Source organism: uncultured Bradyrhizobium sp. (assembly GCF_936928535.1).
Lineage (GTDB): Bacteria > Pseudomonadota > Alphaproteobacteria > Rhizobiales > Xanthobacteraceae > Bradyrhizobium.
The window spans coordinates 56499-114169 of sequence record NZ_CAKZHY010000091.1; the positions used below are offsets into that span (position 1 = coordinate 56499).

The 57671-nt window shown below is 64.3% G+C and carries 41 protein-coding genes, 3 tRNA genes and 1 pseudogene (2 of these 45 cut by a window edge); 12 read left to right on the top strand and 33 right to left on the bottom strand.

Features of this window, described 5'->3' with window-relative positions:
• The 9 genes from Q0687_RS13975 to Q0687_RS14015 all read right to left on the bottom strand — a co-directional run.
• Positions 1 to 303 carry the beginning of a DUF2497 domain-containing protein gene (locus Q0687_RS13975; protein ID WP_298877572.1) on the bottom strand. The gene continues 471 nt to the left of window position 1, outside the view, so the window shows 303 of its 774 coding nt (coding positions 1–303); it begins with the start codon at positions 301 to 303; its stop codon lies beyond the left edge, outside the window.
• A gap of 303 nt (positions 304 to 606) precedes the next feature.
• Positions 607 to 1998 carry a TolC family outer membrane protein gene (locus Q0687_RS13980; RefSeq protein ID WP_298877750.1) on the bottom strand — a complete coding sequence of 464 codons (1392 nt, stop codon included), beginning with the start codon at positions 1996 to 1998 and terminating at the stop codon, positions 607 to 609.
• 205 nt (positions 1999 to 2203) lie between these two features.
• Positions 2204 to 2866 (bottom strand): protein-L-isoaspartate O-methyltransferase, encoded by a 663-nt coding sequence (locus Q0687_RS13985; protein ID WP_298877574.1) that lies wholly within the window; start codon positions 2864 to 2866, stop codon positions 2204 to 2206.
• A gap of 137 nt (positions 2867 to 3003) precedes the next feature.
• Positions 3004 to 3183, bottom strand: coding sequence for a hypothetical protein (locus Q0687_RS13990; RefSeq protein WP_298877576.1), 180 nt, complete (start codon positions 3181 to 3183; stop codon positions 3004 to 3006).
• A gap of 214 nt (positions 3184 to 3397) precedes the next feature.
• A tRNA-Asn gene (locus Q0687_RS13995) sits at positions 3398 to 3472 on the bottom strand.
• Between the two features lie 135 nt (positions 3473 to 3607).
• Positions 3608 to 3976 carry a hypothetical protein gene (locus tag Q0687_RS14000; protein ID WP_298877577.1) on the bottom strand — a complete coding sequence of 123 codons (369 nt, stop codon included), beginning with the start codon at positions 3974 to 3976 and terminating at the stop codon, positions 3608 to 3610.
• Between the two features lie 208 nt (positions 3977 to 4184).
• Positions 4185 to 5888 (bottom strand): flotillin domain-containing protein, encoded by a 1704-nt coding sequence (locus Q0687_RS14005; RefSeq protein ID WP_298877579.1) that lies wholly within the window; start codon positions 5886 to 5888, stop codon positions 4185 to 4187.
• A gap of 19 nt (positions 5889 to 5907) precedes the next feature.
• Positions 5908 to 6570, bottom strand: a complete 663-nt coding sequence (locus Q0687_RS14010; RefSeq protein WP_298877581.1) for an OB-fold-containig protein — start codon at positions 6568 to 6570, stop codon at positions 5908 to 5910.
• A gap of 13 nt (positions 6571 to 6583) precedes the next feature.
• The gene (locus tag Q0687_RS14015) at positions 6584 to 7747 is read right to left on the bottom strand and encodes a PspA/IM30 family protein (protein ID WP_298877583.1); all 1164 of its coding nucleotides are present in this window, start codon (positions 7745 to 7747) and stop codon (positions 6584 to 6586) included.
• A 392-nt stretch (positions 7748 to 8139) separates the two neighbouring features.
• Between Q0687_RS14015 and Q0687_RS14020 the strand changes: the two genes are divergently transcribed.
• On the top strand, positions 8140 to 9282 hold the full coding sequence (locus Q0687_RS14020; RefSeq protein WP_298877585.1) for a transporter substrate-binding domain-containing protein: 1143 nt from the start codon (positions 8140 to 8142) through the stop codon (positions 9280 to 9282).
• A 104-nt stretch (positions 9283 to 9386) separates the two neighbouring features.
• Here Q0687_RS14020 and Q0687_RS14025 read toward each other — a convergent pair whose 3' ends face one another.
• Positions 9387 to 9650 carry a hypothetical protein gene (locus Q0687_RS14025; protein WP_057756641.1) on the bottom strand — a complete coding sequence of 88 codons (264 nt, stop codon included), beginning with the start codon at positions 9648 to 9650 and terminating at the stop codon, positions 9387 to 9389.
• Positions 9651 to 9937: 287 nt separating this feature from the next.
• Between Q0687_RS14025 and Q0687_RS14030 the strand changes: the two genes are divergently transcribed.
• Positions 9938 to 10144 carry a hypothetical protein gene (locus tag Q0687_RS14030; RefSeq protein WP_298877589.1) on the top strand — a complete coding sequence of 69 codons (207 nt, stop codon included), beginning with the start codon at positions 9938 to 9940 and terminating at the stop codon, positions 10142 to 10144.
• A gap of 44 nt (positions 10145 to 10188) precedes the next feature.
• Here Q0687_RS14030 and Q0687_RS14035 read toward each other — a convergent pair whose 3' ends face one another.
• The 9 genes from Q0687_RS14035 to Q0687_RS14075 all read right to left on the bottom strand — a co-directional run bounded on the left by Q0687_RS14035 (position 10189) and on the right by Q0687_RS14075 (position 22229).
• The gene (locus tag Q0687_RS14035) at positions 10189 to 10335 is read right to left on the bottom strand and encodes a hypothetical protein (RefSeq protein WP_298877590.1); all 147 of its coding nucleotides are present in this window, start codon (positions 10333 to 10335) and stop codon (positions 10189 to 10191) included.
• A gap of 192 nt (positions 10336 to 10527) precedes the next feature.
• Positions 10528 to 10601, bottom strand: a tRNA-Cys gene (locus Q0687_RS14040).
• A 56-nt stretch (positions 10602 to 10657) separates the two neighbouring features.
• Complete coding sequence (locus Q0687_RS14045) at positions 10658 to 11410, bottom strand: ABC transporter ATP-binding protein (RefSeq protein ID WP_298877592.1); 753 nt, start codon at positions 11408 to 11410, stop codon at positions 10658 to 10660.
• 8 nt (positions 11411 to 11418) lie between these two features.
• On the bottom strand, positions 11419 to 12135 hold the full coding sequence (locus Q0687_RS14050) for an ABC transporter permease (protein ID WP_363323950.1): 717 nt from the start codon (positions 12133 to 12135) through the stop codon (positions 11419 to 11421).
• A gap of 161 nt (positions 12136 to 12296) precedes the next feature.
• Positions 12297 to 13037, bottom strand: a complete 741-nt coding sequence (locus tag Q0687_RS14055) for a tRNA-uridine aminocarboxypropyltransferase (RefSeq protein WP_298877593.1) — start codon at positions 13035 to 13037, stop codon at positions 12297 to 12299.
• Between the two features lie 41 nt (positions 13038 to 13078).
• Positions 13079 to 16183, bottom strand: a complete 3105-nt coding sequence (locus tag Q0687_RS14060) for an efflux RND transporter permease subunit (protein WP_298877595.1) — start codon at positions 16181 to 16183, stop codon at positions 13079 to 13081.
• Positions 16183 to 19329 (bottom strand): efflux RND transporter permease subunit, encoded by a 3147-nt coding sequence (locus tag Q0687_RS14065; protein ID WP_298877597.1) that lies wholly within the window; start codon positions 19327 to 19329, stop codon positions 16183 to 16185. Before Q0687_RS14065 ends, Q0687_RS14060 begins: the two co-directional genes overlap by 1 nt.
• A 37-nt stretch (positions 19330 to 19366) precedes the next feature.
• Entirely contained in the window at positions 19367 to 20794 is a 1428-nt protein-coding gene (locus Q0687_RS14070; protein ID WP_298877599.1) for an efflux RND transporter periplasmic adaptor subunit, read from the bottom strand.
• On the bottom strand, positions 20784 to 22229 hold the full coding sequence (locus Q0687_RS14075; protein WP_298877601.1) for an efflux transporter outer membrane subunit: 1446 nt from the start codon (positions 22227 to 22229) through the stop codon (positions 20784 to 20786). The genes Q0687_RS14070 and Q0687_RS14075 overlap by 11 nt, the downstream gene beginning before the upstream one ends.
• 425 nt (positions 22230 to 22654) lie before the next feature.
• Between Q0687_RS14075 and Q0687_RS14080 the strand changes: the two genes are divergently transcribed.
• The 4 genes from Q0687_RS14080 to Q0687_RS14095 all read left to right on the top strand — a co-directional run bounded on the left by Q0687_RS14080 (position 22655) and on the right by Q0687_RS14095 (position 27251).
• Positions 22655 to 23968 carry an FAD-dependent oxidoreductase gene (locus Q0687_RS14080; protein WP_298877603.1) on the top strand — a complete coding sequence of 438 codons (1314 nt, stop codon included), beginning with the start codon at positions 22655 to 22657 and terminating at the stop codon, positions 23966 to 23968.
• Between the two features lie 4 nt (positions 23969 to 23972).
• Positions 23973 to 24809 carry a DUF1365 domain-containing protein gene (locus Q0687_RS14085; protein ID WP_298877604.1) on the top strand — a complete coding sequence of 279 codons (837 nt, stop codon included), beginning with the start codon at positions 23973 to 23975 and terminating at the stop codon, positions 24807 to 24809.
• 94 nt (positions 24810 to 24903) lie between these two features.
• The gene (locus Q0687_RS14090; protein WP_298877606.1) at positions 24904 to 26133 is read left to right on the top strand and encodes a cyclopropane-fatty-acyl-phospholipid synthase family protein; all 1230 of its coding nucleotides are present in this window, start codon (positions 24904 to 24906) and stop codon (positions 26131 to 26133) included.
• Between the two features lie 83 nt (positions 26134 to 26216).
• Positions 26217 to 27251, top strand: a complete 1035-nt coding sequence (locus Q0687_RS14095) for a cysteine synthase A (RefSeq protein ID WP_298877608.1) — start codon at positions 26217 to 26219, stop codon at positions 27249 to 27251.
• Between the two features lie 37 nt (positions 27252 to 27288).
• On the opposite strand, the gene Q0687_RS14100 is transcribed toward Q0687_RS14095, so the two are convergent.
• The 8 genes and pseudogenes from Q0687_RS14100 to Q0687_RS14135 form a co-directional block, all read right to left on the bottom strand.
• Positions 27289 to 27825: a hypothetical protein gene (locus Q0687_RS14100; protein WP_298877610.1), complete on the bottom strand. Its 537-nt coding sequence runs from the start codon at positions 27823 to 27825 to the stop codon at positions 27289 to 27291.
• Positions 27826 to 27934: 109 nt separating this feature from the next.
• Entirely contained in the window at positions 27935 to 30181 is a 2247-nt protein-coding gene (locus Q0687_RS14105) for a tetratricopeptide repeat protein (protein WP_298877612.1), read from the bottom strand.
• Between the two features lie 77 nt (positions 30182 to 30258).
• Positions 30259 to 32532 (bottom strand): tetratricopeptide repeat protein, encoded by a 2274-nt coding sequence (locus Q0687_RS14110; protein ID WP_298877614.1) that lies wholly within the window; start codon positions 32530 to 32532, stop codon positions 30259 to 30261.
• A 109-nt stretch (positions 32533 to 32641) separates the two neighbouring features.
• Positions 32642 to 34875, bottom strand: a pseudogene (locus tag Q0687_RS14115) (tetratricopeptide repeat protein).
• A 91-nt stretch (positions 34876 to 34966) separates the two neighbouring features.
• On the bottom strand, positions 34967 to 35707 hold the full coding sequence (locus Q0687_RS14120; protein ID WP_298877616.1) for an amino acid ABC transporter ATP-binding protein: 741 nt from the start codon (positions 35705 to 35707) through the stop codon (positions 34967 to 34969).
• Positions 35708 to 35718: 11 nt separating this feature from the next.
• On the bottom strand, positions 35719 to 37239 hold the full coding sequence (locus tag Q0687_RS14125; protein WP_298877618.1) for an amino acid ABC transporter permease: 1521 nt from the start codon (positions 37237 to 37239) through the stop codon (positions 35719 to 35721).
• Entirely contained in the window at positions 37236 to 38441 is a 1206-nt protein-coding gene (locus Q0687_RS14130) for an ABC transporter permease subunit (RefSeq protein ID WP_298877620.1), read from the bottom strand. The genes Q0687_RS14125 and Q0687_RS14130 overlap by 4 nt, the downstream gene beginning before the upstream one ends.
• A gap of 24 nt (positions 38442 to 38465) precedes the next feature.
• Entirely contained in the window at positions 38466 to 39482 is a 1017-nt protein-coding gene (locus Q0687_RS14135; protein WP_298877622.1) for an amino acid ABC transporter substrate-binding protein, read from the bottom strand.
• Between the two features lie 370 nt (positions 39483 to 39852).
• Here Q0687_RS14135 and metC point away from each other — a divergent pair, with 370 nt between their 5' ends.
• The 3 genes from metC (at position 39853) to Q0687_RS14150 (ending at position 44861) form a co-directional block, all read left to right on the top strand.
• Positions 39853 to 41043: a cystathionine beta-lyase gene (gene metC, locus Q0687_RS14140; protein WP_298877623.1), complete on the top strand. Its 1191-nt coding sequence runs from the start codon at positions 39853 to 39855 to the stop codon at positions 41041 to 41043.
• A 114-nt stretch (positions 41044 to 41157) separates the two neighbouring features.
• Positions 41158 to 42936 (top strand): adenylate/guanylate cyclase domain-containing protein, encoded by a 1779-nt coding sequence (locus tag Q0687_RS14145; RefSeq protein WP_298877625.1) that lies wholly within the window; start codon positions 41158 to 41160, stop codon positions 42934 to 42936.
• Between the two features lie 236 nt (positions 42937 to 43172).
• A complete protein-coding gene (locus Q0687_RS14150; protein WP_298877627.1) occupies positions 43173 to 44861 on the top strand; it encodes a Na/Pi cotransporter family protein in 1689 nt (562 codons plus the stop codon).
• Between the two features lie 9 nt (positions 44862 to 44870).
• Here Q0687_RS14150 and Q0687_RS14155 read toward each other — a convergent pair whose 3' ends face one another.
• From Q0687_RS14155 to Q0687_RS14180, 6 genes are all read right to left on the bottom strand, one after another.
• Positions 44871 to 45209, bottom strand: a complete 339-nt coding sequence (locus Q0687_RS14155; protein ID WP_298877629.1) for a lipid-A-disaccharide synthase N-terminal domain-containing protein — start codon at positions 45207 to 45209, stop codon at positions 44871 to 44873.
• On the bottom strand, positions 45206 to 45940 hold the full coding sequence (locus Q0687_RS14160; RefSeq protein WP_298877631.1) for a glycosyltransferase family 2 protein: 735 nt from the start codon (positions 45938 to 45940) through the stop codon (positions 45206 to 45208). Before Q0687_RS14160 ends, Q0687_RS14155 begins: the two co-directional genes overlap by 4 nt.
• Positions 45941 to 46004: 64 nt before the next feature.
• Positions 46005 to 46838: a phosphatase PAP2 family protein gene (locus tag Q0687_RS14165; protein ID WP_298877633.1), complete on the bottom strand. Its 834-nt coding sequence runs from the start codon at positions 46836 to 46838 to the stop codon at positions 46005 to 46007.
• The gene (locus Q0687_RS14170) at positions 46839 to 48581 is read right to left on the bottom strand and encodes a glycosyltransferase family 39 protein (protein ID WP_298877635.1); all 1743 of its coding nucleotides are present in this window, start codon (positions 48579 to 48581) and stop codon (positions 46839 to 46841) included.
• A 50-nt stretch (positions 48582 to 48631) separates the two neighbouring features.
• Positions 48632 to 50692 (bottom strand): penicillin-binding protein 1C, encoded by a 2061-nt coding sequence (gene pbpC, locus Q0687_RS14175; RefSeq protein WP_298877636.1) that lies wholly within the window; start codon positions 50690 to 50692, stop codon positions 48632 to 48634.
• A 134-nt stretch (positions 50693 to 50826) separates the two neighbouring features.
• On the bottom strand, positions 50827 to 56031 hold the full coding sequence (locus Q0687_RS14180; protein ID WP_298877638.1) for an alpha-2-macroglobulin: 5205 nt from the start codon (positions 56029 to 56031) through the stop codon (positions 50827 to 50829).
• Positions 56032 to 56434: 403 nt separating this feature from the next.
• Here Q0687_RS14180 and Q0687_RS14185 point away from each other — a divergent pair.
• The 3 genes from Q0687_RS14185 to Q0687_RS14195 form a co-directional block, all read left to right on the top strand.
• A tRNA-Arg gene (locus tag Q0687_RS14185) sits at positions 56435 to 56511 on the top strand.
• A gap of 343 nt (positions 56512 to 56854) precedes the next feature.
• On the top strand, positions 56855 to 57241 hold the full coding sequence (locus tag Q0687_RS14190) for a hypothetical protein (RefSeq protein ID WP_298877640.1): 387 nt from the start codon (positions 56855 to 56857) through the stop codon (positions 57239 to 57241).
• Positions 57242 to 57578: 337 nt separating this feature from the next.
• Positions 57579 to 57671 carry the start of a hypothetical protein gene (locus tag Q0687_RS14195; RefSeq protein ID WP_298877642.1) on the top strand. The gene runs 144 nt beyond the window's last position, so the window shows 93 of its 237 coding nt (coding positions 1–93); its start codon is at positions 57579 to 57581; its stop codon lies beyond the right edge, outside the window.

Below are 57671 nucleotides of genomic sequence, written 5' to 3' on the forward strand. Positions count from 1 at the left end.
GTCGAGCCCCGCCAGCAGCGCGTCGATGTCGTCCTGGTTGTTGGGGCCGGCATCAGCGGCGGGCGCGGGCGGCGGTGGCGGCGCAGGCTTGGCGGCCGGCGGCGGCGCGGGCTTTTCCGCCGCAGGTTTTGCGGGTGCAAGCTTCGACGGAGGAATGTCGGCCATCGGTTTTGCTGCGGGCGCAGGTGCGGGCTTTGCAGCCTCTGCGGGCGGCGGCTTGGCCTCATCATCGGCAATGATGCGCCGGATCGAGGCCAGAATCTCCTCCATGGAGGGTTCTGTGACCTTTGCAGGCTGCGTCATCTCCGACTCCACATCATCAACGCCCTCGCATGCGTTGTTTTACACCAAGCACGACGGCATTGGCCGGTTCCGGATGCGTCGTCCGACATTTTCGTCGCGACAGCCAGACTTGTCCCCAGATCACGGCTCAACGTGAGGCGGCGCGCCCCTGCCCCATCACTCAAGCATTAAGCACGCAACATCGGATGCGGGCCGAATCGACCAGCAGCATCTTGGCAAGGCTATGTCAGAGCTTTTGACGATTGCAAGCAAAGCGCCGGTCGGACTCTGCAGTTTGCGAGGCCGACCGGTGAACTACGGCCATCAGCGTCCGTCGGGCGTACGCACGCCGACCCAGCTGTCGCGGACCTGCTGGTAGTGCACGCTCGGATCGTAGACCGTGGTGCTGAGCCCGAGCACTTGCGGTGCAAGGCGGCCAACGGCGCTGAGCACGTTGTAGGATGCAACGACCCGATCGTGCTGTGCGGTGACCAGCGCGACGCGCGCATTGACCAGCGCCTGCTGGGCGTTGAGGACGTCGAGGGTCGTACGCTGACCTGCCTTGGCTTCTTCGCGCACACCGTTCAGCGCGATCTCGGACGCGGTGACCTGCGCCTGGGCGGACTGCACCTGTGCCTTGCCGGCTTCCAGCTGACCCCAGGCCTGTACGACGTTGGCGCGGGCTTGATCTCGGGTAGTTTCAAGGTTGAGACGCTGTTGCGCCAGATTTTCCTTGGACTGGCGGATCAGCGCATATTCAGCTCCGCCCTGAAAGATCGGCACGGACGCCGTCGCGATTGCAGAGGCGCTACTGGTTCGGAAAATCGTCAGCTGCTGCTGGTAGGCCGTGCTGACACCAGCCTGGACCGTGACGGTCGGCAGCAGCGCGCCTTCGTTGATCTTCACCTGGAGATAGTTGACGTCGATGCCGTACATCGCGGCCGTGACGTTGGGGTTCTCCACCAGGCTGAGATTGACCGCGGAGGCGATCGAGCCGGGCAGGAAGCGATCGACCGGTGAGCCCGGGGCAAGATTCGACGGCTCGTTCCCAATGATCCGACGGAAGTTGGCGCGCGTCGTTGTCAGATTTGATTCGGCGGTCAGGGCCTGCGTTCTGCCGGCGGCCAGCTGAGCTTCGGATTGCGCCACGTCCGTGCGCGTCACCTCGCCGACGTTGAAACGATCGCGCGTTTGCTTGAGCGTCTGCTCGAGCACGCGCACGTTGCTGCGCTGAACCTCCAGCGTTGCCGCATCGCGCAGGTAGTCCATATAGGCCGTTGCGGCTTGCAGCAGGACCGTCTGCTCAAGCACGCGCAATGCCTCGCGCGCCCCCGAGACCTGGCTCTCCGCCGCGCGAGTCCTATTGGCGGTCTGATTGCCGTTATAGAGCGTCTGGTTGACGGTCAGGCTGGCGCTGTTTGGTTGAAGGGGCGGGTCGCTGTGGATCGCCAAGCCTTTTTGTATAGCCTGGATATCCTGGTATTGATATCCAGTGGAGAGGCTCAAATTGACCCTGGGACGATAGCCCGACAGGGCCTGCGGCACGTTCTCGTCGGTCGAGCGCACTTGCGCGCGTTGCGCGTTGAGCTGCGGATTGTTCTGATAGGCGCGCACGAGCGCAGCCTCGATCGTATCCGCCAATGCAGGCGTCGGTCCGGCGAGCGCCGCCAGGAGAACCGAAACCGCGGCTCCGGTGAAAAGCTTCACCCCATGCATCCCTGAAATTCCGTTCATTCTCACGCCAGACTCGTGCCCGCGGGCCTGGTTACCGTATCCGAGTGGAGTCGTTGCCCCGCAGCAACATAGGACGTGGTCAAGCGCGACGGAACTACCTCAGGGTAGTTCTCAGTGGAAACTCTTCACGTGCAGCATCCCGGCCACACTTCTGATTCAGAACGGGATTTTAATGGGGTTTCGGCCGTCAGAAGACGAAGGCGGCGGCCCGTTCCAAGCCGGGCAGCACCGGCGCAGCCGCGTCGAACAGCGGCCGATAGCCGAATTCGCCGTGCGAGCGGGTCACGATCATGGCCCGCGATGGCCTGGATTCGGCCGAAACCCCCACCAGGCGTCCGCCTTCCCTGAGTTGGCCAAACAAGCCGTCCGGCGTCACTTCGGTAGCCCCATTGAGGACGATCACGTCATAGGGCGCCGCGGACGGGTCGCCTTCGGCACAGGCAGCAGCCTTGCAGGTGACATTGGTGAGCCCAAGCGAGGCGAAGGCACCCTGCGCTTTCGCGGCTAGAGCCGAATCGCTTTCCGTTGCCGTGACCTGGCGCGCAAGCTTCGCGGTCAGCGCGGCGACGTAACCGGTCGCGCAGCCGACCACCAGCACGCTGTCACCCTCGCCGATCTCGGCCGCCTGGAGCAGGCGCGCGGTCAGCGCCGCCTTGATCAGATAGCGCTTGGAGGCGCCTTCACTGACGTCGAGATCGAGGTCGAGATAGGCCAGCGCCTGCCGGCTCGCCGGCACGAAGGCCTCGCGGGGAACCGTGAACATGGCATCGAGAATGCGGCGATCAGTGACGTCATTGGTGCGCACCTGGCCATCGACCATTTTCTGGCGCGCGGTCGAGAAACCGGACATTTGCAGACCCTGCAAGGCGGACGATGCCGCGGAGAAAAGTTGGCGGCATCTTTGGAACAGGCTCTGCGAAAACGCAACACGTCCGTTCGCCGGCCGGCCAACGGCTGCGCAACGCCCGGGCGTGGAGGTACGACGGCCTATTCGATCGCGACCGCCAGACGGCCAATCAAGGCCGCCACTTCGTCCAGCCGCGCCGAATCGGGCGTCTCGACGGCGCGGGCGAGACAGGCAAGGCACTCATCGTCGCTCAATTCAGGGATATCGGCCGGCAGAATCGAGGGGGCCTGGTGGGCACGGTCGATCTGGATGTCGCGCATGGGAATCAGCTCCGTAAGAGTCCGGCCCAACAACGCTCGATGCCAATTAAGTCGATTTGGTGCCGCCAGCATTACGGTGCGTGTCTCGGCGTACACATCCGCTTGAATACGATTCTGCTCAGAATGCCGGTGTGATGGCGCTGAGAGATTGGTCAAGCAGGATCGCACGCCACATCAATGTGCGCATGCAAATAATTGAAAGTAATGCGGAATTTGGCTCCCCGGGCTGGATTCGAACCAGCGACCATCCGATTAACAGTCGGATGCTCTACCGCTGAGCTACCGAGGAAAAGGGCGAACCATTCGTTCGCGCGCGCTGCGTATAACAAAGCCGATTGCGCTTGCAAAGGACGAATTCGTCATCATCCGCAAAGCATCAAGGAAGGGCTGATCCAGCCCTCCCCGAGGCTTGCGTCAGGCCGGACTACTCGGCGACGAATGAGGTGGTCTTGGTGCCGGGATCGTAGCGCAACCGCAGCGCGGTGAACTTGCAGAGGTTGACGTTCTTCCAGAGAACGGACTCGTCATAGCTCTGCCAGTCGACACGGATGTTCCAAACGCACCCCTCGTCATCATCGTCGAACTCGACATAGGTGCTCGCCTGGTTCTGCAAAACCTTGTCAAGTTCGTTGTCCCATTCGTCCAGGCCATCGTCAGGAGCGTTGAAGCCCAGGAATTTGATGGCGTAGCCGGTCTCGTTGACGACAGTGACGTTGCGGGCATCAGCGGCAAAGGATGCCGTGGCGGCGAGAGACAGGCCAACGGCGATCAGTCCGGAGAGAAAATACTTCATCTGAAATCTCCTGATCGAAACAGGCCTCAGCGCCTGACGTCGATCGGCGCAGGCGCCGCGGCAACAAACGGCGTTGCCTCCAGAGATTCGTCCGGAGCGCAGTCGAAAGCTTAATACACGATCGAACTGCGCTCCGGAGCCGTGCGCGACGCGAGACGCGCAGGGCTGTTCTTATCGTTGCGCTTTCTCAGCAGCAATGAACCGGCATTCATAGATCAGCGCTGTTCGCTTTCTCCGGCGCGGGCACAGCCGCCGGCGTTACCGCCGCACCGTTTGCCTTGCCGGTCACGGCGCCGACCAGCGTCTTGACGGGATCATCGCCCGGCGCAAAGCCGCTCTGGCGCAGGATCTCGTCGATCATCGGACGCAGCGCATGCACCTTGAGGAGTTCGCCGGCGAGCCCCTCCCCGAAGCCGACGCCGCCGCCCGCAGCCCCGTTACCGCCGAATGCGCCGCCGGTGTGCAGGATGCGGACGTCCTTGAGGTTGGCGATCGGCCTGACCATCTCCGCCAGCGCCGAGGGCATCGTCTCGATCCGCTTCTTGGCGATCTCGAAATCGATGACGTTGGCGCCGAGCTTGTTCTGCGCCTCGTTCTTCATGGTGATGACGGCGGCCTCGGCCTCACCGATATTGCGGACACCGACCGCCTTGATCTTATTGGACTCGGCTTCGGCCGTGGCCAGCGTCTTGACGGCCTCGGCACGGTCGAGCGAAGCCTTCTTCTCGGCTTCGGCCGCGACGATCAGCTCGGTCGATTTGCGCTCGGCCTCGGTGCGGGCGGCGAGCACCTGGGTCAGGCGGGCACGGTCTGCGACCTCGACGGCACGCGCGGTGACCACCTTTTCCTCCGCGGAAACGGCGAGCGCTTCGGCCGTCTTGGCCTGGGCCACGGCTTCCGAGGTCTGCTTGCTCTTCGACGCGATCTGGATCTCGTTCTCCTGCGTGGCGATCTGGATCTCGCGCTGGGCGTCGGTCTTGCGCTTGTTGATGGCGAGATCCGACTCGATCACAGCCGTTTCCTTGACCTGCTTGGCGCCCGCTTCCTTCTCGGCGACCGCCCGATCGGTGTCGATGCGGGCGTTCTCTTCCGTCAGGCGTGCGGTCTGTGTCGCGGTCGCGACCTCGGCGCGGGTGCTCGCGGTCTTGTTGGCAATGTCGCGCTCCTGCGACAGCTCGGCCTCCTTCTTGGTCCGCTCGATCGTCAGGGTTTGCTGGCGCGCCTCGAGGTCCTTCTGGGCGATCGCGACCTCATTGTCGCGCACGATGGCGTTACGGTCGCGCCGGCGGGTTTCAGTGATGGTCTTGAGCTGGGTCAGACCTTCGGCGTCGAAGAAGTTCTCGGGGTTGAAGAACTTGACGTCGGTCTGGTCGAGTTTTGTCAACGACACCGACTCCAGTTCAAGACCGTTGGACTTGACGTCGGATTCCACGGTCGCCTGCACGTGCTTGACGAAATCGCTGCGCTTTTCCTGCAATTCCAGGATGGTCATGGTCGCCGCCACCGAGCGCAGGCCGTCGACGAACTTGGCTTCGACCTGGTTGCGCAGGGCTTCGGCATCATTGGTCAGGGCGCCCAAGGTCTGGCTGGCAAGGGCGATGCTCTCGTCGTCGGGGCGAACGCGGACGTAGAATTCGGCGACGATGTCGACGCGCAGCCGGTCCTTGGTGATCAGGGACTCACGCTCCTTACGCTCGACCGTGAGCCTGAGCGTCTTCAGATTGACACTGGCATACGAATGGAAGATCGGCAGGATCATGGCGCCGCCGTCGAGCACGACCTTCTTGCCGCCGAGGCCGGTGCGCACGAAGGCCTCGTCGCGCGTGGCGCGCTTGTAGAGAATGGTGAAGATGATGCCCAAGACGATGATCAGCGCAACGCCGATCACGGCCGGGACTGCAATGTCGAACATGACTTTCTCCAAAATTGACTTAGCTGCTGCTTAGAGCGGGTTTGGTCGGTTTCAGTTCATCGTCGGCCCTGACCGCGACGAAACGGGTATCGACGCGATCGACCAGCAGCACCAGCGTGCCCTGCGGCAGTGGCGATGAACTGGGCGCGGCCACCGCGGAGACGAAGTGGCGATTGCCGTGGATGTCGGCGACGCTGACGCGGCCGGGCGGACCCTGGTCGAGTGGGCCGACGACGACCTCACCCACGCGTCCGACAAGATCGCCGAGGCCGATCGCATAGCTTTCATCCTTCGGAATGATCCGTGCGATGCCCCGGCTCGCGCCGCGGACCAGCGGGACCGAGACGACGACGGCCGCGAGCGAAGCGAGACTGGCCGGCAAGGACCCGGCCACCATCCGGGCGACGTCCTGGATCAGGAAGCCGGTGATCGAGAAGGCGCCCAGTGCCAGCAGCAGGAAGATCAAGAGCGGCACGCCGCCGACATTGATCCAGGAGATGGCGTTGATGACGCCGTTATCGCTCGGATGGCTGAAATCGATGCTGGTGCCGAGCATCTCGCTCAAGGAGGCCCCTACCAGCATCGTGACCACTTCGAGCGTGCCGACGATGAGGATCATGGCCGCCGCGATCGCGAACGGCCTGACCTCCGGCGCCATGACGTGTTCGAGCAATGTGCTCATGACACGATACTCTTCAGGAGCGCGACTTCAACCGCGCGAGCCTTGCCGCAATCTCCTTGTCGCGATGGAGCGCGCTGAGCTCGTCGATGTCGCGCGAATACGGAATGCCCGGCGGCACGCCCGTGACGCGCGCCACGGCCCTGCCCGCACGCAGCGCCTTCGCCGCAGCGGCGGTGCCGCCACGCTTGCGGGGCGAATGCGAGGCCTGATGGCTCGCCTCAGTCTCGCTCTTTGCGAGATCGACGCGGCGCTGCTCGGCATCCTGCAGCGCCGAGAGCACGGCGCGTAGCGAAGTCACGCATTGCTCGATCTTCTCGTTGTTCTCGTCGATGGCGCGGGACAGCACCTCGAACTGTGCCTCCAGATCCATCTGCCGCGCGATGCCGGCGCGGGCCAGATCGTCGCGGCCGTCGGTGATCGCGCCCTCGATTTTGGCGGCGAGATCGGTCATCTCGCGTTCGATCTCGGTGCGGCGCGCGTTGAGGCGGTATTCCTCGGCGCGCGCGGCCGCGAGCGCATCGCGCGCCTCGCTCTCGGCGCGCTCGATCTCGCGGATGGCCTGGCCAACCACTTTCAGCTTGTTGTTGCCTTCGGCCTGCTCGATCGCGTCATAGGCGATGCCGGCGATCAGACGTCCGACCCGGGACAGGAAGTTCTCGGGAGCGGCTGCGATGGTATCCATGGCGTTCTCCTCCTCTGGCAGACTGTTCGGCGTGACGCCGTAGTGAACCTCGAAACCGTCGTCGGTGCGGATGAGGTGCGCGGGCACGCTCTGGCCCCAGCCTTCCGCATAGCCAACGTAGTCGAAGGGCACGCTGAAGCGCCCCTGCACGGTCGAAATCGAAATGGTGGCCGGGCCCTTGATCTTGGCGAGCTTGTCGTCGAGCGGCAGGCGGCGGCCTTGCGCCGCGCGATAGTCGGTGCGGTCGCGCAGGCCCAGCGTCACCAGCCGCGACGGCAGCGCGGTCTGTTTCCGGATCGGCTCATAGGCATGGGCATGCAGCAGTACGACGTTGGATCCCACATTATGGGTCCGAGCGACCTCATCGAGGATCTCCATCATGCGGTCATAGGCCTGGAACGTCGCCTCCATGGCGGCCTTGGCGGCCGGGTCAGGGGCTAGCCTGTATCGAAGCGCCGATGGCGCATTTCGGAGCGACGGGCTCATGGAAAGCACTAAAGCACCATTTTGGTGCTTTACAAGGGGGAAGCTCGATCACGTTCCACTGATCCTGATGCACTCTATGGGTTAGTCGCTGTCGCCTGGGGCCGCGTTCAAGGCGGGCCATCACTCCTAGATGACCGCCGATCAAGACTTTCTGCATGCGCGGGTTGCAATTTTACGCAAAGGCTAGGTCGACCTGGGACGCGGGACAGAGCTGTGTCGCGCGACGTTGCGAGCAATCCTTGCGACGACGCAATCCAGAGTCCTTCCGCGGAGGGATTCTGGATTGCTTCGCTACGCTCGCAATGACGGAGCAAGGAGCGTTCGCGTATTCTGATAACTCACGCCTCAGTCCGCAGATACACCTTCGCATTCTCGCGTGGTTCGAAACCGGGACACCATCGATGACTCCTCCGCATCAGGCGACTGGCTCTCGCGCACGAACCGCCCGGTTACCCTGGTCGCGCGCGGCTGCGCTCGCTGGCGGGCTGGTCTTCGCACTGCTCATCTATATCGGCTGGCCTGCGGCTCAGGCTGAGCCCGCCAAGCTCCGCGTGGCGACCCGAATCGTGCCGCCCATGGTCATCGAGAAGAACGGCACGCTGAGTGGCTTCAGTATCGAGCTCTGGAACAGCATCGGCAAACGACTGAACCGCGAGACCGACTATATCGTGTTGCCCGATGTGAGCGAACTGCTTGACGCGGTGAAAAATGGACGAGCCGATCTCGCCATCGCGGCCATCTCCATCACGTCGGAGCGGGAGGACAGGTTCGACTTCTCTCAGCCGATCATGAACTCGGGCTTGCAAATCCTGGTTCGCGGCACGGCCGTCAATGTCGAAGCCAATCCGCTCCGCGAGCTGATGCAATTGTTCTTCTCACGCACCCTGCTGGTCTGGCTCGGCATTGCACTGCTACTGATCCTCGTGCCGGCGCACCTGATGTTCCTGGTCGAGCGAACGCATCACAGCGGGATCATTCCGACCAGGAAGTATTTTCCGGGCATCTTCCACGCGATGTTCTGGGCGGCGGGCACGCTGGCCACCCAGGCCGATCAGATGCCGCGGCACTGGATGGCGCGCATCGTGGCTGTGCTGTGGATGTTCACCGGGGTGGTGTTCGTCGCATTCTATACCGCGCAGTTGACGGCTTCACTGACGGTGCAGCAGATCAAGGGACCGATCAACAGCAGGCAGGACCTTGTCGGCAAGACCGTCGGCACCACGCGGGGCAGCACGGCCACGGCCTATCTGAATGAGCTCAAGGCCCAGGTTCGCGAGTTCGAGAAGGTCGATGACCTCTACAAGGCCCTGCTGGACCAGCAGGTCGACGCCGTCGTGTTCGATTCACCCGCCCTGCTCTACTACACCACCCATGACGGAAGCCGATTGGCGCGGACCGTCGGCGAAGTGTTTCACCGGGAAGACTACGGCATCGTGTTTCCGACCGGCAGCCCGTTGCGCAAGCAGGTCAACGAAGCGCTGCTGGGGCTCCGCGAGAACGACACGTACCAGCGGATCTACGAGGAATGGTTCGGCAAGCGCTAGGTCGGGATTCAACAGCTTGTCCGCAGCATATCCACAACGACAATTCGAAAGATTTACGCTGGATTTGCAACGCACTTGCTGCGCACAAATCCACAGGGCGTGCGTCAGCCGCCAGCCTGGTCGAACACGCTGCGGCAGGCCTCGCTCAGGCTTGAGCGGTTACGGCGCAGGCAGGCCGTGATCGCACGAACGTTGGGGATTTCGCCGGCGCAGAGCCGGTAGACGTCGGGGGTGCAGGCCCGACGCTGCTCCGGCGTGCCCTGCTGCGCATTTGCCGCTGATGCAAACAAGGTCAGGAACAGGCCGACCGTGGAGGCACGACGCGCCCGGCTTCTCACACCCGCAAACCGCAAGAACCGCGCCTTCATGACCAGTCTCCTGTCTGCCCTGCCTGCCCGGCCGCCATTGGCCGGTGTGGGCAAAGAGGTAGGAGGAATAAATCGCTGGCGATGTGATCTCTTTCACACTTGCCGCCGCTTGGAACCTCTTAGACTTGCCGGGGTTTTTCTTGGGCTTGTTGGGACTTCTGGGGACCTTTCAGAAATCACTAACCAAACGGATCTCGATCGCCTGATCGTTAAAATGCGAACGATCAGGTCAATCGGGAAACAAACCGGCTTTGCGACACTGCGCCATCCGTGGTCCGGAGGGTGTGATGAGCGAAGCCGAATTCAATTTGATGCTGGATGCCGTCCGGGACGCCATGATTGTCGACAATTTCTTGCCCGCGCCGGAGGAGGACTTCGTCCCTCGCGCGTGGAGCTTCGACGCAACGCCCAAGAAGGCGCTCCAGGCCGCCAATGACAATGAGTGCGCCTGGCCCCTGCTGCCCTTTCCGGACGGCTGGTACGCTGCCTGCTGAAACCTCCAGGCTGAACCTGGCGGCGAACGGCAGGCCTTCTCCGATCAAGTCTTGACGCTGTCCTTGTCGTCCTGCTGCGCCCTGTCGGGTGCCGCTGGCGGGAAGATGCTGTCATAGATCGCGCGCGCCTCGGCAATGAGGCGAGCCCGCTCCAGCTCGGATTTCGGGATAAACCGGACGATCTCGCCCACGTGTGCTCCAGCGCTCGATGGTTGGGACTGCATGCCTTCGCAGATGCGAAGTTTATGCCATCGGGCCTGAATCGAGGGTTTCCAACAAGCCCCGGGCAAACCCGGTGCGCGCGACGCGTGCGGCTGCTGCCTGCGCCATTGGCGGGCCGGCACGAAATGATGGTTTTTGCTGAGATATCAAATGTTTGGTGATGGAGGCCACGACCAGAATTGAACTGGTGTACACGGTTTTGCAGACCGTTGCGTAACCACTCCGCCACGTGGCCCCGTAAGGCCGGAGCAATATAGGGGATCAACGGCTTAGGCAACCCCGACGGGACAGTTACACCTTCACAGGACCGAGGTATCGAGCAAGAACCTCCTCGGTCGTGCCTGACGCGGTGATCCGCCCCTGCTCCAGCAGGATGGCGCGGTTGCAGGTGCTCCTGATCATCTCGGCATCGTGCGAGGCCAGCACCAGGATGCCGGCGCGCGCGACGATCTCGTCGAGCCGCTGCCGTGCTTTCTTGCGGAACTGCTGGTCGCCGACGCCGATCCATTCGTCGAGCAGCACGATCTCGCCTTCGACGGCGGTGGCGACCGCGAAAATCAGGCGCAGCATCATGCCGCTAGAATAGGTACGGAGCGGCAGATCGAGCTTGTCGCCGAGCTCGGTGAACTCGGCGATCTCGGCGCGCCGCGCGTCGATGTCGGTGCGGCGCGCGCCGATCACGAGGCCGCGGCGCATGATGTTCTCGTAACCGGTCGCCTCCTCGTCGAAGCCGGCCGCGAGATCGAACAGCGAGAGGCAGCGGCCGAGCACGTCGAGGCTACCGGCGGTTGGATGGTAGATACCGGCAAGAACCCGCAGCAACGTCGTCTTGCCAGCGCCATTGGCGCCGACGATGGCGAGGCGATCACCCGCGCGGATATCGAGGTCGATGCCGTCAAGCGCCGTGACGATGAGTGGACGCGTTTTCTCGCGGCGCAGCGTCACGGCACGCACGAAGCGGCTGCGCAGCGAGCGATCGCGGAACGACAGCACCGGGAACGTCACCGAGACGTTGCGCAGCACGATATGGGCTTGAGGGCTCATGTTGCGCCTCACAGCCAATACGCCACGCGGCGGCGGTATCTTGCGTAGCAGCCAAGCCCGATGGCGGCCGCAGCGAGCGCGTAAGCGATGCCGAGCAGCCATTGCGCCTGATCTATCGGCTGCGACAACAGCGGCTTGCGCACGAGATCGAGCAGCGTCGCAAACGGATTGACCCATGTCAGCCAGGCGAGCGCGGTGCCGCGCACGCTGTCCTCGGTCCAGATCACGGGCGTGAGGAAGAAGATGAATTGCAGGCCGCTGACGATTGCAGATCCAATGTCGCGGAAGCGCGCGCAGAGCACACCGAGTGCGACTGCCCCGCCGAGCAGAACGACCAGCAGAAGCGCAAGGCCAGGCAGCGCGAGCAGCATGGTCCAGCGCAGCGGCCAGGGCACCGCGACATGGAGCATGACGACGATCAGGAGATGATGGGCGAAGATCAGGACGTTGCGCGCGAGCATCTGCAGCACGTGCACGATCAGGGGCGCCGGCACCGCCTTGATCAGATGGCCGGAGGCGACGAAGACGTTGGCGCCCTCCTGGAGCGTGGTCGCGATCAGGGTCCAGACGATCAGGCCGACCGCGAAAGGCGGCAGGAAAGCAGCGATGTCCTGCTTGAACAGCGCGGCATAGACCGTGCCGACGCTTGCGATGGTCGCCGCCAGCGTCAGCGTGATCCAGAGCGGTCCGATCACCGTGCGCCGGTAGCGCAACGAGATGTCCATCACGGCCAGCGTGCCCCAACGATCGAACTGCGCGGCCTGGGCCAGGATCTCCTTCGCTGCGCTCGGAATTCGGCTGCCCCCTTCTGGTTCCGGACCGGTCGGTCTCTCTATCTGCCCGCTCCTTCCGGGGCAATCAACCGGACGGACGAACCACGCCCAAGTCAGGACCTTTTGCCGCGGCGGAAGTCGCGCCGGCGGCCCTTTGGTGCCGGCTTCGGCGCCAGCTCCGGCATCTCGGCCTGAACCTCGCGGTAGCGTGTCAACAGCCGTTCAAAACTGGCGTTCAAGGTCTCGGCGATGTCGGGGCGCCGTTCGAGCCCCGCGAGCAGCGTGGCAGCGGCCTCGATGGTCGACAGCCCGTCCTTGCGCGGCTCGCGTCGCAGGCGGCCATAGCGCGAGGGGTGCTTCGGGTTGAGAATCACGCGCTGGCATTTCAGCATCCAGGGATTGCGCCACCACAGCGCCTTGGCCTGGCTCCAGGTGCCGTCGAGCAGCACCACTCCTTCGAGCTTGCCGAGGACGGCGCGCTGGTTCTCCGCAACCTCGCCCTTGCGGTTGAGCGCAACGATCTCGTCCTCCGCATCCAAATCGGCGGCGCGCGCCGACCCGAGATACAGCACAGCCCAGTGCGAGGCATTCTCGACCGGGTGCCCGAGCGCCTTGGACAGGCTCGGCCAGGACAGGCCGACCCGTACCGTGGCATCTTCAAAGTGCTTCGCCAGCAGTCGCGCGGTGCCAAGCGCCCTGTCCTGCTCTTGCGGATGCTGCAGGATCAGGAGCGACAGCCGGTTCTCGATCGGCGTGACGCTGTCGCAGATGCACAGCGGCATCGGCTTCTGGCAGTGCGGGCATTCCGGAATCGGCTCTGGTGCGGCGGCCGTGGTCTCAGCTGGGTTCGACATGGTCGCCGCTATACGCCGGGTACGGCCGTTCAACAACCCGGCTATTCCGCCGGGGCTGCCAGCGCGCGCGGCTCGGACCGCCGGCGCAGCCGGTCAATCAGCAGGTAAATCACCGGCGTCGTGTACAGCGTCAGGACCTGCGAGACGAACAGGCCGCCGATGATGGTGATGCCGAGCGGGCGCCGCAGCTCCGTGCCTGGCCCGGTGGCGACCACCAGCGGAATGCCGGCGAACAGCGCGGCCATGGTCGTCATCAGGATCGGGCGGAAACGGGCCTGGCAGGCCTCGAAGATCGCCTCGGCCGACGACAGGCCGCGCTGGCGCTCGGCATCGAGCGCGAAGTCGACCATCATGATGCCGTTCTTCTTCACGATGCCGATCAACAGGATGATGCCGACAAAAGCGATCACCGTCAGCGGTGTATTGGTGATCTGGAGGGCGAGCAGCGCACCGAGCCCGGCCGAGGGCAGTGTCGAGATAATGGTGAGCGGGTGGGCGAGACTCTCATAGAGCACGCCGAGCACGATATACATCGCCACCAGCGCGCCGAGGATCAAGAGCGGTTGCCGGCCGCTGGTCCTGGCGAAGTCGCCGGCATTGCCGTCAAAGCTGCCGCGGATGCCCTCGGGCATGTGCAATTCATCGACCGCACGCTGGATGTTTTGCGTGGCGGCCTGGAGCTCCACATCCGGCAACGTGTTGAACGACACCGTGGTCGAGGGCACTGACTGCGAATGATAGACCGCGAGCGCAGCGAGCCCACGCGTGGCGTGCACCACGGTAGACAGCGGCACCTGGACGTCGCCTGCGCCCGCGACGTAAATGCGCTCGAGATTGGAGGGGTCGACCTGGAATTTCGGATCGATCTCCAGCACGGTCATGTACTGGTTGCGCTGGGTGTAGATGATCGAGATCTGGCGCTGCGAGAAAGCATTGTTCAAGGCATTGTCGATGTCCTGGACCTTGACGCCGAGCGCTGCGGCCTTCTGGCGGTCGATGTTCAATGTCAGCTGAAGCCCGCCGGGATCGCGATCGCTGGAAATGTCGGTGATGCCCTCGACCGTCTCCATGCGCTTGGCCACGATCGGCGCCCATTTCTGCAGCAGGTCGAGGTCGGTGCTCGATAGCGTGTATTGGTAATTGGAATCGCTCTGCCGGCCGCCGGCGCGGACATCCTGTGCGGCGAACATGAACAGGCGGATGCCGGGCACGGGGAATAGCGCCTTCCTGAGACGGTCGATCACGACCTGGGTCGAGACGTGGTCACGCTCCTCCGGCGGCTTCAGGCTGATGAACATGACGCCGCGGTTCGAAGTCGCGCCGCCCGGCCCGCCCCCGCCGCCGACGGTCGAGCCGATGCCGGCCACGGCCGGGTCCTGCATCACGATGTCTGCCAGCCGCTGCTGCAGAGTCAGCATCGACTGGAACGAGATGTCGGCCGAGGCGCGCGTCGCGCCGATGACGAAGCCGGAATCATCAGTCGGGAAATAGCCCTTGGGCACCTTGGCGTAGAGCAGCACCGTCAGGCCGATGGTGGCGAAGAAGACCAGCAGCGTCAGCAGCGGGAATTCGAGCACGGCGTGCAGCGTGCGGGCGTAAAACGCGACGATCCGCGACAGCGAGCCTTCGATCAGGCGGTCGAACAGTGTGGCCGAGCCCGACGTGGTTTGCTTGACATAATGGGCGCAGATCATCGGCGTCACCGTCAGCGACACCAGGGTCGACACCACGATCGCGAAGGTCAGTGTCAGCGAGAATTCGCGCAAGAGGCGGCCGACGATGCCGTCCATGAAGATCAGCGGCGTGAACGCCGCGATCAGCGACAGGCTGATCGAGACCACCGTGAAGCCGATCTGTTTGGCGCCCTCCAGCGCGGCCTGCATCGGTCGCATGCCATGCTCGAGATTGCGGAACATGTTCTCGATCATGACGATGGCGTCGTCGACCACGAAGCCGACGGAGATCGCGAGCGCCATCAGCGACAGATTGTCGATCGAGAAGCCGGCCACCCACATGCCGGCGCAGGTGCCGGCCAGCGCCAGCGGCACCGAGATGCCGGCGGCGATGGTCGGTGTCATCCGGCGCAGGAATACGAACACCACGACCATCACCAGGATAGCGGTCGCGAGTAGCGTCCATTGCATGTCCATCACGCTGGCGCGGATGGTCGAGGTCCGGTCGACCAGGGTGGAGACGTCGACGCCGGCCGGAATCCACTGCTTCAACTCGGGGATCAGCGCCTTGACTCTGTCGACCGTGTCGATGACGTTGGCGTCGCCCTGCTTGGTGATCTGGATCAGCACCGCCGGCTGCTTGTTGAACCAGGCGATCGAGCGCGCGTTGCGGACGCTGTCCTCGATATCGGCGACGTCGGAGAGCCGGACGAAATTGCCGTTCGCGCTCTTGATCACGATGTCGCGGAATTCCTGCGCCGTACGCATCTGCCTGTTCAGCGACAGCGTCTCGCTCTGACGCTCGCCGTTGAAGACGCCGACGGGGCCAAGCGGATTGGCGTTGACGATTGCGGTGCGCACGTCGTCGGTCGCGATCCCCGCATTCGACAGCGCCACCGGGTTGAGCTGGATCCGCACTGCCGGCTGGTCGGCGCCCGACACCGTCACGTCGCCGACGCCAGGCACCTGCGAGATGCGCTGCGCCAGCACGGTGTCGGCGACGTCGTAGATGGCGCTGGCCGACAGCGTCTTGGAGGTCAGCGCCAGCACGAAGACCGGCGCGCCGGCCGTGTTGGCTTTGCGAAAGCGCGGCAGCGCCGGCAAATCGCTGGGCAAATCGACCAGCGCGGCGTTGATGGCGGCCTGCACGTCGCGCGCCGCCTTGTCGATGTTACGGCCGATGTCGAACTGGAGTTGGATGTTCGCCGTGCCGAGCGACGACGTCGACGTGATCTGGTTGATCCCTGCAATTTCGCCGAGCCGCCGTTCCAGCGGTGCCGCCACGGTTGCGGCCATCACGGAAGGGTCGGCGCCGGGCCTGCTCGCCGAGACGAAGATGGCGGGGAAGTCGACATTCGGGACCGAGGCGACGGGGAGGAACTCGTAGGCGACGGCGCCCAGCAGGAACAGCCCGATCGACAGCAACGTGGTCGCGACCGGGCGGCGGATGAACGGCTCCGAGATCGATGCCATCACTGCATCCCCTCGGTCGCGCCGGCCGTCGGCGCCTCGGGCTCAGCCGGCGGCAGCGCCTGCTCGAGGCGGCGATTGATGCGGTCGAGCGCGAGGTAGATCACCGGCGTGGTGTAGAGCGTCAGCAACTGGCTCAGCAGCAGGCCGCCGATGATGGAGATGCCGAGCGGGAAGCGCAGCTCTGCGCCGGTGCCACTCTCGATCGCGAGCGGCAGCGCGCCGAACAGCGCCGCCAGCGTCGTCATCATGATCGGGCGGAAGCGCAACAGGCAGGCCTGCACGATGGCCTCATGGGCCGGCATGCCCTGCCCGCGCTCGGCTTCGAGTGCGAAGTCGATCATCATGATCGCGTTCTTCTTGACGATGCCCATCAAGAGAATGATGCCGATCAGGCCGATCACCGAGAGGTCTTGCCCAAACAGCATCAGCGCGAGGATGGCGCCGACGCCGGCCGAGGGCAGCGTCGAGAGAATCGTGATCGGGTGAATGTAGCTCTCATAGAGCACGCCCAGCACGATATAGATCGTGATCACGGCGGCGAGCAGCAGCCAGGGCTGGCCGGCCAGCGCCTTGGCGAATTCGGCGGCGTCGCCGGCATAGACGCCGACGATGCTGTTGGGCATCTCGATCCGGGTCTCGATCGCTTTCACCGCCTCGACGGCGTCGCCGAGCGCTGCGCCCGGCGCGAGATTGAAGCTGAGCGAGATCGCCGGGAATTGCGCCTGGTGCGAGATCGCCAGCGGCGCCGTGGTGCGCTTCAAGGTCGCCACCGCGTCGAGCGGCACTTGCGCGTTGGGCGCGCCGGCGGTCGCGCTGGCGCCGCCTGGCAAGTACAGCTTCGACAGGATCGAAGGATCGCGCTGGTACATCGGCAACGCCTCCAGCACCACGCGATACTGGTTGGCCTGGCCGTAGATGGTCGAGATCTGGCGCTGCGCGAAGGCATCGTTGAGCGTGTCGGTGATGGCTTGCAAGGAGACGCCGAGCTGGCCGGCGCGGGTGCGGTCGACGTCGAGCTGCGCGCGCAGGCCGCCTTCCTGGGCTTCCGAGGAGACGTCGCGGAACAGGGGATCGCGCCGCATCTCATCGACGAGCTTGTGGGCCCATTCCGACACCAGCGCCGCGTCGGTACCTGTCAGCGTGTACTGATACTGCGAGCGGCTCGACTGGGTCGAGATCTGCACGTCCTGGACCGGCTGGAAATAGACGGTCATGCCGGGAATGCCGGAGACCTTCTGCTTCAGCCGGGCAATGACCACGCCGACATCGTCGGCTCGCTCGCCGCGCGGCTTCAGCGTCAGGACGAGGCGCCCGACATTGGTGGTCGGATTGACCGAGCCCGCGCCGATCACCGAGACCACGCCCGTGACGTCAGGATCGGCCTTGATGGCGTCGGCGGCATCGGCCTGCCGCTTCTGCATCTCGGCAAACGACACGTCAGGCCCGGCTTCGGTCACCGCCGTGATCGAGGCGGTGTCTTGCAGCGGCAAGAACCCCTTTGGCGCGACGACATAGAGGACGAGGGTTGCGGCCAGCGTCACAAAGGTCACGACAAGCGTGGTCCTCTGATGTCGCAAAACTACGAGCAGCGTGCGGTGATAGAACTCGACGGTGCGGTCGATGAAGCGGCTGACGGCGGCGAGGCCCGGCACCGCCAGCTCCTCATGGGCATGCCTCAGCAGCCGCGAGCACATCATCGGCGTCAGCGTCAGCGAGACCACCGCCGAGGTCACGACCGCGATCGTCAAGGTCAGCGCGAATTCGCGGAACATGCGTCCCACGAGGCCGGACATGAACAATAGCGGGATGAATACGGCGATCAGCGACACCGTCAGCGAGATCACGGTGAAGCCGATTTCGCTGGCGCCCTTCAGCGACGCCTGCATCGCATTGTCGCCATTCTCCATATGGCGGACGATGTTCTCGATCATCACGATGGCGTCGTCGACGACGAATCCGGTGCCGATCGTCAGCGCCATCAGCGACAGATTGTCGAGGCTGAAGCCGGCGAAATACATGATGCCGAAGCTCGTGATCAGCGACAGCGGCAGGGCCACGCCCGCAATCACGGTTGCGCGCAGCGAGCGCAGGAACAGCAGCACGACCAGCGTCACCAGCACGACGGCAAGCACGAGCGTGAACTGCACGTCATGGACGGAGGCACGAATGGTGACCGTGCGGTCGGAGACGATGGTGAGCTTCACGCCGGCCGGAATGGCACGCTGCACCTTCGGAATCTCGGCGCGGATCTGCTTGACGACGTCGATCACGTTGGCGCCAGGCTGGCGCTGGATGTCGATGATGACGGCCGGCGTTCCCTGGTACCAGCCGCCGGTGCGGTCGTTCTCGAGCCCGTCGACGATCTGCGCGACGTCGCCGATCGTCACGGGCGAGCCGTTGCGATAGGCGATGATGATCGGCCTGTAGGCGTCGGCGGCGGCGATCTGGTCGTTGGCCGCGATGATGTAGGACTGCTGCGCGCCGTCGAGCGAGCCCTTTGGTCCGGAGACGTTGGCGTTCGCGATGGCGGCGCGTAAGTCCTCCATGGCGATGCCGTAGGCAGCGAGCCGTGCCAGATCGGCCTGGATACGCACGGCCGGCTTCAGCCCGCCGAGCACGGAGACGCGGCCGACGCCGGAGATCTGGCTGAGCCGCTGCGCCAGCAGCGTGTCGGCGATGTCGCTCATCGCCCGCAGCGAGATCGTGTCCGAGCGCAGCGCCAGCGTCATGACCGGCGCGTCCGCCGGGTTCACCTTTGCGTAGGTCGGCGGATAAGGCAGCGTCTTGGGCAGCACGCCGGCGGCGGCGTTGATCGCGGCCTGCACGTCCTGGGTCGCGCCGTCGATGTCACGGTTGAGATCGAACTGAAGCGAGATCTGGCTGACGCCGAACGAACTCGTCGAGTTCATCGCCGTCAGCGACGGGATCTGGCCGAGCTGCCGCTCCAGTGGCGCCGTGATCAGCGAGGCGATCACGTCGGGGCTCGCGCCCGGCAGCTGCGTCGACACCTGCACGGTCGGAAAGTCGACCTGCGGCAGCGCTGAGACCGACAGCGCGAAATAGCCCAGCAGCCCACCGATCAGCAGCGCAATGCCAAGCAGCGAGGTTGCGATCGGACGGCGGATGAAGGGTTCGGAGACACCCATGGGATGCGCCTGCCGCTCTAGGCGGCTGTTGCCGGGATCATGGCTGCTTGGCTCCAGATCCCGATGGTTGGGCCCCCGATGGTTGAGCCCCCGGCCCCGGCGCAGGCCCGGTCTGGCCCTTCTGGTCGCCTTCACTGCTCTTCCGCTTGGCGCGGAATTCGCCGTCCTTGCCCTGCCCGTCCTTCTGGCCGTCTTTGGCCTGACCGCCCTTCCCGTCGGCTTGCGGAGCGCGCGTGCGCTTGCGCGGGGCGAGATCGGCCGACGGCGTCTGTTCGTCGCGGCCGATGACGACCTTGGAGCCGTCGGACAGATTGGCAAAGCCCGTGGTGACCACCTTGTCGTGCGCTGTCAGGCCGCTCGCAATGACCGCATCATGCTCGTTCTGCTGCGTCACCGTCACGGGCTTGGCCGTCACGACATTGTCCTCACCGATGACATAGCTGAACGTGCCGATCGGTCCGCGCTGCACCGCAGATGTCGGCACCACCAGCGCCTGGTTCAGCGTTTCGACCTTGAGGCGGACATTGACGAACTGGCCGGGCCAGAGCTGGTAGTTTGCGTTTGGAAACTCTGCCTTGAGCCGCAGCGTACCCGTGGTCTGGTCGACCTGGTTGTCGATGCCGGTGAGCTTGCCGGTGTCGATCACGGTGACGCCGTCGTTGCCGAACACGTCGACCGACAGCGCGCCCTTCGCGGCCGCCGCGTTGACCCGCATGATTTGCTGCTGCGGCAGACTGAACCACACGGCGATCGGCTGCAATTGGGTGATGACGACGAGGCCGGTCGTGTCGGAGGCGTGGATGATGTTGCCCTGGTCGACTTGACGCAGGCCGACGCGGCCCGACAGCGGCGCCACGATCTTGGTGTAGCTCAGCGTCGCCGCCGCATTGTCGATCGCGGCCTGATCGGCCTTGACCAGCGCCTCGGTCTGCGCGACCGCCGCGCGCTGGGTGTCGGCCTGCTGCTTGGAGCCGGCATTGGAGGCGGCTAACTGCTCGTAGCGCGTCAGGTCGATACGCTGGTTGGCGAGCTGGGCTTCGTCCTGGGCCTTCTTGGCCACAGCCTGGTCATAGGTCGCCTGGTAAAGCGCCGGGTCGATCTCGCCGAGCACGTCGCCCTTCTTGACATCCTGGCTTTCGGTGAATTTCACCGCGATCAGCTTGCCGTCGACCTGGGAGCGCACGGTGACCGTGTTGAGCGCGCGGATGGCGCCGACGCCATCGAGATAAACCGGCACGTCCTGAACCTTGGGCGTTGCGGCCAGCACCGGCACCGGCAGATCGGGCCGTTGCTGGCCGCGACCGCCAGCCGCCTGCTGCGGCTGCTGGTGCATCACGGTCCAGCCCAGATAGCCGAGCCCGCCGAGGATCGCGAGCGTGATCAGGGTCATGACGAAGCCGCGGCCGCGCGACTTCTTCGCCGTTCCCGCCTTCGCGCCGTCTTTCGTATCCGGCTTAAAGAGCATTGACCGGTTTCTCCATTCGCGGCTCCCAGCCACCACCGAGCGCCTGATACAGGCTGACGATGGCAAGAAGCCTTGCGAGCTGTGCCTGTGACAGCGTGTCTTCGGCCTGGAACAGCGTGAGCTGGGTGTTGAGCACGGTCACGATATCAGCCGTGCCGGCCCGCAGCTGCTGCTCGGCGAGATCGAAGGCGCGCCGCGAGGCGTTGACCACGTCGCGCTGCAATTGCAGCTTGATCGTGGTCTGCTTGATTGAAAATAGTGCGTTGTCGACGTCGGTGAAGGCCTGGACGATGGTTTTGCGATAGGTCTGCAGCAGCTCGTCCTGGCGCGCCTTGGCATATTCGAAATTGCCAAGGATCTTGCCACCGTCAAAGATCGGCTGGGTCGCGCTGCCGACCAGCTGGAAGAACGCCGCGTGCGGCTGAAACAACGAAAACAGCGCCGAGCTCTGATAGCCGCCATTGCCGGTGAGCTGGATGCTCGGGAAGAACTGCGCGCGCGCGTTGCCGATATTCGCGGTGGCGGAGGCGAGCTGTGCCTCCTGCCGGCGGATGTCCGGCCGCTGCGTCAGCAGTTCCGACGGCAGCCCAGGCGTGACACGCGGAATGGCGATCCGATCCAGCGAGCCGCCGGCAACGCGCACGCTCTCCGGCGGGCGCGACACCAGCACCGCGAGCGCATTGGCGTTCTGGTCGAGGGTCTGGCGCAATGGCGGCACCAGCGCCTTCTGGTTGGCGAGCACGCTCTCCTGCTGGGCGACGTCGAGATCAGTCCCCGTCCCGGCCTTGCGGCGCTCGCGGATGGCATCGAGGATGCGCTGGGCGCTGGCGATATTGCGCTGGGCTGTACGCAGGCGGTCCTGCGAGGCCAGCACCTGGAAATAGGCATTGGCGACGGCTGCGAGCGTCGTCAACGCCACGGTATCGCGATCGAAGCGGTTGGCCTTGGCGGTCTCCTCCGCCGTTTGCAGCGCATCGCGGTTCTGGCCCCAGAAATCGAGCTGATAGCTGGCGCTCAGCGATGAGGAATAATTGACCACCTCACGACCGCCATTGGTCAGTCCCGAAGAGCTCGAACCCGACGTACGCGAATACGTCTCCGACCCGGTCCCCGACAGGCTCGGCAACAGCGCCGCGCCCGCCTGGCGTGCCTGGGCATCCGCCTCGACGATGCGCGAGACGGCGGCAGCGATGTCGAGATTGACGGTCTGCGCCTCCTCCATCAGCTGGGTCAGCTCCGACGAACGGAAGCCGCGCCACCAATCCAGCGTCGGCGGCGCGTCCGCCTTCCCGGCGTATTTGTATTGCGTGGGGACATCGAGCGCGGGATCGGGAAGGTCCTGGGTCAGTACGCAGGCGCCCGAGCTCGAGGCCAGGCACACGACCGCGACGGCTCGCAGGGTCCGGGACGCTGAGCCAAGGAATTGCCGCCTCATGGGGGCCGGAACCCGCTGTGTCACATCCACCCCCTGACGGGCAGATCATGCCGCCACCGCGCGGCCGGGTGAGCCGATTCGCGGGTGGTTGGCCGGCGGCCATTCTGTAGCACATTCACAGCGTGATGCTTTCTGCGGAACCTGAAATCCATACTAGCCGGGCGCGGAACTGCGGGACAGTCCCGCACCTGCGAAACGCACAGCGGACCGTGCCGACGACCGGACTGTTGGATTGACAGATATGCCTGTCTTGCAGTTGTTTCTTCAATTCCGGAAAGGTTCGGAAACACGATCAAGCTTACAAAGATTTCATGTGATATTGCAGCCACAGTTGCTCTTAAGACGCAGAGTCAGGCCCGTGCTCCACTGAAACCGGCGCCGCAACGCACCGTAGCTTGTCCAGCACCAGGCAGGGACATTAACGCATGCGCATCGCGGTCATCGGAACGGGCATTGCCGGCAACACGGCGGCCTGGACGCTTTCTCAGCGCTATCCTGTGACCGTCTATGACCGCGAGCTGCGACCGGGCGGCCATAGCCACACCGTCACCGTCGACTATCAGGGCACGCCTGTCACCGTCGATATCGGCTTCATCGTCTACAACGAGCTCAACTATCCCGACCTGACGGCGATGTTCGCCCATCTCGGCGTCGAGACGGTCGCAAGCTGCATGAGCTTTGCAGTGTCCGCCGATGGCGGTCGATTCGAATGGCGCGGCGGAGGCAATGATCGGTGGTCGACCGGGGCCGGCCTGTTTGCTCAGCCTGCCAATCTCCTCTCCCCGTCCTACCTGCGAATGCTGACGGAGATCCCGGCATTCGGCCGTCAGAGCGTCGACGACCTTCGCAATGGCCGCCTGGCCGGACTGACGCTCGGTGCCTATTTCCGGCAACGAGAGTTCTCAAAGCGTTTGCTGACCGACTATCTCGCGCCAATGGGGGCTGCCATCTGGTCTGCGCCCGCCAGCGAAATGCTCGACTTCCCGGCCGAGAACTTCGTCGCCTTCTTCGACAATCATCGCCTGCTGCACTACGACCGGCCAGTCTGGCGCACCGTCAAAGGCGGCAGCCAGACCTATGTCAGGCGGCTTCAGGCCGCATTCAGGGACCGCATCCGGCTCGGCAGCGCCGTCACGTCGATCGCGCGCACGGCGCATGGTGTCGTGGTCGGCGACAGCCACGGCCGGCTCGAGAGTTTCGACCACGTGGTGATTGCCGCGCACAGCGACCAGGCACTCGCCATGCTGTCGGATGCAGACCCGCGCGAGCGCGACATCCTCGGAGCCATCAACTATTCCCCGAACAAGGTCTATCTGCATCGTGACATCAGACTGATGCCAAAGCGGCGCCGTGCCTGGGCGTCGTGGAATTTCCTGCGCTGGCAGCGCGAGGGAGAAGCGATGAACGACGTCGCGGTGACCTACTGGATGAACCGGCTGCAGGACATCGATGCCGACAAGCCGCTGTTCGTGAGCCTCAACCCGCCGTTCGAACCTGCGCCCGAGCTCACCTTCGGCCAGTATCTCTGCGAGCATCCGCAGTACAATGCGGCCGCCTTTGCCGCGCAGAAGCGACTGGCAGAGATCCAGGGCCCGCGGCACACCTGGTTCTGCGGCGCCTGGACCGGTTATGGCTTTCACGAGGACGGCCTGCGCTCGGGCCTCAACGTCGCCGAGGCGCTCGGGGCGACCGCGCCGTGGCGGGCGGCCCCGATCGAGCTGGCGGAGGCTGCGGAGTAGCGCGATGGTGAGGACAGGCCTTTCAGCATCGGATGCCGCCTCGCTCTATTTCGGCGAGGTCATGCATGCGCGGCTCAGACCCATGGGCCATCGCTTCAGCTACCGCGTCATGAGCCTCTTGATCGACCTCGACCGGCTGGACGAGGCTGACAGGCAGTCGGTACTGTTCGGCGTCAACCGCGCCGCGCTCTACAGTTTCCACGAGAAGGACCACGGCCCGCGCGACGGCTCCTCGCTGCGCGCCTACGCGGAGCGCTGCGCCGCCGCTGAAGGCATCGACCTCGGCGGCGGCCGGGTCGAGCTGCTGTGCTATCCGCGCCTGCTCGGCTACGGCTTCAATCCGCTCTCGGTCTATTTTTGCCGCAACGCCGATGGCGAGCTGGCGCTGGTGATCTACGAGGTCCGTAACACCTTTGGCGAGGTGCATCCGTACATCCTGCCTGTCAGAGCCGGCGAGCTGAACGCCGCGGGCCTGCGGCAACAACAGGACAAGCAGTTTTACGTCTCGCCCTTTGTGCCGATGGCGATGCGCTACCATTTCCGGCTGCTGCCGCCGTCCGATCAGGTCAAGCTGCGCATCCTGGAGACCGACAACGACGGCCCGCTGCTGGCAGCGACCTTCAGCGGCCGCCGCCGAGCCCTGACCTCGCCTGCCCTGCTGCGATCCTTCTTCAGCCTGCCGCTCGTCAGCCTCAAGGTGATGGCAGCGATCCACTGGGAAGCGCTGCGGCTCTGGCTGAAGGGTGCGCGGCTGGTACCGCGACCCGATACCGCAGGGCAGCGCAGCGACGAAACCATCTTGGCGCCCGGCAAATCGCGCCCCTATATTATCAGTCGCTGACCGATTGCGGGGCGCGCTCGGGTCAAGCAACAGAGCGGGATGGGCGCGCTCGGCTCGCGGTCGGACGGTATTCGTTGAGATCATGGATCTGCCGATGTCGAATGCCATTTCGGTGACACCTGATGACGTCGAGACAGTGCTCGCCGACCTGCCGCGCATCGTTCGCCTTGCACTGACCTTCGGGTCGCGGCTGCGACGCGGCACGCTCGACGTCACTCTGCCCGACGGCCGTGTGATCCGGCTCGGAGGACACGAGCCGGGTCCGGAAGCTGCGATGCGACTGCACAATTACGCCTTCGCTTCGCGCTTGATCAACAGCGGCGACATCGGCATCGCCGAAGCCTATCTCGCCGGCGATTGGGATACGCCCGATCTCACGCAGTTTCTCTACCTGTTCTGCGTCAACCACGACCTGATCCAGGCGATGCTGCGCGACAAGCCTCTGATGCGATTCGTGCAGATGGTGCAGCACTGGTTCAACCGCAACACGCGCCGCCAGGCGAGGCGCAACATTCACGCCCATTACGACATCGGCAATGCGTTCTACTCGGCCTGGCTCGATCCGAGTATGACCTATTCGTCTGCGCTGTTCGAGGGCTCCACCACGGACCTCACGGCAGCCCAAGCCAACAAATACCGCCGCCTCGCCGAGGCGCTCGACCTGAAGCCCGGCCAGAAGCTGCTCGAGATCGGCTGCGGCTGGGGTGGCTTCGCCGAATTCGCGGCAAAGACGTTTGGCGCGCGCGTCGTCGGCCTGACCATCTCGACCGAGCAGCGCGATTTTGCGCAGAAGCGGATCCACGAAGCCGGCCTCGCCGAACAAGTCGAGATCCGCTTGCAGGATTATCGCGACGAGCGCGATCGCTACGACCGGATTGCCTCGATCGAGATGATCGAGGCGGTGGGCGAGGAATTCTGGCCGCGCTATTTCGCCCAGCTGCGCGACCGGCTGCTGCCGGGCGGACTGGCAGGCATCCAGGCCATCACGATCCAGGACCGGCTTTTCCAGGGCTACCGGCGCGAGGTCGACTTCATCCAGCGCTATGTTTTTCCGGGCGGCATGCTGCCCTCGCCCGCCGTGCTGAAATCGCTCGGGGACCGCTTCAGCATACCCGTCATTCGCGAGCGCATCTTCGGGCAAGATTATGCCAAGACGCTCGCCACCTGGCGGAATAATTTTCGCGCGGCATGGCCAGCTCTCGCTCCCCTCGGATTCGACGACCGGTTCCGGCGGCTGTGGGAGTATTATCTCGCTTATTGCGAGGCCGGATTCCTGTCCGGCAATATCGACGTCCGGCAAGTCATCTTCGCAAAGCAGCAATAAGAGTTGAGGCCCTCGCCTTGTGTGGCTGGCGACCCTACTTTAGGGTCTGACAACTTCCCGCCTCCAGCCGGTAATTGCCTGACATGACCATCAAAAACGACGTTGTCGAAGCCATCGGCAACACCCCGCTGATCAAACTCAAACGCGCCTCCGAACTGACCGGCTGCACCATTCTCGGCAAGGCCGAGTTCATGAATCCCGGCCAGTCGGTCAAGGATCGCGCGGGCAAATGGATGATCCAGGAGGCCGAGAAGCGCGGCGAGCTGAAGCCGGGTGGCCTCGTCGTGGAAGCGACGGCCGGCAATACCGGAATTGGGCTGGCGGTGGTCGCGAGCGCCCGCGGCTATCGCACGCTGATCGTGATCCCGGAGACGCAGAGCCAGGAGAAGAAGGATTTCCTGAAGCTGTGCGGCGCCCAGTTGCTGGAGTCTCCGGCGCTGCCCTACTCCAATCCGAACAATTACCAGCATGTCGGCCGCCGCCTTGCCGACGAGCTGCGCAAGACCGAGCCGAACGGCGTGCTGTTCGCCGACCAGTGGAACAACCTCGACAATGCCAAGGCGCATTACGACTCGACCGGTCCCGAGATCTGGGCGCAGACCGGCGGCAAGATCGACGGCTTCGTCTGTTCGGTCGGCAGCGGCGGCACCCTCGCCGGCACCAGCCGCTTTCTGAAAGAGAAGAACAAGGACATCCGGATTGCCTGCGCCGACCCGCACGGCGCCGGCATGTTCGAATATTTCCGGACCGGCACTGCCAAGGCGAGCCCGGGCGATTCCATCACCGAAGGCATCGGCCTCGGCAGGAAGACCGCAATCGTCGAGAGCGCCAAGGTCGACGACGCCTATCTCATTCCGGACACGGAAGCCGTGACTGTCATCTACGAGCTGCTCCAGCACGAAGGCCTGTGTCTCGGCGGCTCAACTGGCATCAACATTGTAGGCGCGATGCGGCTCGCCAAGCAGCTCGGGCCCGGCAAGACCATCGTCACCATCCTCTGCGATTCCGGCAGCCGCTATCAGTCGAAGCTGTTCAACGCCGACTTCATGCGCGCCAAGAACCTGCCCGTGCCGGAATGGCTTGAGAAGCGGAGCAACATCAAGCTGCCGTTCGTCTAGCCCGAGCGGCCGGCTCCACGCCCTTAACTCTGACTGCCTAACCCCAGCCCGGACGCGCCGAGCCCTGCGACACGCGCGCAAGGCGCTGCTCGGACGCCGATGATTTACCGGCCGCACGCGCGGGCAGTTCGAACGGGTTGGTGGAGACGCCTCCGCTCTCGGCGCTCGGCCAAAAGGTCAGCGCCAGCAGCAGGCCGAGATTGACCAGGCCGCCGACCATCGTGCCCTGGTGCTCCCCACCAATGGCCCATGCCGGAAACCGCCCCGCCACCAAATGATCGACGATCATGAGCGCGATCCAGGCCGGGATGACACAGACCGGATCCCAGCCGATGTCGCGGATGCGCATCGATTGCAGCATGAAGGTCGCAAGACCAAAGAAGATCATTGCGGCAATGATCGCCCTATTATGGGTGATATCCTCGGGGCGGACCATGCTTGGCGACGTCGTGCGCAGCACCGCCATCGCGATTGCAAAGCAGATCGCGGTCATCGCAATCGCCAGCGCGATCGTGGCCAGGAAGAAATGCAATCGCCCGAGGCGGGCATTGAGGCCGAACACGTAACCGAGCATTTCACGCTCCCCTTTGCCCCAGGTGCGCAAGAAGTGCCTTCGGAGGCGTGAAGCGGTGAGGCGTCATCACCGCCATGGTTGTTGGCCGGCGATGGAATTGCGTAAGATTTTAGGTTTCGGAGCCCTCGCGGGACCTCGAAGCGGCCGCACAGTAATCGCGCCAGAACTGGCGGTAACCCGCTTCCAGCTCTCGCGTGTAGATTTCGACATTGCCGGCGCGCGAGGCCGCGATCTGAGCCGGCAGCTCCGCGCGCAACTTCGCCAGATGCGCGGGCTGCGATGCATATTTGCAGGCGATCGCGGCGTAACCGTCATCATCCTCGGCAACCCAGTCGTTGAGCCCGACCGCCGCCACAATGGCGCCGCCGGCGCGCGAAGAGGCGCCGTGACCGAGCTTGGCCACGACAGGAACGCCCGCATAGAGGGATTCCCAGGTGCTGATGCCGCCATTCTGCGGGAATGGATCGAGCGAAATATCGACTTGCGCGAAGGCCCGCAGATGTTCCGCGCGCTCTGACGAACCCAGGCAGATGATGTTCTCTTCGGGGATGCTCTGGTTCACCAGCCGCGCAAGAAGCCCGTCGCGCACCAGGGAATCGTCGAGCAGCGTATGTTTGATGATGATCTTCGATCCGATCACCTCGCGCATCACTTTCGACCACGTGCGGATCGCCTGGTCCGAGATCTTGTTGACGCGGTTGAACACGCCGAAAGTCACATGGCCGTTGCGGAGCATGGGCAGCTCCGAGGGCGGCATATCCAGGATCGGATCGATGGTGTTGAGGCACGGCAGGTCAAATACCTTTTCGGCCAGCAGATGCCGGTCCGATTGCGGAATGAAGACAGGGTCCGCGAGCACATAATCCATGGTCTGCATGCCCGTGCCCGTCGCATGTCCGAAGCCGGTTGCCTGGATCGGGGCCGGCTTCCGCGCGAACACCTGCAGCCTGTTGCCGGTTGTGTGGCCTGAAACATCGATAAGGATGTCGACATTGTCGGCCTGGATTCGATCGGCGAGTTCGTCGTCCGAAAGCTGCCAGGCATCGACCCAGGTATCCGCCAATGACCTGAACTTGTCGGTCATCTCGTCTCGTGACGGCGAGCACGAATAGCAGATGATCCTGAAGTTCGCGTGATCATGGTGGCGCAGCACCGGCAGCAAGGTGAGCGCCGCCGAGTGGTGCCGAAATTCGTTAGCGACATACCCAACTACAATCTGCTTTTCCGGATCAAGCGGCCGCTTCGGCAGCGCCCGCCGCGGGATCTTAGAGCCGATCAAGTGCCACCAATCCCGTCGTACCGCCTGCTGGAGCGCGAAATCGGCCTCGGCGCGGAAGTCCTGCAAGAAGATCTTTCCCCGGATCGCATCTTCATAGTCCGGCCGGATCGCCAGCGCGCGATCGAGATATTCGATCGCTGCGTCCATTTCTCCCTGGTTTGAATGAGCAAAGCCCATCAGCGCCAGCCCGATCTCCGAGCGCGGATTTAGCTCGATCAGGGCCGCTGCGGCCGCCACCGCCTGCGCTGTCTTTCCCATCACGAGGCAAGCCTGTGCCTTGCCGCGAAGAGCCAGTTCGAGCTTGGGCGAAATCGCAAGCGCCGCCTCGAAATCGGCAACCGCCGGTTCCAGGCGCTGCTGCTCGTAATTAAGCCGCCCGCGTTGCGCCAGTATTTTCGCCGAACCGGGCCTGATCGCGAGCGCCGCTGCGAGAGCAGCTTCCGCTTCATCGTAGCGCTTGAGCTCGATACCGACCACGCCTTTGCCGACGAGCGCTTCGACGTGACGCGGCTGAAACAGCAAGGTGCGATCGAAGCTCTCCCTGGCGCGGTCAAACTGGTGCAGTGCCAGCGCCGCCATGCCACGATTGCAGATCGCATCGGCATAATCGGGCTTCAACCCGATCGCGCGATCGTACATCTCGATGGCCTGCTCGTGCAGGCGCATGTTGAGCAAGGTGTTGCCGAGGCCGTTCAGGGCCGGCGCGAAATTCGGCTTCAGCGCTATAGCCCTCTCCTGACATGCGCGAGCGGCCTCGAATTTCTGAAGGACGACGTACACGCTCGCGAGATTGTTGTGGGCCTCGTGCGAACGCGGATCGATCGCGATCGCGCGTTCGAGCAGCTGTTGCGCCTCTTCCAGGCGTCCGCCCCGATGCAGGCTCAGGCCGAGCAGGTGCGTGGCGTCGAAATGATCCGGAACGGCCTGCAGGATCTGGCGGCAGAGCGCCTCGGTCTCCGCGTACCGGCCCTGGCCAAAGGCGCTTGCCGCGGCAGAGACGACGGCGTCCACCTGCTTCTTCAATTTCTTCTGCAGTCGCGCATTCTGAAATGCGCGAGCGCCGGCGCTGTTCTGCAAGGTGTCTCTCCGGAAGATAGCCTGCGGCGAGTCTAACTGATTCGCGCGGTAGGGCCGGTCGGTCGGCAGGATCCCTCTCAGGAACCGCCAGCCGCGTCTGCCTCGCTTACCGCGACGTTGCCGCTCTCCGAAGCCGCCGCGCAATAATCCCGCCAGAACTGGCGATAGCCCGCCTCCACCCTGGCCGCATAGACCTCGACGTTGCCGGCGGGCGAGGCTGCGATCTGCGCCGGCAAGTTCGCGCGCAATTTCGCCAGATGATCCGGTTGCGCTGCGAACCTGCACGCAATCTCGACATAGCCGTCATCATCGTCGGCGACCCAGTCGCCGAGGCCAGCGGAAGCCACAATGCAGCCGCCTGCTCGCGAGGATGCCCCGTTGCCGAGCGTGGCGACAACGGGAACGCCCTTGTAGAGAGATTCCCAGGTGCTGATGCCGCCATTTTGCGGAAACGTATCCAGAGAAATGTCGATCTGGGCAAAAGCCTGCAAGTGCTCGGCGCGCGGCGTGGAGCCGAGGCACGTGATGTTGTCCTCGGCAATGCCCTGCGCGACGAAGCGCGCGATCAGACTGTCGCGCAGCAAGGGATCGTCGAGCAGCCCATGCTTGAGGATGATCTTCGATCCCGGCACCTGCCGCATGATGCGCGACCACACACGGATCGCATCATCGGAGATCTTGTAGATGCGGTTGAACACGCCGAAGGTGACGTAGCCGTTGCGGAGCATGGGAAGCTCGGAGACACTCAGATCCGAAACGGGCTCCATTGTGATCAGGCACGGCAGATCATGGACCTTTTCGGCGAGCAGATGGCGCGCCGATTCCGGGATGAAGATCGGATCGGCGAGCACGTAGTCCATGGTCTGAAGGCCCGTGCCGGTCGCGTGTCCGAAACCCGAGACCTGGATGGGGGCCGGCTTGCGCGCGAACACATGGAGCCGATGACCGGTCGTATGCCCGGATACGTCGATCAGGATATCGACCTTGTCGGCCTGAATGCGATCGGCCAGCTCGTTATCCGACATCTGCCCCGCATCGACCCAGACGTCCGCCAATGCCTTGAAACTCTGGGTGATCTCATCCTGCAACGGCCAGCAGTAATAGCAGATGACCTCGAATTTGGAATGATCGTGATGGCGCAACACCGGCAACAGGGTGAGCGCTGCCGAGTGGTTGCGGAATTCGGACGAGACATATCCGACCACGATCCGCTTGTCCGGATCGAGCTCCCGCGGCGGCAGCTCGATCCGTGGCAAATGGGAGCCGACCGCATCCCACCAATATTTTCGCGCCGCCTGCTGGACCGCGAAATCGGCCTCGGCAAGATAATCCAGCAGGAAGATCTTGCGCGCGATCGCGTCCGCATAATCAGGCATGATCCCCAGCGCCGCGTCGAGATGCTCGAGCGCCGTCTTGATGTCTCCCTGGCTTGCGTAACACGATGCCAACAGCGCCATGCCGAGCGCGGACCGCGGATTTTGCTCGAGCAGGGTCTTGACGGCCGCCAATGCCTTCGCGGTGTTTCCCAGCAAAATGTTGACTTGAGCCGTCCCACGCAACGCCAGCTCGAGCGTGGGCGAAAGCGCCAACGCCGCATCGAAATCCGCGGCCGACTGCTCCAGCCGCGACAGATCGAAATGGAGCCGTCCGCGCTGCGCCAGCATCTTCGCCGAACGGGGCTTGATCGCCAGTCCCATGGCGAGAGCGGCTGCCGCTTCCTTGAAGTGCCGGAGCTCGAGGCTCACCAAGCCCTTGCCGGCGTTCGCCTCCGCGTGACGCGGCTGAAACAACAAGGCGCGATCGAAACTCTGGTCGGCACGCTCGAACTGCCCCATCGCCAGCTCTGCCATGCCGCGGTTGCAGAACGCGTCCGCATAGTCCGGTTTCAGCTTGAGGGCGCGCTCGTGAAGCTCGATCGCCTGCTCGGTACGCCCCATGTGCAGCAGCGTGTTGCCGAGATTGGTCAGCGCGGCCGGAAAATTCGGCTTGAGCGCGATGGCCTTCTCCTGGCAGCGGCGCGCCTCCTCGTAGTTCTTGAGGTCGAAATGCACGGTCGCGAGGTTGTTGTGAGCGTCGTGAGAGCGCGGATCGAGAGCGATCGCACGCTCGATCAATTGCTGCGCCTCCTCCAGGCGCCCGCCATCATGCGCGCACATGCCGAGCAGATGCGTGGCGTCGACATGATCGGGAAGCACCGCCAGGATCTGACGGCAGAGCGCCTCGGTCTCCGCATATCGACCCTGGCCGTAGGCGGTTCCTGCGGCGCAAAGAATAGCGTCTGCCTGCTTCTTGAATTTCTTCTGCAATCGCGCGTTCTGGAATGCGCGCGCGCCGGCGCCGCTGGTCTGCAAGGTTGCTCTCCGGAGGATGGCCCTGCAACGAATCTAGCTGATTCGTGGCCAATGCCGCCCGGTCAGCCGACCCGGCAATCCCTCCGGGATTTCCCGGGGGCGACCCCTGCTACGTGTCACCGCCCCGCCCGCCTGCAGCACAATGGTCGCGCCAGAACTGGCGATAGGCCGCCTCGACCTCGCGCGTATAGTTTTCGACATTGCCGGCCGCCGAGGCTGCGATCTGGGCCGGGAGATCCGCGCGCAGTTTTGCCAGATAATCCGGCTGGGTGCGAATTTGCACGCGATCGCGGCGTAGCCGTCATTATCGTCGGCGACCCATTCGCCAAGGCCGGCTGCGGCCACGATAGAGCCACCGGCGCGCGACGAGGCGCCGTTGCCGAGCTTGGCCACGACCGGAACGCCCGCATAGAGCGATTCCCAGGTGCTGATGCCGCCGTTCTGCGGGAACGTGTCGAGCGAAACGTCGATCTGGGAAAATGCAAGCAGATGCTCGTGGCGCGGGGACAAGCCGAGGCACGTGACATTTGCTTCGGCGATGCCCTGCGCCACGAACCTCGCAACGAGGCCGTCCCGCACCAGGGGGTCGTCGAGCAGAGTATGCTTGATGACGATCCGCGATCCCGGCACGTCGCGCATGATGCGCGACCAGACCCGGATCGCCTCGTCCGATATCTTGTAGATGCGGTTGAACACGCCGAACGTCACGTAGCCGTTGCGGAGCATCGGCAGCTCCGACGGCGGCAGATCCAGGATGGGATCGATCGTGATCAGGCACGGCAGGTCATGGACCTTCTCGGCCAGCAGATGGCGCACCGATTGCGGGATGAAGACGGGATCGGCAAGCACATAGTCCATGGTCGGAAGGCCGGTTCCGGTGGCATGCCCGAAGCCCGAGACCTGGATCGGGGCCGGCTTACGGGCGAAGACGTGGAGCCTGTTGCCGGTCGTATGCCCGGATACGTCGACCAGAATATCGACCTTGTCCGCCTGAATGCGATCGGCCAATTGATCGTCAGAGAGCTGCCCGGCCTCGACCCAGACATCCGCCAAGGACTGGAATTTGGCGGTCATCTCGTCGCGCACCTGCGCGCACGAATAGCAGACGATCTCGAATTTGGTGTGATCGTGATGGCTGAGCACCGGCAGCAAGGTAAACGCCGCCGAATGGTACCAGAACTCGGCCGCCACATAACCGATCACGATCCGCCTGTCGGGATCGAGCTCTCGCGGCGCGAGCTGGCGTTGCGGCATCCGGGCGCCGATCACGTCCCACCACTGCTTTCGCGCGGCCTGTTGAACCGCGAAACCGGCCTCACCGAGATAATCCAGAAAGAAGATCTTTCGCCCGATCAAGCTCGCATCCGGCGCGATGGCGATCGCAGAGTCGACAAGCTCGACCGCCGATGCGATCTCTCCCTGGTTGGCAAGACAGGCGCTGAGCAGCGCCATCGCCACCGCGGAGCCCGGATTTTGCTCGAGCAGCGTGGTGCAGGCGAGCATCGCCTGAGCGGTATTTCCCATGCAGAGCGCGACCTGTGCCTTCCCCTCCAAGGCCACCTCGAGCCTGGGCGACAGCGCAAGCGCGGCGTCAAAATCCGCCGCCGCCTGCTCCAGCCTCGACAGCTCGAGATTGACCCGCCCGCGGTTCGCCAGGATCTTCGCCGAGCCGGGCCTGAGCACGAGCGCTGCCTCGAGCGCAGTCTTGGCCTCGTCGTAGTTCTTGAGCTGGATATTGACCAAGCCCTTGCCGACGAGCGCCTCGACGTGTCGCGGCTGAAACAGCAAGGTACGATCAAAACTCTGCTTGGCACGATCGAACTGTTGCAGCGCCAGCTCTGCAAGGCCCCGGTTGCACAGCGCATCGACATAATCAGGCTTCAGCTTGATCGCGCGATCGTACGTTTCGATGGCCTGCGCGACCCGGTTCAGGTGCAGCAAGGCATTGCCGAGATTGGCCAGGGCCATCGGGAAATTCGGCTTCAGCGTGACCGCCTTCTCCAGGGACGCGCGCGCCTCCTCGTATTGCCCGAGTGCGAAATGCGTGGCTCCCAGATCGGAAAGGGCCTGGGCCGAGCGGGGATCGGCGGCCACGGCTTGCGCGAAAGCCTGTTTCGCGGCCTCGAAGCGCTGCCCCGAGAACGCGCACAAGCCGAGCAGATGCAAGGCACTGAAGTGCTCCGGAAGCTCAGCAAGGATCTGGCGGCAGAGCGCCTCGGCCTCGGCATGCCGGCCCTGGCCGTACGCCGTGTTCGCCGCGGAGATGATGGCGTCTGCCTGCTTCTTGAATTTCTTCTGCAATCGCGCGTTCTGGAACGCGCGTGCGCCGGCGCTGCTCTGCAAGGTCGCTCTCCAAGGGATGGCCGACGGAGAGTCTAGCTGATTCGCAGGGGCGGGCCGGCCGATCGGGGTCGGCTCCGGAATCCCCCTGATATCAGCGCAGGATCTGGCTCAGGAACAGCTTGGTGCGGGCGTGCTGGGGCGCGGCGAAGAATTCGTGCGGCGTGTTGGCCTCGATGATCTGGCCGGCGTCCATGAACACGACACGGTTGGCCACTTCCTTGGCAAAGCCCATCTCGTGGGTGACGACCAGCATGGTCATGCCCTCCTCCGCGAGGTCGACCATGGTGTCGAGCACCTCCTTCACCATTTCAGGATCGAGCGCCGAGGTCGGCTCGTCGAACAGCATCACCTTCGGGTTCATGGTCAGCGCCCGCGCGATCGCAACGCGCTGCTGCTGGCCGCCGGACATCTGACCAGGGAATTTGCTGGCCTGGTGCGGGATCTTGACCCGCTCCAGGAACTTCATCGCGGTGGCTTCGGCGTCCTTCTTGGGAATGTTGCGGACCCAGATCGGCGCCAGCGTGCAGTTGTCGAGCACGGTGAGATGCGGGAACAGGTTGAAGCTCTGGAACACCATGCCGACCTCGCGGCGCACCGCATCGACATGCTTGAGGTTCGGCCCGAGCTCGATGCCGTCGACGACGATCTCACCCTCCTGGAATTCCTCGAGCGCGTTGATGCAGCGGATCAACGTCGATTTGCCCGAGCCCGAGGGGCCGCAGATCACGATGCGCTCGCCCTTGACGACATCGAGGTCGATGTCGCGGAGCACGTGAAAATCGCCGTACCATTTGTTGAGGCCGGAAATCTTGACGATGGGATCTGCGGACATGATGGCCTCGATCAGTTGCGACGGTGGGCGTTGAGGCGGCGCTCGACGAAGAGCGAGTAGCGTGACATTCCAAAGCAGAAGATGAAATAGATGATGCCGATGAAGGCAAAGCCGGTGAACGCCGTCGACGGACTGGTCCAGACCGGGTCGGCGAAAGAGGCCCGCAGCGAGCCGAGAAGGTCGAACAGCGCGACGATCGACACCAGCGAGGTGTCCTTGAACAGCGAGATGAAGCTGTTGACGATGGCGGGAATGACGTGGCGCAGCGCCTGGGGCAGCACGATCAGCGATGTGGTCTTCCACCAGGACAGGCCGAGCGCGGACGCCGCCTCGCCCTGCCCGCGCGGCACCGCTGCCAGACCGCCACGCAGGTTCTCGGCCTGATAGGCGCCCGTGAACAGGGACACGCCGATCAGCGCGCGCATCAGACCGTCGACGGTGAAGTTACCCGGCAAGAACAAGGGCAGCATGTAGGTCGCGAAAAAAAGCACCGTAATCAAGGGGACCCCGCGCCAGAACTCGATATAGGTGATCGAGAAGAACCGGATCAGGGGGATGGTCGATCGCCGGCCGAGCGCCAGCGCAATCCCGATCGGAAGCGAGGCCACGATGCCGGTGATGGCGATCACCAGCGTCACCAGGAGCCCGCCCCACAGCCGCGTATCCACGATCGGCAAGCCGCCGTGATCGAGCTCCATCAGCTTGATGACCACAGCAATCCCGGCGAACGTGGCGAGGCTAACGAGCAGTGGCCGCGAGCCGGCGCGTGCACCGCCGCCGAGCAGGAACAAGCCCACCGATACGACCACCGCTGTGATCAGGACGTCGGGCCAGGGCCCCAGTCCCGCCCCCAGCATCTGGTCCCGCAGCCAGGTCAGTGGAAAGATCACCCAGTGCAGCAATGTGCCGACCTGCACGATGGCGCTGCCGACGGCCCAGAGCAGCGGGCCAGCGACCGAATTCTTGCTCAGACCGACCAGACCCTCACCGGCCCCGCTGATGCTGTCGGCGAACAATTGCAGGAGGCCCGCAACCCAGCTCACGCCGAAACCAGTGATGCCGCCGCCATGCAGCAGGAAGAATGCGACCGCGGGAAAGGCGAAGAAGAACAGCCCGGCGTTCAAGCCCTTGCCCGGCAGCCGCGGAATCAGCAGCGGCAACAGCAGCACGGTGCCCAGCGCGAAGGTCACATTGACCCGCCAGCGTTCGGCCTCGGGATAGAAGCCGTAGAACAGCTGCGTGAACTTGGCCTGGATGAAGGGCCAGCAGGCACCGACCGGACGGCCGACATTTTCGGCGAGGCAGGCCGTCCGATCCTTGCCGCTCCAGACCGCATCCACCAGCAGGAACTTGACGGTAGGAATGACGGTGTACCAGACCAGCAACAGGCCGAGGATCGTCAGCAGGATATTGGTCGGCGAGTTCAAAAGGCGCGTGCGGACGAAGCCGAGAAAGCCGGTGGTCTTCACGGGCGCGGGGCGCTCGGCAACCAGGTCCTGCCGGACATAGGACGACGCGGCGAGATCGCTCATGCGCCCAGGCTCCGGTTGAGGCGCCAGCCATAGATGCTCATGACGGCGCTGGTGATGAGCGAGGTCAGCAGATAGACGCCCATGGTCATGGCGATGATCTCGATCGCCTGCCCGGTCTGGCTCAGCGACGTGCCGGCAAAGACCGAAACGAGATCGGGATAGCCGATCGCAACCGCAAGCGAGGAGTTCTTGGTCAGGTTGAGGTATTGGTTGGTGAGCGGCGGCACGATCACGCGCATGGCCTGCGGCACCACGATCAGCCGCAACGTCGCCCCTCGGCTGAGGCCGAGCGAGGAGCCCGCCTCCATCTGTCCCTTATGGACCGAAAGGATGCCGGCACGAACGATCTCGGCAATGAAGGCCGCCGTATAGGTCGACAGTCCCACGGTCAGTGCGACGAATTCAGGGATGATCCGCGCGCCGCCTGCAAAATTGAAACCCTTCAGCTGCGGCCATTCGAACGTGATGGGCATGCCGAACACAAGCGTCGTGACGAGCGGCAATCCGATGATCAGCGTCAACACGTACGGCCAGATCCGGATCGCCCGACCTTCCGCGAACAGCGCCCGCCGCGCGTAGCTGTGCAACGCCAGCGAAGCGACGATGCCGAGCGTCAGCACGACAAGGAATGGAACAAAGCCGGGCTGGGCCAGCGGGGACGGTACGATCACGCCGCGATTGTTGAGGAAGACGGTGTTGAAGATCGAGATGCTTTGCCGGGGCGCCGGCAGCGCCGCCAGCACGGCGAGATACCAGAACAGGATCTGGAACAGCAGCGGCAGGTTTCTGATCGCCTCGACGTAGAGGCCACCAACGCGCGACACGAGCCAGTTGGGTGACAAACGGCAGAGTGCGACGACAAAACCGATCACGGTGGCGAAGAAAATGCCGACCACCGAGACCAGCAATGTGTTCAGGACGCCGACCAGAAAGACGCGGAAATAGGTATCAGACCCTGAATAGGGAATCAGGGTCTGATTGACGTCGAAGCTGGCGCTGTTTTGCAGGAACCCGAAGCCCGCGGCGATGTGCTGGGTTTCCAGGTTGGTCCGGGCGTTCGAGATGATCTCATAGGCCATCCAGGCCAGGATCGTACCAAAGACAAGCTGGACGGCGACGCCGTTCCAGCCAGCCTTGCCGCCGAGCGCGCGCCTCAGCTTCAGCGCGAACTGCAGTGGCGGTTTCCGGGCCTCGACGCCCATCGGCGCAGCCTTCGGGCTTGCCGATCAGCGGATCGGCGGGGCGTATTGCAGGCCGCCCTTGGTCCAGAGATTGTTGATGCCGCGGCTGATCTTGAGCGGCGAACCTGCGCCGACATTGCGATCGAACGCCTCACCGTAATTGCCGACCGCCTTGACGATCCGGATCACCCAGTCCTTGGTGAGGCCCAACTGTTCGCCGAGATTGCCGTCAGTGCCGAGCACGCGCTTCAACTCCGGCTTGTCGGATTTCGCCATCTCGTCGACGTTCTTCTGGGTGATGCCGAGTTCCTCAGCCGTGACCATCGCGAACAGCGTCCATTTCACGATGTCGAACCACTGGTCGTCGCCATGGCGCACCATCGGGCCCAGCGGCTCCTTCGAAATGATCTCGGGCAGGACGATGTGATCGGCCGGATTGGTCAGCTTCAGGCGGCTGGCGTAAAGTCCGGATGAATCGTCGGTGAAGACGTCGCAGCGCCCGGATTCGTAGGCCTTGATCGCTTCGTCGATCGTGCCGAACGCGATCACCTCATACTTCATGTTGTTGGCCTTGAAGTAGTCGGCGAGATTCAGTTCGGTGGTGGTGCCGGTCTGGACGCAGACCGAGGCGCTATTGAGCTCCAGCGCCGAGTTCACCTTGAGCGACTTCTTCACCATGAAGCCCTGCCCGTCGTAATAGGTCACGCCGGTGAAGTTGGCGCCAAGCGAGGTGTCGCGCGAGACCGTCCAGGTGGTGTTGCGTGACAACACGTCGATCTCGCCCGACTGGAGCGCCGTGAAGCGGTCTTTCGCCGAAAGCGGCACAAATTTGATCTTGGTCGTATCATTGAGGACCGCGGCCGCGATCGCGCGGCAAACGTCGACGTCAATGCCAGTCCAGTTGCCCTTGTCGTCGGGCGAGGAGAAGCCGGGCAGGCCCTGGCTGACGCCACAGGACAACATGCCCCGGTCCTTGATGGTCTTGAGCGTTTGCGCGTCGGCAGCTTGGGCAGAGAGGCCGGCGGCGAGAGCAAGAGAGAGAGCCAGGGTTACGCGTTTCATGGGCTTCAAGCCTTTCAAAGTCGTCTCACGGTCAGGAACGGAATCCCTGCAAGGATGCGCCTTGCAAGAGTCATGCTGGAAAACCTTGCCGAACACTCGCTCATCCCGGGAGGCCATACCTTAATCCCCGCCGCAGGCGCCCGCCGTCATAGCTATGGCACAAGGTCCGGTCAGACGATGGATCGAAGGTCGCGGCAGGCCCCTCAACATGCGGCGACTGAATAGCACCTGCGCATCACAGAACGACTGGCGAGCCGGGTCAAGGGGTTGACGGGACTCTTCTGTGTTCTGTTATTAACGATCGCGGCCCCCGGGCCGCCCCGGCGGTGCGATCCGCGCCCGGCGGAAACGCTTTTTTGAAGGCAGACGCATGGATTCCTCGCACCCCGCAGAGCAGCACGCCGAAACCCGCCTGGTCACCTCCGGCCGAGACACCAAGGCGCAGAAGGGGTTCGTCAATCCGCCGGTGTTCCACGGCTCGACCGTGCTCTACCCGACCGCCGAGGACCTGCACGCCCATCGCGGCGAGTTCACCTATGGCCGCCACGGCACCCCGACCACGCGGGCGTTCCAGGACACGCTGATGGCCTTGGAGGGACCGCAATGCGCCGGCGTCGGCATCGTGCCGTCGGGGCTGTCGGCGATCTCCACCACCCTGCTCTCGGTGCTGAAAGCTGGCGACCATCTGCTGGTCGTCGACAACATCTATCGGCCCTCACGCAATTTCTGCAACGGCATGCTCGCCCGTTACGGCGTCGAGACCACCTACTTTGATCCGCTTGTCGGCGCCGGCGTCGAAAAGCTGTTCGAGCCCAATACCCGCGCCGTGCTGGTCGAGGCGCCGGGCTCGCAATCCTTCGAGATGCCCGATATCCGCGCCATTGCCGAGGTCGCGCATGCGCGTGACGCGCTCGTCATCGACGACAACACCTGGGCGACGCCGCTCTATCATCGCTCGCTCGACCAGGGCGTCGACATCAGCATGCAAGCCGCCACCAAATATATCGGTGGCCATTCCGACATCATGTTCGGCACCATCTCGGCCAATGCCAAGGCCTGGCCGCAAGTGTCCGAGGGCATCCGCCTGCTCGGCGTCTGCGCCGGCCCCGACGACGTCTTCCTCGCCCTGCGCGGCCTGCGCACGCTGTCGGTGCGGCTCGCGCAGCATCATCGTTCAGGTCTGGAGATGGCGCGCTGGCTCGCTGCACGGCCCGAGGTCGCGCGCGTGCTGCATCCGGGACTCGAGACAGACCCGGGCCACGCGATCTGGAAGCGCGACTTCACCGGCGCCTCCGGCCTGTTCAGCATCGTCCTGAAGCCGGCACCGCAGAGCGCCGTCGACACCATGCTCAACACGCTCAAGCTGTTCGGCATGGGCTTCTCCTGGGGCGGCTTCGAGAGCCTTGCGATTCCCTTCGACTGCGACGCCTACCGCACCGCGACCAAATGGGCACCTGAGGGCCCGACGCTGCGACTCCACATCGGACTCGAGAGCATCGACGACCTCAAGGCCGATCTCGATCGCGGCTTTGCGGCGTTGAAGGCGTCATCGAGTTCCTGAAGCGGATCCGTCTTCGCTGATCCGGTTTCTGTCGACGGCTCGTTGAACTTGACGTATAGGTGAGAAATTGCGTCTCGCCCGTATAGATTGTCGAAGGTCGATGGATTTAATAGCATGAACGTCCGCGTCGACCGCCGTCTGGCAGCCATCCTTGCCGCCGACGTCGCCGGCTACAGTCGCCTGATGGGCGAGGACGAAGAAGGCACGCTGGCACGGCTCAAAAGCTGCCGCAAAGCGCTCATCGACCCCAAGATCACCGAACACCGTGGACGGATCGTGAAGACGACCGGGGACGGCATGCTGGTGGAGTTTGGCAGCGCCGTCGACGCCGTTCGCTGCGCGGTCGAGGTGCAGCGGGCCATGGCCAGCGGCTTCGTCGACATGCCTGCCGAAAAGCGCATCCAGTTCCGGATCGGTATTCACGTCGGTGACATCATCATCGACAGCGACGATATTTTCGGTGACGGCGTCAATATCGCGGCGCGCCTTGAGGGGATCGCCGAGCCCGGCGGCATTTGCATCTCGGACGACGCCCATCGCCAGATCAAGGGCAAGACCGAAATCGCCTATGACGACATGGGACAGCAGTCGCTGAAGAACATCTCCGAGCCGATGCGGGCCTGGCGCGCTCGCCCAACGGGACCGACGTCATCGACGCCGACGCCGGATCAGCCGCCGGCGGTCGCCCTCGCCCTGCCGGACAAGCCCTCGATCGCGGTGCTGCCCTTCACCAACATGAGCGGCGATCCGGAGCAGGAATACTTTGCTGACGGCGTGGTCGAGGACATCATTACGGCCCTGTCCCGCATGACTTGGCTATTCGTGATCGCACGTAACTCCAGCTTCACCTACAAGGGCAAGGCGGTCGACATCAAACAAGTCGGCCGTGAACTCGGCGTGCGGTATGTGCTGGAAGGCAGCGTGCGCAAGGCCGGCAACAAGGTGCGCATTACCGGGCAACTCATCGACGCGTCGAATGGAACGCATCTGTGGGCGGACCGCTTCGACGGCGCACTCGAAGACGTGTTCGCGCTCCAGGATGAGGTGACGACCAACGTGATCGGCGCGATCGCGCCGAGACTGGAGCAGGCCGAGATCGAGCGCGCCAGGCACAAGCCGACCGACAAGCTCGCCGCCTATGACTACTATTTGCATGGCATTGCGAACATCTATCAGGGAACGAAGGACGCCAATGTCGATGCCCTTCAGAATTTCCAGCGCGCTACGCAGATTGATCCCAACTTCGCGACCGCCCACGGCATGAGCGCTTATTGCTACGTGTGGCGCAAGGCAAACGGCTGGGTCGCCGATCCCAGGCAGGAAACGGCGGCTGCGGAATCGGCGGCAAGAAAGGCCGCGAAACTTGGCTTCGACGACGCGATAGCACTTGCTCAGGCGGGCTTTGCTCTCGCATTCGTTGCTGCCAATCTGGACGATGGAGCGGCGCTGATCGATCGTGCGCTGAACCTCAACCCCAACCTGGCGGCGGCCTGGCGTTTCAGCGGATATGTCCGGGTGTTTCTCGGCGACCCCGAACTCGCCATCGAGCATCTTCAGCGCGCAATACGGCTGAGTCCGCTCGATCCCTTGATCTTCATCGTTCAGAACGGAATCGTGCTGGCTCATTTCTTTGCCGGCCGCTACGAAGAAGCGCAGGATTGGGCTCTGAAGGCGCTGCGGCAGAATCCAAATTACGCCGCGGCTCTCATCATGGCGGCTGTCAGTGGCGCGCTTACCGGACGCGACGAGGACCGCGACAGAGCAGTGACCGGTTTGCGGGAGCTCGATCCCCAGGTCAGCATCGCCAACTTCACGAATATGTGGCCCTTGCGGCGCGCCGAGGATCTCGGCGCCTTCGAGAACGGTCTTCGCCTGACGGGACTTCCTGCTTAGCCAGCACCACTGGCCGCGGCCGGTCGTATCTGCTCAGGCCGATCTCGATCGCCTCTGTTGCCCTCAAAGCTGCAATGTGAGCCTGCTCACAGGGCAAAACGCCTGCGGACGCGCCAATGCACGCCGCGGGAACGCGCATGAGCACGGAGCGTTGACGCCGATGCGCCAACAAATGGTTTGAACCTCAAGCATTTGGCGCTAGCCTCACCAATCGACTCTCAATCCGGACACGGAGCATGGGTACGTTGGTTCTGCTCGATCTGATGGGCGGCGTAGCGCTGCTGCTCTGGGGCCTGCACATGGTCCAGAGCGGCATCCTGCGCGCCTTTGGCCCCGATCTGCGACGCCTGCTTGGCAAGGCCCTCGGCAACCGCTTCAGCGCGTTCGCTGCGGGCCTCGGCCTGACCGCGGCTCTCCAGAGCAGCACGGCGACCGCGCTCCTCACCAGCTCCTTTGCCGCCGAAGGCATGCTCAGCCTTGTCGCTGCGCTCGCCATCATGCTCGGAGCCAATGTCGGCACGACGCTGATCGTGCAGGCGCTGTCGTTCAACATTGCGGCGGTTGCGCCCGTACTGTTTGTGCTCGGCCTCGTCGCTTTCCGCTCCGGCCCGCGCTCGCGGATCAAGGATATCGGCCGACTTTGTATCGGCCTCGGCCTGATGCTGCTGTCGCTGCACATCCTGCTCGATACGCTGGCGCCGGCCGAGAACGCGCCCGGCGTGCGCGTCGTGATGTCGGCGATCACCGGCGATCCCATTCTGTGCATCGTCGTCGCCGCGCTCCTGACCTGGGCCGTGCATTCCAGCGTCGCCAGCGTGCTGCTGATCATGTCGCTGGCCTATTCGCAGTTCATCACGCCAGACGCGGCGCTGGCCCTGGTGCTCGGAGCCAATCTCGGCAGCGCCGTCAATCCCGTGTTCGAAGGCGCCAAGCGCGACGATCCCGCGAGCTATCGCCTGCCGGTCGGCAATCTCGCCAACCGCGTCATCGGCATTGCACTGGTCCTGCCGTTCCTAGGCACGATCGCCGGTCACATGCATGCCTGGCAACCCGATCTCGCCAAGATGATCGCGGCGTTCCACATCGCCTTCAACGTCGGAACGGCGGTTGTCTTCATCGGCCTGCTCGATGCTATGTCGCGTCTGCTGACGCGGCTGCTGCCCGATCGCGTGCAGGAAACCGATCCGGCCCGCCCGCGCTATCTCGATGAGACCGCGCTGGAGACGCCCTCGCTCGCGCTCGCCGACGCCGCCCGCGAAACGCTGCGCATGGGCGATCTGGTCGAAACCATGCTGCGCAAGGTGATGGCGGCCATGATGACGGGCGACCGTTCATTGGTCGACCAGGTTTCGAAGACCGATAACGTCGTCGACAGCCTCGACGAGGCCATCAAGCTCTACGTCACCAAGCTGACCCGCGGCAGCCTCGACGAGAGCGAGGGGCGGCGTGCCATGGAGATCATCTCCTTCGCCATCAACCTCGAGCATATCGGCGACATCATCGACAAGAATCTGAGCGAGCTCGCCACCAAGAAGATCAAGCGCCGCTTCCAGTTCTCGCCTGAGGGCGCGGACGAGCTCGCCGCCTTTCACAAGCGCACGATGGAGTCGCTGCGGATCGCCTTCGGCGTGTTCATGTCGGGCGATGCCAACGAGGCTCGCAAGCTGCTGGCGGAGAAGACGGCGCTGAAGAACACCGAGCTTGCCGCCGTCGAGCGCCATCTCGACCGCCTGCGCGAGGGCCGCCCCGAGACGATCGAGACCACATCGCTGCATCTGGACGTGCTGCGCGATCTCAGGCGGATCCATTCGCATATCTGCTCGGTCGCCTATCCCGTGCTGGATGCGGCCGGCGAGCCCTATCGCCGGACCGAGGCGGAGACATCAGCCCTGCCCGCGTCAGGCGCGACGGTGCTGCCGCGTTAGGGCCAGAGATCAGCGGTCCAGTGTCTTCGACGCACGGCCGCGGTTTTTCATGATCAGCATGATGTTGCGGATATAGATGATCGTCGCCAGCGATTGTCCGAGGATGATGACGGGCTCGCGTTTGACGACGCCATACACCAGCGTCATCAGGCCGCCGCCCATCGAGCAGAACCAGAACGCCATCGGCACCACACTGTTGCCGGCCCGCTCGCTCGCGATCCACTGCACCAGGAAACGCGCGGTGAAGAACAGCTGCGCGACCAGGCCGAAGGCGAGCCAGAAATCGAACTTGGCGACGAAGACGTCGTACAGGTAATTGCTCAACGCCTGGCCGTATTGGATGATCATGCGTTCACCTCGGTTACTTCGGGCGTCGGCTTCTTGCGGCGGATCAGCCACCATACGCCGGCGAGATCCATGATCCCGATCCACAGCCGGTCGAAGAAGCCGTAATTGGACACGCCGGAATGGCGCGGCCGGTCGATCACATCGACATAGGCGATGTCAAATCCCTCGCGGCGCATCAGCGCCGGCAAGAAACGGTGCAGCCCGTCGAAATAAGGCATCATCAGGAACACCTCACGGCGGAACGCCTTCAGCCCGCAGCCGGTGTCGCGCGTGCCGTCCTTGAGGATGGCATTGCGGACCTTGTTGGCCACCCGCGACTGGAATTTCTTGAAGCCGGTATCCTTGCGCCCGACGCGCTGTCCTGCGGCAAGCCCGACATTGGCGCCCTTCTCGACCGCGGCGATCAGGTCCGGCAGGAAGGCGGGATTGTTCTGCCCGTCGCCATCGAGCGTCGCCACGATCGTGCCGCGCGCCGCGCGCACGCCGCTGCGAACCGCGGCCGACTGGCCGCCGGATCTTGCGTGACGAAGCTGCCGCAGATTGCCGCACTGCTTCATGATCGCAGCGAGCCGCTCGCCGGTCGCATCCGTCGAGCCGTCGTTGACATAGATGATCTCATAGGCCCAGCGGCCATCGAGCGCGGCCGTGATCTCCTCGATCAGGGGCGCAATGTTGTCGGCTTCGTTGCGCACGGGGACGACGATGGAAACCGAAGGCTGGGACGACGACAAATCGAAAGCTCGTGGTTGGATTGGCCCGCGACCTGGGAACCCCAGGCCCGGGAAGCAGCCGCTTTTATGGGGCGGATGGGCCGCGGGCAACCCTTTTGAGGGGTCCGGGAAGCGGCGCGACGGTGCCGTCGGCGCGGATGGCAAAGCCGAGCCTGCGGGCCGCAAACCAGTACCGAACGGCCATGGCGCTGACGATCCCGACCAGGGCGCCAGCCGTGACATCACTCGGGTGATGCGCGAGCAGCACGAGCCGCGTCAGCAGGATCAGAAGCGCGTAGATGAACATGACCACGCGCAGGCGCGGCCAGAGCGCCGAGACCGCAAAGGCAAGGGCGAACGCCGTGACCGCATGCGCGGATGGCAGGCTGAAATAGGCCTCCGTGCCCTGGAACGGGACGAAGTTGAACGGATTGGCCTTGCCGCCGACAAAGGGCCTGCCGCGCCCGATGACGAATTTCAGGATCTCGGCGACGAACACCGACAGGGCAACGGATAGAAACACATATTGCAGCCGGGTGCCGAGGCCGAGCAACGCCGCGCGGCGTGTGCCGTGCAATCCCGCCGCAACGAGTCCGACCGCCACGAGCGCGATGGCCAGCACGGCAAGGACGTACTCGTCCTTGCCGAAATCGGTGAGGATGCGGATCGGCCACAGCCAGGCCGTGCCGCGCGCCGGCATCAGCTGGATCTCCGTCTGGTCGAACGCGAGCATCAGCACGATCACCAAGGCCGCGCCCGCCGCGCTGAGCCACAGCGAATGCCGCGCCAGCTTTCGTGCAGCCGCAGCGCGGCGCGAATGCGAGGGCGCACGCACGAGCTGCGCCAGCGCGCCTCCCGCGACCGCAAGCAGCTGCGCGGGGTAGCTGGCGCGCGGCGCGATGGTCGGCGCAACGGGCATTTACTCGGTGCCCTCCGAACGGAAGATCGAGATCGAGATCGCGCGCCCTTGCGAGAAATTATAGCCGTCGATGCGCGCGCCGACCTTGTAGCGCAGCCCGATCGCCTCGGCGCGCTGCACGAAGCTGCGCTCCGAGCGCTGCTCGACCAGCGCGAACCGGCAACTTCCCTGCCGGAGGAAATCGGCAGCGCCCGATCCGTCAGTCAACAGCGTCTGGGTGCCGGTCAGGAAGACGAGACTCGGCTCGGCATAGCCTGCTGACGCCGCCCTCGGGCCGACGCAAGTCACATTGCGCAGCGCGCGCGCGATCTCGATGCTCGGAAACAGCGGCGTCAACGATGGCAGCACGATGCCGTAGATCACGACGGCCAGCATCAGCGCGGCCACCAGCGCGTTGAGCACCGAACGCTCGGAGCGATTGGTGTCGAACAGCCACCAGGCGAACAGGCCGAAGATCAGCGAGGCCGCGATGAACGGCCACGCCACGAAGGCCGGCTGCCGCGTCAGCATGACGGCGCCGACCACCGCGATGATCGAACCGCCCGCTGGAATTGCGAACCACCAAGCCGAGCCGCGCGCCAGCCAGGAGCGCGACAGCACGTTCCGCTCCAGCGCGCCGACGGTGAGGATCGCAATCGCCGGATAGAGCGGCAGCACGTAATGCGGCAGCTTGGTCAGCACCGCCTCGAACACGATCCAGGACGGGATCAGCCAGGCCAGCAGGAATTGCGCGCCGGGCTCACGCCGCGCTCGCCACACCGCCGGCGCTGCCATCGCTGCGAGCGGCGCACCGGGCCAGAAGGTGATCCAGAACAGCGCCAGATAGACGCCGGGCGGCGCGCCATGGGATTCCTGCGCGCCGATCTTGCTCAACATGTCGCCGCCGACGGAATCCGCAAAGAAGGCATCGCCGGCGCGCCAGAAGATCGCGACGAACCAGGGCAACACCAGCACCAGCATCCACATCAGGCCCCAGACCGGGCGCAAGCGCCACAGCCAGGAGGCATCGCGGTCCTGGATCGCGAGCGCGACGATGGTCAGCCCCGCGAACATCAGGATCAGCGGGCCTTTGATCAGGATGCCGACCGCGAGCGCGGTCCAGAAGATCGCGGGCCAGCTCCAGGGCGGATGGGCTTCGTCCTCGGCACGCTGCCAGGACAGATAGGCGCGCGACATCGCTCCCATTGCGGCAACCACCGTGAACAGCAGCACGGCATCCGTCTTGGCGAGCCGAGCCTCTACACCGAGCAGCACGGAGGCGGCCATCAGTAGCGCGGCAAGCACCGCCGCGCGCCGCGTGACGAAGCCCAGCGCCGTCCAATAGGTCATCAGCACCGCGCCGACCGCACCGATCAACGAGGGCAGCCGATAGACCCAGATGCGCAATTCGGCCTTGGGCAACTTCAGCGCCGTCGCAATCTCGACGGCCGCGGATTGCAACCAATAGATGCCGACCGGCTTCTTGTAGCGAACGTCCTCCTGGAAGCGAATGTCCACATAGTCGCGGCTCTCGACCATCTGCTTGGTGGCCTGCGCGAAACGTGCCTCATCGCGGTCGACGGGCGGGATGGTGAAAAATCCCGGCAGAAACAGAAGCAGCGCGCACAACACCATGAAGCTCACGGCGCGGGCATGGCTGGCGGTGACAAAGTCGAGCATCAGCACGAGCCGGCTGCCCGGATTCACGGGCGTTTTCGGCTCTCGGGGCGCTCCAAATCGGGGAGTCGGATAGGTCTCGGCCATTGGTTCCGCTTACGCTGAAACCGCCATCGCCACAACCGCTTAAGGCCGCATCATTGAATTCGAATGACGACTGTGTCCGCGGCGCCCGTGGCGTCGATCACGGTCAGCCTTGCAAAGCCCGGGCCGGGCGGATCGATCAGGCGCTGGCGCCGTCCGTCGATCTCGCCGCGTGCCGTTCCGTTGACCATGACAGTCATCGGCAACACCCCGCCGGCGACCTTGACGGGCATGGCAGCAGCCTCACTGCCGCCCGACCGATCCACGTCGATCCTGCTGCCATTGAGCGGGAACTGGATATGCAGCGCCTGCTCGCCGCCGGCCCGGACGAGTTCCCCAACCGGACGGAACCGCTTCAACGGCAATGGCAACTTCGCGTTGCTGGCAATCAGGGTTCCCTTCGGCGGCCTGGGCAGTGGGGTTAGCGTCTTTCCGGTCCGCGCGAAGGCATCGAACAGGATGGGCGCGGCGGCGATGCGGCCGATTAGGCCGGGAACCGGCGCGCCATCGGGCCGGCCGACCCAGACGCCGATGGTCATGCGGCCGTCGAAGCCGACCGACCAGGCGTCGCGATAGCCGTAGGAGGTGCCGGTCTTGAACGCGATACGGTTGTGGACCGCGTTCTCCGGCGGCGGGGTTCCCATCAGCACATTGCCGACCTGCCAGGCCGCCACCGGGTCGAGGAGCCGCAGCGGCTCGCGATCATCCCCGGCAGCCATGATCTCACGCAGTGGCCTGGTGGTTCCGAGCCGGGCGAAGCCTGCATAGAGCTGCACCAGATCCTGAAGCGTGACGCCGACGCCGCCGAGGCCCATGGCAAGGCCGGGTGCCTCGTCCTTGGGCAGAACCAGATTGCCGCCGGCCTGCCGCAGCCGCGAGGCCAGCCGGCTCGAGCCGACGCGGTCGAGCAGGACGATCGCCGGCACGTTCAATGACATCTGCAGCGCCTTCTTCACCGGCACCGTGCCCTGGAACGTCATGTCGAAATTTTCCGGCGCATAGGAGCCGAACCGCACCGGCCGATCGTCGATCAGACTATCGGGGTGAACAAAGCCGTCCTCGAAAGCGAGGCCATAGATGAACGGTTTGAGCGTCGAACCCGGCGAGCGGATGGCGCGGGTCATGTCGACCTGCCCTGCCCGGCTCTCGTCGAAATAATCCGCCGACCCGACCCGGGCGAGCACGTCGCCGCTCTCGACGTCGACGACGATGATGCCGACCGAGATGTTCGGCCCGAGCGCAATGGCGCGGTCGTGGGCCAGCGGCTCCAGCACCTTCTGCAGATTGGAGTCCAGCGTCAGCTTGATAACAGGCGCGTCCTTGACCGTCGCCAGCGCGTTATCGGAGGCATGCGGCGCCAGGATCGGAATCGGCTTGCGCAATTTCGGGACCGGCACGGCCTTGGCCTGCTTCGCATCGTCAAGGCTGACCACATGCTCCTCGACCATGCGGTCGAGCACGCGATTGCGTGCGATGCGTGCGGCCTCCGGATAACGGTCGAGCCGGCGCGTCTCCGGCGATTGCGGCAGCGCGACCAGCAGCGCGGCTTCCGCCAGCGACAGCCGCTTCGGCTCCTTGCCGAGATAGGCGATCGATGCGGCACGGATGCCTTCGAGATTGCCGCCATAGGGCGCGAGCGCGAGGTAGAGGTCGAGGATCTCGTCCTTGCTCAAGCTGCGCTCCAGCTCGATCGCGCGGACCATCTGGTGCAGCTTTGCGTAAAGCGAGCGCTGCCGCCGCGGCTCCATCAGCCGCGCCAGCTGCATCGAGATCGTCGAGCCGCCCGACACGATATGCCCGCGCGTGACGAGCTGCACCGCAGCCCGGCCGAGCGCCAGCGGGTCGATGCCGTCATGGGCATAGAAGCGCTGGTCCTCATAGGCGAACAGCAGCTTCAGGTAAGTCGGATCGACATTGGCCTTGGCATCGACCGGCAGACGCCAGCGCCCGTCAGCCATCGCGTAGGCACGCAGCAGCTTGCCGTTGCGATCGACAACGGTCGTCGAGACGCGACGCGCCTCATCGAGCGGCAGCGGGCCGAGCGAGTAGACCCAAGCGACGAAGCCGATGATGGCGAGGATGAACGCGAATGCGATGGCAGAGAGGACGCGCATAGTCGCGCTCCGCTCTCCGCCGTCATTCCGGGGCGGCTCGAAGAGCCGAACCCGGAATCTCGAGATTCCGGGTCTGGTCCTTCGGACCATCCCGGAATGACGAGAGCTATGATCAGCCTCGCTCATCTCACCACTCACTTCGCCGCCCGCACCTCGACCGTACCCGTCCCCGTGCGGCCATAGCGCGAGGGGTTGTACATGTCCTCGACATAGGCCTGCGGCAGCACGTATTTGCCGGGTGAGACCACGCGCACGACATAGGCGACGGTGAAGACCGCCTTGGAGTCCGAGGCCCGGTCGACAGCCGCGGTGAAGCGGTCGTCGCGGAATTCGGTATTCTCGGGCTCCTCACCATCCTCGATCCAGTCCAGCGTGCCGCTATCGCCCGACGACACCAGCTTCGGGTTGTCGATCTCGAGGCCCGCGGGCAGATAGTCGGACACCATGATGTGGCCGAACTCGGGCTTGGCTTCCGTAATCTTCAACACCACGGCATAGCGATCGTTCTGCTTGACCTTGCTGATATCGGCCGGCTTGCCATCGAGCGTGAAATAGTTCCGCTCGATCTTGAAGCCGTTCGACGCGGCCGGCTCCGGCGTCACCGGCGAGCCCGAGACCGAGACCACCGCCTGAACCGGCGCATCGCCGGTATTGGTGATCTTCAGCGGCTTGCCGCTCAGCGTATCAGCCTTGTAGCTGCGATAGAGCGCAGTCTTGACCGGCTGGCCGTCGACCTCGATCGAGAGGTTTTCCTTCGCCAGCGCCCGCGCCGCCAGCACCAGCCACGCATTCTCCTGCGTGGAGGTGTAGGGCGTGAGCCCGCGCGCAGTCTCGACCCGCGCGACCGCCTGCGTCAGCGTCGCCTTCGGTGCGTTGCCTTCGCTCGCAAGCGAGACCAGCGCTGCGGCATCGCGGAGCTGCGAGCCATAGTCAGTACGACCGAACTCGAGCACCGGCTTCGGTGCGAGGCTGTCGAGCGCTGCGCCATAGACCCGCTCGGCGCGGTTGCGGTCGCCAACCAGAGCGAGCGCTGCCGCAAGCTGGGATTTGGCGATCGGCGTCGCCAGATTGTTCAGCTTGGTGTCAGCGAGATAGCGGAGGTCGCCGATCGGCGCAGCGCCGTTGCGGGCGAGCACGTAGAGGCCGTAGGCGAGATCGCGGCCACCGTCCTTCTCCGGCTCGTTGCCGTTGACGACCGAGTTCCTGATGCGATCGAGCGCGTTCTTGAACAGGATATCAGGCACCACAAAACCCTTTTCACGGGCGCGGGTCAGGAAGTCAGTCACGTAGGCATCGAGCCAGGCGTCGTCGCCGCCGGCCGACCACAGCCCGAACGAGCCGTTGGAGCCCTGACGGGCCAACAGCCGCTCGATGGCGTCGCGGATGCGCTGATCGACCTCGGTATCCATGGCCAGATGCGCGCCGACCGCGAGGTCGTTGACATAGAGCAGCGGCATCGCGCGGCTCGTGATCTGCTCCGAGCAACCATAGGGATAGCGATCGAGCGCCTTGAGGATGGTCGCCGCATCGAGTGCTGTGGACAGGCTCGCCGAGACCGAGACGCTGCCGGTGCCCGGCACCAGGTCGGAGAACATGTCCGAGGTCAGCGTCAGGCTCTCGCCTTTTGCCAACGTGCGGATCGAGCGCCGCGCCAGCACCTGCGTCGCCGCCTTGACGTCGAGTGTGTAGTGGCGAGCGAGCGTGAGGCCGTTCGGCCCCTTGATATCGACGTCGAGCGTCGCCTGCCCCGCCGCGGTCGCGTCGAGTGCCAGCGCAAACGAATTGCGCTGCTTGGCGGCGAGCGTGACGGTGGTCGCAGGGTTACCGGTCATCTTCACCGGGCCGCCGGTCTTGACGCCGATGACATAATCGCCGGCCTGGCCCTCGACATTGTCGATCTCGAGATTGGCCGTGCCGTGGTCGCCGTTGAGCAGGAAGCGCGGCAGGGTCGTGGTCAGCACCACGGGATCGCGGATCACGACGTCGGTGTTGGCGCGGCCGAGCTTCGTTGCGGTCCACGCCACCGCCATCACACGCGCGGTGCCGGCGAACTCCGGAATGTCGAAGCTGACTTCCGCCGTGCCGTCTGCGCCGACGGTGACGATGCCCGAATAGAGCGCCAGCGGCTTCTGCGCGGGCGGCGAGCCCTGCAATTCGGCTGCACCCGCGTCGCCACCCGATTTGATCTGGCCGCGCGTGCCCGACATGCCGTCGATCAGCTGCCCGTAGAGGTCGCGGATCTCCGCGGTCAACTGGCGCTGGCCGAGATAGTAATCGTCCGGTGCCGGCGGCTTGTAGTTGGTGAGGTTGAGAATGCCGACGTCGACCGCGGCGATGACGATCTTGGCATCCTCGCCCGGATTGAGCCCGTCGAGCTTCACCGGGATCTTGAGCATCGAATTCGGCCGGATCAGATCGGGCGGCGTCAGCTTCACTTGTAACGTGCGCGCCTGCTTGTCGATCCCGAACCATTTCAGGCCGATCGCACGGCCCGGCATACGCTGGGCGGCCGCATCGAGCGGACGACGCAGCGTCGTCACCACATAGGCGCCAGTGCCCCAGTCCTTGCCGACCGGAAGCTTCACCTGCGCGGTACCTTCCTTGACGTCGATGGTCTGGGTCGTCAGCAGACGGTCGCCAACGACGTTGACGGTCAGCTTGCCGGCGGAGCGGACGTTGACCGACACCGTCATGGTGTCGCCTGACGCGTATTGCGGCTTGTCGATCGAGGTCTCCAGCAGGTCCGGCGTGTCGGCGCTGCCGTCGGAATACCAGCCGACGTCGAACTGCACCGAGGTCACCGGGCCGTCGGCATCGTTCGACTTCACGTCCAGCCGGTAGCGGCCGGGGCGCGGCGCCAGCGAGATGCGGGTCGGCTTGTCGGCGGCGATGGTGACATCACCGTCGGCGACGCGCGAGGTCGACTTGACCGGCTCGTACTCCCAATAATTGTTTTGGCGGTACCACTGGTAGCGTGACTCCATCTTCAGGAGCTCGTAGCGCAGGCCATCGCGCGGCAAGGTCTTGCCCTCGGGCGAGACGAACACGACGTCGAACTCGGCCTTGTCGCCCTCCGCGACGTTCTTGTCGCCGAACAGCGGCTTGATGCCGATCAGGGCGGTCGCAGGCGCGACCGGCAGAACGAGCTTGCGCTCGACCGCACGGCCGCCGGTCTCGACCATGCGGATGAAGATCTGCGCTTCCTGCGGACGGGTCGAGGCGGGCTGCTTGTCCAGCGTCACCGGGAAGGTCGCAACGCCATTGGCGTCGGCCTCGGGCAGGTTCTCCAGTGGCGTGCGCTCGTTCGAGGTGGTCTGCTCGTCATCGACGCCGAACTGGTAGCCGGCATAGCCCGGGCGCTCGCTCGCGGGCGCGATCAGCATGTCGCCTTCAAGGCTGAGGCCCGAGGCGGGGGCGCCATAGAGGAAATGGCCGTCCGCCTTAAGCTCTACAGGAGCGTTAGCTTTGATCAGCTTGTCCTTGGCGGACAAATCGAATTCGATCCGATCAGGGACGTAATCCTCGACCATGAAGGTGGTCTCGCCGACCGAAGACCCCTTCGGATCGGTGAAGGCGCGCACCCGCCACGTCCCGGTCGGAACGGCCGAGTTGAGCGGCACGGACAGCGTGCGGCCGCCGGCGCCCTGGTCAGCCAGCACGGCGCGGCGGAACTCGACGCCATCAGGGCGCTCGATCACCAGGGTCAGCGGCCCGCCATTGACTGCATTGCCCTGCCCGTCACGCAGCAGCGCCGTCAGATAAACGGTCTCGTTGGAGCGATAGACGCCGCGCTCGGCATAGACGAAAGCATCGGCGCCCGCGGGCACGGCGCGACCCGCGACGCCGCGATCGGACAGGTCGAAGGCCGAGGTCTTCAGGCTGAGGAAGGCATAGTCGGCCTTCTCGGCTGTCACCGTCAGCATCGCCGGCGACAGGCCGCCCTCGCCGCGCGCGAGGCCCGCCTCAAACAGCACATGACCGGCATCGTCGGTCTTGCGTGTCGCCAAAATCTCATTGTTGCGGGCGACCAGCCGCACCTCGGCTTTGCCGACCGGATCGGTCGAGGCCAGCGAATTGACGAAGACGTGGATGCCGTCATTGCCGGAATAGGCCGTGACACCGAGATCGGAGACGATGAACCATTGCGTTGCGAGTTGGTAATCGTCGTCGCTGCCCGGCCCCTTGGCCGCAGCCGTCATCACATAGACGCCGGGCTGGAGCTCACCCAGCGCCTGGTCGACCGGGAACGCGGTGATGACGTCCTGGTTCAGTGTCATCGCGGTCGCAAGCTCGCCGGACCAGACTTTTACGCCGCGCTCGTCACCGAGATCCGAGAGCTGGTACTTCGACAACGTCTTCTGGAAGTCGCTGTCGACGACCGTGTTGATCAGATTGCGGTCGCCGATCCTGTAAACGTTGATGTTCACGGCAGGCGTGTTGACGCTGACCACGGGAATGCCGCGTTGGCCGGTTCGTGGCAACACATAGGCGCGGCTGGTGAAGCGCACGAACGGCTTGCGGTCGCGCACATAGATGTTGAACTCGGCCGATTTCGGCAGGCCTTCCTTGACGGTGGACGGCAGCCCGGCACGCAGATTGATGTTGTAGCGCTCGCCATGCTTCAGCCCATCGACGCAGAGCTGCTTGCCCTCGGCCGACAGCGCCGGCTTGTCCTGACCGGCGAGCGCGAGGAACGGCGCGAAATCGGTGCGCTTGGCGAGCTCTTCCGAGAACTGGAAGCAGGCGCGCGGGCTCGCTGAATCCGAGTCCACGGTATAATCGAGCAGACGGAAGCCGTGCTCGTCGCGCAGCTTTTCGTATTGGCCGCGGACATCGGCGACCTCGCGCATGTCCAGTGACAGCCGCAACGCGTCGAGCGCCGGCCGGAACAGGTGCCGTTCGGCGAGCGACCTGCCGAGCACCGCAAGCGCATCGGCCTCCTCCCCCTGATTACCCGCGCGCATGTAAGCGATGTAGGCGGCGGTCGAGGCGCGCTCCCAGAGGAACGTCTGCTCGCTCGAGCTCTTCGGCGTGATCTGGAAGATGACCTTTGCGAGCCGCAGCCAGTTACCGGCATCATCAGGCGTGGTGGCGGCGATCTGGCCGAGGACCGAGAGCCAGGTGCGGTAATCGTTGCGCCTGAAGGCGGCGTCGGCGTCGGTTTTCAGTGTCGCGTTGGTCTTGGCGACCGGCCCCGCTTCACTCTTGATTTGCGCCTCGAGCTTGATCGCGGAATCGGCGAGATCGTCACGCTTGAATGCCTTGTCCGCTGCCTGCGCAGCGCAGAGGCCAAACGCCAGCACGGCGCAGAGAGCGACGGCGCGAACCAGACCAATCATGGAAGGACTCCCGGAAATCGCGGACGAGCGCCGCGGCAGCGATAATGTGTGCGGAAAGGTGACGGACTCATGGCGATGGAACCAAAGGTGCAAAACGTCGCATTCGCCATGGCAAGGCACGCCCAGAGGGAGACCGATCACGTTACCGCCGCGCACGCCGTCCTGTGGCGCAGGCAGTATCGGACCAGTCGACCGGCAACCGTGTCCCGGAAGCTGGTCAGCGTTGCCGGCGACGTAATCCGTCGTCCAGTCCGCTGCCGCTCAACCCGGCACCCTGACACTCCGCCGTTCCGGTTTGTCGCAGCACTGAGGAAAACGGTTCGGTTCAGGCTTGGCGAAAGACCAGATTTTTCATATTGCCATGATATATGAACAGCCGGCCCCAAACCGGGCTGACCAGAACGGTCCCGTAGCTCAACTGGATAGAGCATCAGATTTCTACTCTGAGGGTTGCAGGTTCGATTCCTGCCGGGATCGCCAGCCTTTCAGCTTGCGGATCAAGACCTTGGCCGCGTTTCGCCTCCGTTCTTCATTGCGATCCGTGATGCGCGGCGTTCCCAACCCGTCGCAGTGATTTCGGCGGCGTACGCGACATTACAAATCGCTCCACGCGACACGGCAGCAACACGCCACTTCGCTTTCGGTTCGCAGCCGGAGCGCTCCAACGATCGCTCGTCCTCGGGATGTTGCCTGGAATCATCGTTCGCGAATTGTGGGAGCAAATCCGCCGTGAACTGGCTGAGCGGGCCGGCGTTATCGCTGGCGGGCCATTCACCGCGCATTCAGCACGTCTGCGCCACCTTGCTCGAAAGGAAGTTAGATCATGATCATGAGCATTGCCGCGGCCACCCTTGCGCTTCTCGTCGGCTCCCCAGCGCCAATTGACGCTTCACCCGAGATTAACACCGTCCAATACGGCGTGCCGGTCAAACCGCCTCCGTGCGGCAACGGGTGGGACATCAGCGCTCGCGACGGCATGTGCTATCCAAACGGATACTTGCCCCCGCAAGAGCAGGCCGCGCGACAATACTATTATCGCCGCGGTGGATATGGCCGCTATCCAGTTCCTTGCGGTAATGGCGCCGACATCGATATTCGAGACGGCCAATGCTACCCGACCGGCACCGTCCCTCCTCAGTTTCAGCAGGGCCGACAAGACTATTACGGCGGCGACTACTACGAACCCCGTCCACGCCGCCGCTATTATTGAAAGGCCCGCCAGCGCGGAGTTACCGGTTCATCCGACACTTACGCCATGACTTCCAAGTTCCGGCTGTCACCGGATGCGCGCCATCTAGCGGCATAAAAACGCATTCCTCTGTGTTTCATGTCACGAAGGGACCAGCGCCAACTGTTTCTGTGGCCCGCAATATTCGGTGCCGGCAAAACGAAAGCCGCACGAGCTTCATCGTTAACGCGCCACGTGGCCTTCCATCGCAAATCTGTCGTGTTTCACGAACGCGTGGGCCGGCTTGCCGCGGGCTTTGAACCCGAAAGGTGTGTCCTATCTAAACGCGGCGAGCCATTGCGCTCAAAAAGGACTTTTGATGCAGCTGCCCGACTTGACGAGAATGGGGATCGCCTTTGCCGTGGCACTCATCGCGATGTCGTATCTGGCAATCGACGCCGGCGTCGCAGAC

What these genes read in the sequence shown, in the direction of transcription:
- Q0687_RS13980 (WP_298877750.1), bottom strand. Translation starts at nt 1,998, where the DNA reads ATGCATGGGGTGAAGCTTTTCACCGGAGCCGCGGTTTCGGTTCTCCTG.
- Q0687_RS13985 (WP_298877574.1), bottom strand. Translation starts at nt 2,866, where the DNA reads ATGTCCGGTTTCTCGACCGCGCGCCAGAAAATGGTCGATGGCCAGGTG.
- Q0687_RS13990 (WP_298877576.1), bottom strand. Translation starts at nt 3,183, where the DNA reads ATGCGCGACATCCAGATCGACCGTGCCCACCAGGCCCCCTCGATTCTG.
- Q0687_RS14000 (WP_298877577.1), bottom strand. Translation starts at nt 3,976, where the DNA reads ATGAAGTATTTTCTCTCCGGACTGATCGCCGTTGGCCTGTCTCTCGCC.
- Q0687_RS14005 (WP_298877579.1), bottom strand. Translation starts at nt 5,888, where the DNA reads ATGTTCGACATTGCAGTCCCGGCCGTGATCGGCGTTGCGCTGATCATC.
- Q0687_RS14010 (WP_298877581.1), bottom strand. Translation starts at nt 6,570, where the DNA reads ATGAGCACATTGCTCGAACACGTCATGGCGCCGGAGGTCAGGCCGTTC.
- Q0687_RS14020 (WP_298877585.1), top strand. Translation starts at nt 8,140, where the DNA reads ATGACTCCTCCGCATCAGGCGACTGGCTCTCGCGCACGAACCGCCCGG.
- Q0687_RS14025 (WP_057756641.1), bottom strand. Translation starts at nt 9,650, where the DNA reads ATGAAGGCGCGGTTCTTGCGGTTTGCGGGTGTGAGAAGCCGGGCGCGT.
- Q0687_RS14030 (WP_298877589.1), top strand. Translation starts at nt 9,938, where the DNA reads ATGAGCGAAGCCGAATTCAATTTGATGCTGGATGCCGTCCGGGACGCC.
- Q0687_RS14045 (WP_298877592.1), bottom strand. Translation starts at nt 11,410, where the DNA reads ATGAGCCCTCAAGCCCATATCGTGCTGCGCAACGTCTCGGTGACGTTC.
- Q0687_RS14050 (WP_363323950.1), bottom strand. Translation starts at nt 12,135, where the DNA reads ATGGACATCTCGTTGCGCTACCGGCGCACGGTGATCGGACCGCTCTGG.
- Q0687_RS14055 (WP_298877593.1), bottom strand. Translation starts at nt 13,037, where the DNA reads ATGTCGAACCCAGCTGAGACCACGGCCGCCGCACCAGAGCCGATTCCG.
- Q0687_RS14060 (WP_298877595.1), bottom strand. Translation starts at nt 16,183, where the DNA reads ATGGCATCGATCTCGGAGCCGTTCATCCGCCGCCCGGTCGCGACCACG.
- Q0687_RS14065 (WP_298877597.1), bottom strand. Translation starts at nt 19,329, where the DNA reads ATGGGTGTCTCCGAACCCTTCATCCGCCGTCCGATCGCAACCTCGCTG.
- Q0687_RS14070 (WP_298877599.1), bottom strand. Translation starts at nt 20,794, where the DNA reads ATGCTCTTTAAGCCGGATACGAAAGACGGCGCGAAGGCGGGAACGGCG.
- Q0687_RS14075 (WP_298877601.1), bottom strand. Translation starts at nt 22,229, where the DNA reads ATGAGGCGGCAATTCCTTGGCTCAGCGTCCCGGACCCTGCGAGCCGTC.
- Q0687_RS14080 (WP_298877603.1), top strand. Translation starts at nt 22,655, where the DNA reads ATGCGCATCGCGGTCATCGGAACGGGCATTGCCGGCAACACGGCGGCC.
- Q0687_RS14085 (WP_298877604.1), top strand. Translation starts at nt 23,973, where the DNA reads ATGGTGAGGACAGGCCTTTCAGCATCGGATGCCGCCTCGCTCTATTTC.
- Q0687_RS14090 (WP_298877606.1), top strand. Translation starts at nt 24,904, where the DNA reads ATGTCGAATGCCATTTCGGTGACACCTGATGACGTCGAGACAGTGCTC.
- Q0687_RS14095 (WP_298877608.1), top strand. Translation starts at nt 26,217, where the DNA reads ATGACCATCAAAAACGACGTTGTCGAAGCCATCGGCAACACCCCGCTG.
- Q0687_RS14100 (WP_298877610.1), bottom strand. Translation starts at nt 27,825, where the DNA reads ATGCTCGGTTACGTGTTCGGCCTCAATGCCCGCCTCGGGCGATTGCAT.
- Q0687_RS14120 (WP_298877616.1), bottom strand. Translation starts at nt 35,707, where the DNA reads ATGTCCGCAGATCCCATCGTCAAGATTTCCGGCCTCAACAAATGGTAC.
- Q0687_RS14125 (WP_298877618.1), bottom strand. Translation starts at nt 37,239, where the DNA reads ATGAGCGATCTCGCCGCGTCGTCCTATGTCCGGCAGGACCTGGTTGCC.
- Q0687_RS14130 (WP_298877620.1), bottom strand. Translation starts at nt 38,441, where the DNA reads ATGGGCGTCGAGGCCCGGAAACCGCCACTGCAGTTCGCGCTGAAGCTG.
- Q0687_RS14135 (WP_298877622.1), bottom strand. Translation starts at nt 39,482, where the DNA reads ATGAAACGCGTAACCCTGGCTCTCTCTCTTGCTCTCGCCGCCGGCCTC.
- metC (WP_298877623.1), top strand. Translation starts at nt 39,853, where the DNA reads ATGGATTCCTCGCACCCCGCAGAGCAGCACGCCGAAACCCGCCTGGTC.
- Q0687_RS14145 (WP_298877625.1), top strand. Translation starts at nt 41,158, where the DNA reads ATGAACGTCCGCGTCGACCGCCGTCTGGCAGCCATCCTTGCCGCCGAC.
- Q0687_RS14150 (WP_298877627.1), top strand. Translation starts at nt 43,173, where the DNA reads ATGGGTACGTTGGTTCTGCTCGATCTGATGGGCGGCGTAGCGCTGCTG.
- Q0687_RS14155 (WP_298877629.1), bottom strand. Translation starts at nt 45,209, where the DNA reads ATGATCATCCAATACGGCCAGGCGTTGAGCAATTACCTGTACGACGTC.
- Q0687_RS14165 (WP_298877633.1), bottom strand. Translation starts at nt 46,838, where the DNA reads ATGCCCGTTGCGCCGACCATCGCGCCGCGCGCCAGCTACCCCGCGCAG.
- Q0687_RS14170 (WP_298877635.1), bottom strand. Translation starts at nt 48,581, where the DNA reads ATGGCCGAGACCTATCCGACTCCCCGATTTGGAGCGCCCCGAGAGCCG.
- pbpC (WP_298877636.1), bottom strand. Translation starts at nt 50,692, where the DNA reads ATGCGCGTCCTCTCTGCCATCGCATTCGCGTTCATCCTCGCCATCATC.
- Q0687_RS14180 (WP_298877638.1), bottom strand. Translation starts at nt 56,031, where the DNA reads ATGATTGGTCTGGTTCGCGCCGTCGCTCTCTGCGCCGTGCTGGCGTTT.
- Q0687_RS14190 (WP_298877640.1), top strand. Translation starts at nt 56,855, where the DNA reads ATGATCATGAGCATTGCCGCGGCCACCCTTGCGCTTCTCGTCGGCTCC.